The organism is Azospirillum formosense, from assembly GCF_040500525.1.
GTDB classification, from domain to species: domain Bacteria; phylum Pseudomonadota; class Alphaproteobacteria; order Azospirillales; family Azospirillaceae; genus Azospirillum; species Azospirillum formosense_A.
The window spans coordinates 166,284-207,500 of the sequence record NZ_CP159404.1 but is presented as its reverse complement, the minus strand read 5'-3'; the positions used below and the strand labels follow the sequence as shown (position 1 = coordinate 207,500).

The 41,217-nt window shown below is 69.0% G+C and carries 34 protein-coding genes (2 of these 34 running past the window's edge); 15 read left to right on the top strand and 19 right to left on the bottom strand.

Annotated features, from left to right (window positions below; all coding sequences use genetic code 11):
• The 7 genes from ABVN73_RS21900 to ABVN73_RS21870 all read left to right on the top strand — a co-directional run.
• Nucleotides 1–383: the 3' portion of an enoyl-CoA hydratase/isomerase family protein gene (locus ABVN73_RS21900; RefSeq protein ID WP_188260409.1), read on the top strand. Its footprint begins 388 nt before the window's first position; only the last 383 of its 771 coding nucleotides appear in the window; its start codon lies beyond the left edge, outside the window; it ends in the stop codon at nt 381–383.
• A 136-nt stretch (nt 384–519) separates the two neighbouring features.
• A complete protein-coding gene (locus ABVN73_RS21895; protein WP_353861312.1) occupies nt 520–1,590 on the top strand; it encodes a polyamine ABC transporter substrate-binding protein in 1,071 nt (356 codons plus the stop codon).
• A 29-nt stretch (nt 1,591–1,619) separates the two neighbouring features.
• Nucleotides 1,620–2,723: an ABC transporter ATP-binding protein gene (locus ABVN73_RS21890; protein WP_137142523.1), complete on the top strand. Its 1,104-nt coding sequence runs from the start codon at nt 1,620–1,622 to the stop codon at nt 2,721–2,723.
• Nucleotides 2,720–4,489: an ABC transporter permease subunit gene (locus ABVN73_RS21885; protein ID WP_353861311.1), complete on the top strand. Its 1,770-nt coding sequence runs from the start codon at nt 2,720–2,722 to the stop codon at nt 4,487–4,489. Before ABVN73_RS21890 ends, ABVN73_RS21885 begins: the two co-directional genes overlap by 4 nt.
• A gap of 53 nt (nt 4,490–4,542) precedes the next feature.
• Nucleotides 4,543–6,072 (top strand): AMP-binding protein, encoded by a 1,530-nt coding sequence (locus tag ABVN73_RS21880; protein WP_353861310.1) that lies wholly within the window; start codon nt 4,543–4,545, stop codon nt 6,070–6,072.
• A gap of 117 nt (nt 6,073–6,189) precedes the next feature.
• Nucleotides 6,190–7,893, top strand: coding sequence for a methyl-accepting chemotaxis protein (locus ABVN73_RS21875; RefSeq protein ID WP_353861309.1), 1,704 nt, complete (start codon nt 6,190–6,192; stop codon nt 7,891–7,893).
• Nucleotides 7,894–8,081: 188 nt separating this feature from the next.
• A complete protein-coding gene (locus ABVN73_RS21870) occupies nt 8,082–8,435 on the top strand; it encodes a hypothetical protein (protein ID WP_353861308.1) in 354 nt (117 codons plus the stop codon).
• A 25-nt stretch (nt 8,436–8,460) separates the two neighbouring features.
• Here the strand turns inward: ABVN73_RS21870 and ABVN73_RS21865 are convergent, their stop codons facing one another.
• Nucleotides 8,461–9,954 carry an acetyl-CoA hydrolase/transferase family protein gene (locus tag ABVN73_RS21865; protein ID WP_353861307.1) on the bottom strand — a complete coding sequence of 498 codons (1,494 nt, stop codon included), beginning with the start codon at nt 9,952–9,954 and terminating at the stop codon, nt 8,461–8,463.
• A 280-nt stretch (nt 9,955–10,234) separates the two neighbouring features.
• On the opposite strand from ABVN73_RS21865, the gene ABVN73_RS21860 reads away from it, so the two are divergent.
• On the top strand, nt 10,235–11,413 hold the full coding sequence (locus ABVN73_RS21860; RefSeq protein WP_353861306.1) for an aminotransferase class I/II-fold pyridoxal phosphate-dependent enzyme: 1,179 nt from the start codon (nt 10,235–10,237) through the stop codon (nt 11,411–11,413).
• A gap of 25 nt (nt 11,414–11,438) precedes the next feature.
• Here ABVN73_RS21860 and ABVN73_RS21855 read toward each other — a convergent pair whose 3' ends face one another.
• The 3 genes from ABVN73_RS21855 to hutG are packed head-to-tail and all read right to left on the bottom strand — an operon-like array spanning nt 11,439 to nt 14,433.
• Nucleotides 11,439–12,227, bottom strand: coding sequence for an IclR family transcriptional regulator (locus ABVN73_RS21855; protein ID WP_109068814.1), 789 nt, complete (start codon nt 12,225–12,227; stop codon nt 11,439–11,441).
• Nucleotides 12,224–13,612: a formimidoylglutamate deiminase gene (locus tag ABVN73_RS21850; protein ID WP_353861305.1), complete on the bottom strand. Its 1,389-nt coding sequence runs from the start codon at nt 13,610–13,612 to the stop codon at nt 12,224–12,226. The genes ABVN73_RS21855 and ABVN73_RS21850 overlap by 4 nt, the downstream gene beginning before the upstream one ends.
• A 20-nt stretch (nt 13,613–13,632) precedes the next feature.
• Nucleotides 13,633–14,433 (bottom strand): N-formylglutamate deformylase, encoded by an 801-nt coding sequence (gene hutG / locus ABVN73_RS21845; protein WP_353861304.1) that lies wholly within the window; start codon nt 14,431–14,433, stop codon nt 13,633–13,635.
• 286 nt (nt 14,434–14,719) lie between these two features.
• Between hutG and ABVN73_RS21840 the strand changes: the two genes are divergently transcribed.
• From ABVN73_RS21840 to ABVN73_RS21820, 5 genes are all read left to right on the top strand, one after another.
• A complete protein-coding gene (locus ABVN73_RS21840; protein WP_353861303.1) occupies nt 14,720–15,517 on the top strand; it encodes a glutamine ABC transporter substrate-binding protein in 798 nt (265 codons plus the stop codon).
• A gap of 31 nt (nt 15,518–15,548) precedes the next feature.
• Entirely contained in the window at nt 15,549–16,211 is a 663-nt protein-coding gene (locus tag ABVN73_RS21835) for an amino acid ABC transporter permease (RefSeq protein ID WP_109068809.1), read from the top strand.
• Between the two features lie 4 nt (nt 16,212–16,215).
• A complete protein-coding gene (locus ABVN73_RS21830) occupies nt 16,216–17,025 on the top strand; it encodes an ATP-binding cassette domain-containing protein (protein WP_353861302.1) in 810 nt (269 codons plus the stop codon).
• Between the two features lie 13 nt (nt 17,026–17,038).
• A complete protein-coding gene (locus tag ABVN73_RS21825; RefSeq protein WP_353861301.1) occupies nt 17,039–18,235 on the top strand; it encodes an MFS transporter in 1,197 nt (398 codons plus the stop codon).
• A 65-nt stretch (nt 18,236–18,300) separates the two neighbouring features.
• On the top strand, nt 18,301–19,506 hold the full coding sequence (locus ABVN73_RS21820; protein WP_353861300.1) for an AAA family ATPase: 1,206 nt from the start codon (nt 18,301–18,303) through the stop codon (nt 19,504–19,506).
• Between the two features lie 136 nt (nt 19,507–19,642).
• Here ABVN73_RS21820 and ABVN73_RS21815 read toward each other — a convergent pair whose 3' ends face one another.
• The 7 genes from ABVN73_RS21815 to ABVN73_RS21785 all read right to left on the bottom strand — a co-directional run bounded on the left by ABVN73_RS21815 (nt 19,643) and on the right by ABVN73_RS21785 (nt 28,581).
• Nucleotides 19,643–20,296 carry a TerC family protein gene (locus tag ABVN73_RS21815; protein ID WP_353861299.1) on the bottom strand — a complete coding sequence of 218 codons (654 nt, stop codon included), beginning with the start codon at nt 20,294–20,296 and terminating at the stop codon, nt 19,643–19,645.
• A 184-nt stretch (nt 20,297–20,480) separates the two neighbouring features.
• Complete coding sequence (locus ABVN73_RS21810) at nt 20,481–21,179, bottom strand: response regulator transcription factor (RefSeq protein WP_353861298.1); 699 nt, start codon at nt 21,177–21,179, stop codon at nt 20,481–20,483.
• On the bottom strand, nt 21,176–23,935 hold the full coding sequence (locus tag ABVN73_RS21805; RefSeq protein ID WP_353861297.1) for a sensor histidine kinase KdpD: 2,760 nt from the start codon (nt 23,933–23,935) through the stop codon (nt 21,176–21,178). The genes ABVN73_RS21810 and ABVN73_RS21805 overlap by 4 nt, the downstream gene beginning before the upstream one ends.
• A gap of 86 nt (nt 23,936–24,021) precedes the next feature.
• Nucleotides 24,022–24,630, bottom strand: coding sequence for a K(+)-transporting ATPase subunit C (locus ABVN73_RS21800; RefSeq protein WP_353861296.1), 609 nt, complete (start codon nt 24,628–24,630; stop codon nt 24,022–24,024).
• Nucleotides 24,631–24,640: 10 nt separating this feature from the next.
• Complete coding sequence (gene kdpB, locus ABVN73_RS21795; RefSeq protein WP_353861295.1) at nt 24,641–26,758, bottom strand: potassium-transporting ATPase subunit KdpB; 2,118 nt, start codon at nt 26,756–26,758, stop codon at nt 24,641–24,643.
• Nucleotides 26,759–26,771: 13 nt separating this feature from the next.
• Entirely contained in the window at nt 26,772–28,481 is a 1,710-nt protein-coding gene (kdpA, locus tag ABVN73_RS21790; RefSeq protein WP_353861294.1) for a potassium-transporting ATPase subunit KdpA, read from the bottom strand.
• Nucleotides 28,482–28,491: 10 nt separating this feature from the next.
• Entirely contained in the window at nt 28,492–28,581 is a 90-nt protein-coding gene (locus tag ABVN73_RS21785) for a K(+)-transporting ATPase subunit F (RefSeq protein WP_014242079.1), read from the bottom strand.
• A 464-nt stretch (nt 28,582–29,045) separates the two neighbouring features.
• Between ABVN73_RS21785 and ABVN73_RS21780 the strand changes: the two genes are divergently transcribed.
• Nucleotides 29,046–29,396: a hypothetical protein gene (locus ABVN73_RS21780; RefSeq protein ID WP_353861293.1), complete on the top strand. Its 351-nt coding sequence runs from the start codon at nt 29,046–29,048 to the stop codon at nt 29,394–29,396.
• 23 nt (nt 29,397–29,419) lie between these two features.
• Here the strand turns inward: ABVN73_RS21780 and ABVN73_RS21775 are convergent, their stop codons facing one another.
• The 6 genes from ABVN73_RS21775 to ABVN73_RS21750 all read right to left on the bottom strand — a co-directional run bounded on the left by ABVN73_RS21775 (nt 29,420) and on the right by ABVN73_RS21750 (nt 35,911).
• Nucleotides 29,420–29,542 (bottom strand): hypothetical protein, encoded by a 123-nt coding sequence (locus ABVN73_RS21775; protein ID WP_353861292.1) that lies wholly within the window; start codon nt 29,540–29,542, stop codon nt 29,420–29,422.
• A gap of 12 nt (nt 29,543–29,554) precedes the next feature.
• Nucleotides 29,555–30,043 carry a glycosyl hydrolase 108 family protein gene (locus ABVN73_RS21770; protein ID WP_353861291.1) on the bottom strand — a complete coding sequence of 163 codons (489 nt, stop codon included), beginning with the start codon at nt 30,041–30,043 and terminating at the stop codon, nt 29,555–29,557.
• On the bottom strand, nt 30,040–30,219 hold the full coding sequence (locus ABVN73_RS21765) for a hypothetical protein (protein WP_353861290.1): 180 nt from the start codon (nt 30,217–30,219) through the stop codon (nt 30,040–30,042). Before ABVN73_RS21765 ends, ABVN73_RS21770 begins: the two co-directional genes overlap by 4 nt.
• A gap of 78 nt (nt 30,220–30,297) precedes the next feature.
• A complete protein-coding gene (locus ABVN73_RS21760; protein ID WP_353861289.1) occupies nt 30,298–31,689 on the bottom strand; it encodes a glycosyl hydrolase family 28-related protein in 1,392 nt (463 codons plus the stop codon).
• A gap of 8 nt (nt 31,690–31,697) precedes the next feature.
• Nucleotides 31,698–31,979: a hypothetical protein gene (locus tag ABVN73_RS21755; RefSeq protein ID WP_353861288.1), complete on the bottom strand. Its 282-nt coding sequence runs from the start codon at nt 31,977–31,979 to the stop codon at nt 31,698–31,700.
• Nucleotides 31,980–31,993: 14 nt separating this feature from the next.
• On the bottom strand, nt 31,994–35,911 hold the full coding sequence (locus ABVN73_RS21750) for a hypothetical protein (protein WP_353861287.1): 3,918 nt from the start codon (nt 35,909–35,911) through the stop codon (nt 31,994–31,996).
• 341 nt (nt 35,912–36,252) lie between these two features.
• Between ABVN73_RS21750 and ABVN73_RS21745 the strand changes: the two genes are divergently transcribed.
• Complete coding sequence (locus ABVN73_RS21745) at nt 36,253–37,119, top strand: hypothetical protein (protein ID WP_353861286.1); 867 nt, start codon at nt 36,253–36,255, stop codon at nt 37,117–37,119.
• A 58-nt stretch (nt 37,120–37,177) separates the two neighbouring features.
• On the opposite strand, the gene ABVN73_RS21740 is transcribed toward ABVN73_RS21745, so the two are convergent.
• Nucleotides 37,178–39,565: a hypothetical protein gene (locus ABVN73_RS21740; RefSeq protein WP_353861285.1), complete on the bottom strand. Its 2,388-nt coding sequence runs from the start codon at nt 39,563–39,565 to the stop codon at nt 37,178–37,180.
• Nucleotides 39,566–39,615: 50 nt separating this feature from the next.
• A protein-coding gene (locus tag ABVN73_RS21735; protein WP_353861284.1) for a hypothetical protein crosses the window boundary here: on the bottom strand, nt 39,616–41,217 show its 3' portion. The gene runs 1,248 nt beyond the window's last position; 1,602 of the gene's 2,850 nt are visible here — the last part of the coding sequence; the start codon falls outside the window, past its right edge; its stop codon occupies nt 39,616–39,618.

Here is a 41,217-nt window from a genome sequence, read left to right as displayed (position 1 = left end):
GCCAGCCGGAGATCAACTCGGGCATCGCCAGCACCACCGGCCCGTGGATCATGAAGGAGATGATCGGTCTGGCCCGCACCATCGACCTGACGCTGTCGGGCCGTCTGATGGACGCCGAGGAAAGCCACCGCATCGGCCTGATCAACCGCATCGTCCCGCAGGACCGCGTCATGGCCGAATCGCTGGCCCTGGCCGAGGAGCTGGCCGCCAAGCCGCCGGTCGCCATGCGGCTGGACAAGCAGCGCTTCCGCGAGATGACCGAGGCCGGCTTCCGCGACGCCCTGGCCGCCGGCGTGCGCATCCAGCGCGAGGCCTACGCGTCCGGCGAACCGGCCCGGATGATGGAGGAGTTCCTCGCCAAGCGCGCCGCGAAGCGCGCGTAACCCGGGCCCGGGCCCCAAGCGCGAGGCCCCAAGCACGATTTTCCTGGGCGCAACGATCCGCCCACCCGCGCCGCCACGGCGGCGCTCCTCCACCGGGGCAACAGAGACGCCCCGGCCGCAGAACAGGGAGTTTCACATGAGCAAGTCCTTCTTCTCCATGGACCGCCGCAGCCTGATGAAGGGAGCCGCCGGCGTCGCGCTGGGCGCCACCCTGCCCGCCGGGCTGCTCCGTCCGGCCTTCGCCGCCACGCAGATCACCGTCGCCGACCCGGGCGGCCCCTACAGCCCGGCTTTCCGCAAGGCCTTCTACGATCCGTTCGAGAAGGCGACCGGCATCAAGGTGGTCAACGTCGCCCGCGAGGCCGAACCGACCGCCCAGTTCAAGGCCATCGTGGAGACCAAGTCCTACACCTGGGACGTCTGCACCCTGACCCTGTCGGCCCGCGACATCCTGATGACGCAGAACCTGCTGGAGCCGCTGAACTTCACCGCGGCGGACGTGCCCGGCCTGATGCCGGAGTCGCTGACCACCCATTGGATGGGCACCGACGTCTATTCGACCATCCTCGGCTACCGCGCCGACAAGTTCGCCTCCAACGCGCCGCAGAGCTGGGCCGATTTCTGGAACGTCGAGAAGTTCCCGGGCCGCCGCTCGCTGCGCAAGAACCCGATCGACACGCTGGAGCAGGCGCTGCTCGCCGACGGCGTGCCGCTCGACAAGCTCTACCCGCTCGACGTCGATCGCGCCTTCAAGGCGCTCGACCGCATCAAGCCGCACGTCGCCGTGTGGTGGACGGGCGGCGCCCAGTCCAGCCAGCTCATCCAGAGCGGCGAGGTCGACATGATCGCCCTGTGGAACGCCCGCGCCCAGGCGGTGATCGATGGCGGCGCCCCGGTGAAGATCAACTGGAACCAGGGCCTCTACTCGATCGAGGGCTGGGGCATCCCGCGCGGCAACCCGCGCGCCGACGCCGCCCGCCAGTTCATCAAGTTCTGCGCCGACCCGACCCGTCAGGCCGTCTTCACCGAGGTGCTGGCTTACGGCCCGACCAACCTCGACGCCTACAAGAGCATCCCGAAGGAGCGCGCCCAGGCGCTGCCCACCTTCGAAGACAATCTGAAGGTGATGACCATCGCCAAGGAGGATTGGTGGGGCGCCAACCGGTCGAAGATGAACGAGCGCTTCAACGCCTGGATCCTCGGCTAAGCCCGCCTTCGGAAAGGAGACCCGCCGCCATGCTCTCACCGCTCGCACAGGCGCGGACAGCGCCGGTCCAGGCCGGGGCCGCCGCCACGCCGAAGCTGCTGGTCGACGGACTGACCAAACGGTACGGCGCCATCACGGCGCTGGAACCCACCCGCCTGGAAGTCCCGGCGGGCGAGTTCCTGACGCTGCTCGGCCCGTCGGGGTCCGGCAAGACCACGCTGCTGCAGATGATCTGCGGGCTGGTCGAGCCCAGCGGCGGGCGCATCCTGATCGATGGCCAGGACGAGACCCGGACCCCCGTGCACAAGCGGGACATCGGTCTCGTCTTCCAGCATTACGCCCTGTTCCCCCACCTGACGGTGGCGGAGAACATCGGCTTTCCCCTGCGCATGCGCGGCGTCGCCCCGGCGGACCTGGCGCGGCGCGTGAAGGAGGCGCTGGAGATGGTCCATCTGGGCCATCTCGCCGGGCGCTTCCCCAAGGAGCTGTCCGGCGGGCAGCAGCAGCGCGTCGCCCTGGCGCGCTGCTTCGTCTACCAGCCCTCGGTCATCCTGATGGACGAGCCGCTGGGAGCGCTCGACAAGAAGCTGCGCGAGCACATGCAGTACGAGATCAAGCGCCTGCACCGCGAGACCGGCGCGACGATCATCTACGTCACCCATGACCAGGAGGAAGCCCTGGCCATGTCGGACCGCATCTGCCTGATGAACCACGCCCGCATCGAGCAGCTCGGCACCCCGCACGACATCTACGCCCGCCCGAAGACCGCCTTCGCCGCCGACTTCATCGGCGTGTCGAACATCTTCCGCGGGCAGGTCCGTCGCGACGGCAGCGGGGCGCCCATGCTGGTCACCGGCAACGGCAGCTTCCGCCTGTCCGCCGACACGCCGGACAGCCAGGACGGCACGCTGGTCGTCCGGCCCGAACAGCTCGACATCGACGGCGACGGCGACAACGAGGTGCGGGGCGAGGTCGTGGACACCGTCTACGCCGGTTCCGAGACGCGTGTTCTGGTGTCGCTCGGCGGCGAGGAGACGATCACCGTCCGCCTGCGCCGCGGCACCGCCCCGCCGCGGCTGGGCGAGGTCGTCGCGGTGCGCTGGCGCGCCGACGCCGGGGTGCTGGTGTCATGAGCGCCGCCACCCTGAACCATGACGGCGCCTTCGCCGCGGCGCGGCGGCGGCTGCGCTTCGGACCGCTGTGGCTGGCCGCCCCCGGCCTCGCCTTTCTGGCCATCTTCTTCCTGTTCCCGGTGCTGCGGCTGCTCGGCCTCAGCGTCCAGGACCTGGAGACCTCGGCCTGGACCGGCGACCATTACGCCCGCATCGTCGCCACGGACGTCTATTTCCGCGTCCTGATGAGCACCTTCCGCATCGCCGGGCTGACCGCCCTGCTGTCGCTCCTGTTCGGCTATCCGCTGGCCTACTGGCTGGCGCAGCTGCCGGAGCGCCAGCGCGGGCTGGCGATCCTGGCGGTGATGGTGCCCTTCTGGACCAGCTATCTGGTCAAGACCTTCGCCTGGATGGTCATCCTCGGGCGCACCGGCGTCATCAACCAGATCCTCTCCGGCACCGGGATGTCGCCCCTGCCGCTGCTGCACAACGAGTTCGGCGTGATGGCAGGCATGGTCCACGCCATGCTGCCGCTGGCCGTGCTGACCATGCTGCCGGTGATGACCACCGTCGACCGCCGGCTGGTCCAGGCGGCGGAGACGCTGGGCGCGCCGCCGGCCAACGCCTTCTGGCTGGTCTATTTCCAGCTCTCGCTGCCCGGCGTCGCGGCGGCGGGCCTGCTGACCTTCATCTCCTCGCTGGGCTTCTTCATCGTGCCGGCTCTGCTCGGCGGGCCGCAGCAGACCATGCTGGCGCAGCTCATCATCTCGCAGATCCAGGAGATGCTGAACTGGGCCTTCGCGGGCGCGCTGGCCACCTTCATGCTGCTCGCGGCGCTGGTCACCTGCTGGGTCTACGACCGGCTGTTCGGCCTGTCCTCCCTGTCGGGCGAGACCTCCGGGCGGACCGGCGGCGGCCAGGGCCGCCTGCGCGGGGCCGGCATGGGCATCCTGTCGGCGCTCGCCAAGGCGTCGACGGCGCTGGGCGGACCGGTGGGGCGCCTGCTGGGGCCGAAGGTGATGGACCGTCTGCTGCCGCTCTATTCCGCGGCGGTGATCGTCTTCCTGGTCGCCCCGGCGCTGGTCGTCGTTCCCATCGCCTTCACCACCTCCCCCTTCCTCGACTTCCCGCCGCCGGGCTACGGGCTGGAGTGGTTCCGCGTCTACTTCACCTCCGACCTCTGGGTGTCGGCGACGATCCGCTCGTTCGCGGTGGCCTTCGCCACGGCGATCCTGGCGACGCTGGTGGCCGGCCTGGCCGCGCTGGCGCTGGCCCGCTCCTCCTCGCGCTGGCGGGGAGCGATCTTCGCCTTCTTCCTGGCGCCGATGATCGTGCCGCGCATCGTCATCGCGGTCGGGCTGTTCTACCTGTTCGCCCAGATCGGGCTGGTCGCCACCGACCTCGGCCTGATCATCGGCCACACGGTGCTGGCCCTGCCCTTCGCCTTCGTCGCCATCTCCGCGGTGGTCAAGGGGCACGACTGGCGGCTGGACCAGGCGGCGGCGACGCTGGGGGCGAACCGCTTCAAGACGCTGATGCTGGTCACCGTGCCGCTGATCCGCGGCGGTCTGGTGGCGGCCTTCCTGTTCGCCTTCATCACCTCCTTCGACGAGCTGACCGTGGCGATCTTCGTCAGCGGCGGCGTCAAGACCACGCTGCCCAAGCAGATGTGGGACGACATGATCCTGCAGTTGAACCCGACGTTGGCCGCCGTGTCCGTCGTGGTCTTCGCGATCGTGATGGCCCTGCTGCTGATGGCGGAGTGGCTGCGCCGTCCGGCGCGCTGATCCGCCCCCCTTCGGCCGCAACCAACCGACCAAACGCATTCGAGATACGCATCATGTCCGATTTCGAAGAAGGGTTCGTCCGCCTGTTCACGCAGGCGGCCCGGACCGGACGCGCCCGCCTGTTCGCCCGCTTCAACGGCGAGGCGCTGAGCTTCGCCACGCTCGACCGCCAGTCCGACGGCGTGGCGGCGGAGCTGCGGCGGCTGGGGCTGAAGCCCGGCGACCGCGTGGCGCTGATGCTGCGCAACAGCCCGCTGGTGCTCTCCACCCTGTTCGGCCTCGCCAAGGCGGGGCTGGTCTGGGTGCCGATCAACGCCCAGCAGCGCGGCGAGGGGCTGCGCTACATCCTGGAGCATTCGGAGCCCGGCGCCATCGTCGCCGAGGCCGAGTTCCTGCCGGTGATCGCCGAGACGGGCGCGGTTCCCGCCGGCACGCCGATGATCGTCCAGGGCGACCCGTCCGCCGCCCTGCGGCTGGAGTCCCTGCTGGAGTCCGGCTCCGCCTTCGAGGAGGCGCCGCCCGCCCCCGACGACACCTTCGCCATCATGTACACCTCGGGCACCACCGGGCGGCCCAAGGGCGTGCTGGTGTCGCACCGCATGATGCGGCTGGCCGGCGAGGCGGTGGCCCGCGTCTCCGCCGCCCGCGACGGTGACGTGCTGTTCGTGTGGGAGCCGCTGTACCACATCGGCGGCGCGCAGATGATCGTCATGCCGCTGATCCGCAGCGTGTCGCTCGCCATGGTCGACCGCTTCAGCGCCAGCCGCTTCTGGGATCAGGTGCGGGAATACGGGGCGACCCACATCCATTACCTGGGCGGCATCCTGCAGATCCTGCTCAAGCAGCCGGTCTCGCCGCGCGACCGCGACCACCCGGTGCGCATCGCCTGGGGCGGCGGCTGCCCCAAGGAGACCTGGACGCCCTTCGAGGAGCGGTTCGGGGTGCAGATCCGCGAATGCTACGGCATGACCGAGGCGTCGAGCATCACCACCTGCAACGACGAGGGCGTGGTCGGCGCGGTCGGCCGCCCGATGCCCTGGTTCACGGTGGAGCTGCTGGACGGCGCCGGCAAGCCGGTGCCGCGGGGCGAGCGGGGCGAGATCGTCGTCCGCACCGACCGCCCCGGCGCCATCTTCGCCGGCTATTTCCGCAACCCGGAGGCGACGGCCCGCGCGCTCAAGGACGGCGCCCTGCACACCGGCGACCTCGGCTCGCTCGACGAAAGCGGGACGCTGCTGTTCCACGGCCGGATGACCGACAGCGTGCGCTGCAAGGGCGAGAACGTCTCGGCCTGGGAGGTCGAGCATGTCGCGGCCACCCACCCCTCCGTCGAGGACTGCGCCATCATCGGAGTGGCCGCCGATGTCGGCGAGCAGGACATCAAGCTGTTCGTGAAAGCGAAGGCCGGGGCGACGCTGGACATCCCGTCGCTGTCCGGCTGGCTCGGAAAACAGCTCGCTCCCTATCAGAATCCGCGCTACATCGCGGTGGTCGAGGAGTTCGAGCGCACCCCCAGCCAGCGCATCATGAAGCACAAGCTGTCCCCAGCCTTAGACGGCTGCTGGGACCGGCTGGCCGGCTGACGGCGCGTCTCACCTCCCCCCGCGTGCCGCAAGGCTGCGGGGGAATTTTTTTGGACCCGGCTCCTGGCGCCCGCGCCGCCCCACCGATCGAGCCCGCCTTACTGGAAAGCCCTGGACATGCCGCTGCACCGCTGGTTCTCGAACCGCAAGTTATTGCACAAGATCCTTGTTCCCGTTCTTGTTCTGCTGATCGTCATCGCCAGCCTCGTCTGGACCGCCCGGAGCGCGATCTCCGATCTGACACGCTCAACCGCCCGCATCACCGAACTGGTCGCCGACCGGCTCGGCGCCACCATCGCCGTGCAGTCGGCGCTGGGCGACGCCATGGACACCGAGGCGAACGCCATCGTCGCCTCCTCCCGCGAGGCCATCGACGCCGCCAACGCGCAGCTCACCGCCAACATCGCCAAGGCGCTGTCGGCCATCGACACGCTGGCCGAGGCCTACGACGACCCGGCGGAGCGCGAGAGCATCCAGGCCATCAAGTCGATCGTCGGCGAGTATGAGCGCGTCGCCCAGACGACCGTGCAGCTGGCCCGCGGCTTCGACACCGACGGCGCCATCCGCGTGTCCATCGACGTCGGCCGCCCCGTCCGGCAGAAGCTGACCGCCGCGCTGGGCGAGCGGGTGGAGCAGAGCATGGCCGACACGCGCGAGGCCGAGAAGCGCGCCACCGCACTCTCCCAGCAGGTCATGACGCGGCTCTACACGGTCGCCGGCGCCGGCCTGCTGTTCGCCTTCGGCCTGCTGGGCTCCATCCTGCTGTTCTTCGTCGTGCGTCCGCTCAACCGCCTGACGTCGGAAATGACCTCGATCGCCGCCGGCGACCTGACCGTCGCCATCCAGGGCACCGGGCGCACGGACGAGGTCGGCCTGCTCGCGCGCGCGCTCCAGGTCTTCAAGAACAACGGGCTGGAGATGCGGCGCCTCCAGGAGGAGAGCGACGCGCAGAAGCGCCAGATGGAGGCCGACCGCCGGGCCGCCATGCTGGCCCTGGCCGACCAGTTCGACGCCAACGTGCAGGGCGTGGTCCACGCCGTTTCGCAGGCCGCCCGCCAGCTCCAGAGCAACGCGCAGACGATGACCGGCGCCGCCGAGACGACGACGGAGCAGGCCTCCTCAGTCGCCGTCGCGACGGAGCAGGCGTCGGCCAACGTCGCGACGGTCGCCGCCGCGTCGGAGCAGCTCGGCAGCTCCATCGGGGAGATCGGCCGTCAGGTCAACGGCGCCGCGACGGTCGCCCGCGACGCCGTGGCCGAAGGGGAACGGACCAACGCGCTGGTCGAGCGGCTGGCCACCGCCGCCCAGAAGATCGGCGACGTCGTCAACCTGATCCAGAACATCGCCAGCCAGACCAACCTGCTGGCGCTGAACGCCACCATCGAGGCCGCAAGGGCCGGCGAGGCCGGCAAGGGCTTCACCGTGGTCGCCCACGAGGTGAAGGCGCTGGCCACCCAGACCTCCCAGGCGACCGAGGAGATCGCCAGCCAGATCACCGAGATCCAGGCGATCACCGAAGGCACGGTGACGGCCATCCGCAACATCGCCCGGACCATCGCCGACGTGGACGCCATCGCCGGCGCCATCGCCGCCGCCGTCGAGGAGCAGACCGCCGCCACGCACGAGATCGGCCGCAACATCCAGCAGGCGGCCCAGGGCACCCGGCTGGTCTCCGGCAACATCGGCGGCGTCAGCCAGTCGGCCACCGACGTGCGCGAGGCCGCCGCGGAGGTGCTGGATGCGGCGAACAGCCTGTCGCGCGACTCCGACCTGCTGCGCGACGAGATCCAGGGCTTCATCGCCCGGGTCCGCGCCGGCTGATCCCATCAAGCGTAAGCCTGACTCATCAGGCTTACGCCCGTCCTCAATCGGCGGTCGCGGCCTTTGTCAGCAGAGCGTGCCCCCCGCGTGACCCCCGCGTGACCATTGTCGCGGCGCGCGGGGGCAGCGCCCCAAACGGCCGAATTCGTGGTAGCATGGCGCTCCACAGTCGGAAGCCTTTGGAACCCATGCCGAGCCTGTCCAGCGGCCTCAACGCCCTCATCGCCACGGTCCTGCGCAGCCACCCGTCGCTGCGGGTGCTGCCGGTCTCCCGCTACACCCGCGACCAGGCCGCCGCCTACGCCGCCGCCAACGGCCGGGCCATCGCCCACGCCGTCGACGAGCGGGGGCGGCAGTCGCTCCTGGTCGCCCTGGACGGGCTGGATTACGTCAGCGTCTGCGACCTCGACCACGACCTGACGGTTCCCGCCGAACAGCCGGTGTCGCTGATCGTGCCGGAACTGCGCGGCGGGCTGCTCGCCCGCTTCACCCCGCGCACCGCCGGGGACGTGTGCCGGATCGTCGAGGCCGTCTGCCCCTGATCCGCCCACGCCCCCGTCACGGCGCTCAGCCCGGCTGCATGCTGCCCGTCCGCTGGTAGCGCAGGTGCCAGGAGAAGGCCTCCTCCAGCAGATGCGGCGTGTGCCCGCCGCGCTGCAGCGCCCGGCGGTGATAGTCCAGCGCCAGCTCGCGGTAGCTGGGGTGGACGCAGTTGCGGATGATCGTCTCCGCCCGCTCGCGCGGGGCGAGGCCGCGCAGGTCGGCCAGACCGGTCTCGGTCACCAGCACGTCCACGTCATGCTCGTTGTGGTCGGTGTGGGTGACCATCGGCACGACGCTGGAGATCTTCCCGTCCTTGGCCAGCGACTTGGTGACGAAGATGGCGAGGTGGGCATTGCGGGCGAAATCGCCGGAGCCGCCGATGCCGTTCATCATCTGCGTGCCGTTGACGTGGGTCGAGTTCACGTTGCCGTAGATGTCGCACTCCAGCGCCGTGTTGATGCCGATCACGCCCAGCCGGCGGATCACCTCCGGGTGGTTGGAGATTTCCTGCGGGCGCAGCAGAAGCCGGCCCTTGTAGCTGCCGATCCTCGGCAGGACCTCGGCGTATTTCCCGGCGCTCAGCGTGATGGAGGAGCCCGAGGCGAAGGTCAGCTTGCCGGCGTCGAACAGGTCGAAGGTGCTGTCCTGCAGGACCTCGCTGTACATGGTCAGGTCGTGGAACGGGCTGTCGATCATGCCGTGCAGCACGGCGTTGGCGATCGTCCCGATGCCGGCCTGGAGCGGGTTCAGCGAGCGGCCCAGCCGGCCCTGCCGCACCTCGCGGTCGAGGAATTCGATCAGATGCCCGGCGATGTCCCTGGTCTCGCCGTCCGGCGGCAGGATGGTCGCGCTGCTGTCCTGCTTGCGGGTCACCACGATGGCGGCGATCTTCGACGGGTCGATGGGAATGCAGGGCAGGCCGGCGCGGCTTTCCGCGGTCACCACCGGGATCGGCTCGCGGAAGGGACGTCGCGTCGGGATGTAGACGTCGTGCATCCCCTCCAGGTCGAGCGGCTGGGTCAGGTTCAGCTCGACGATGACCTTCTCGGCCAGGATGGCGAAGGTCGCGGAGTTGCCGATGGAGGTGGTGGGGACGATCCCGCCCGTCTCCGTGATCGCGCAGGCCTCGATCACCGCCACGTCCACCGGCCCCATCTGGCGGGAGCGCAGAAGCTCGACCGTCTCCGACAGGTGCTGGTCGACGAACATCACCTCGCCGCGGTTGATCGCCTTGCGCAGCACCGGGTCGGCCTGGAACGGCAGGCGGCGGGCCAGCACCCCGGCCTCCGTCAGGATGCGGTCCACGTCGTTGCCGAGCGAGGCGCCGGTCATCAGGGTGACCTTCAGCTGCTCCGTCGCGGCGCGCTCGGCCAGCGCCAGCGGAACCGCCTTGGCGTCCCCGGCGCGGGTGAAGCCGCTCATGCCGATGGTCATGCCGTCGTGGATCAGCAGGGCCGCCTCTTCCGGCGTCACCACCTTCCCCCACAGGGACTTCAGGCGAATACGGTCGCGGTACATGGTTATCCTTTGCACGTTCTCGGGCGTTTGTTGCCGATGGAAACTGTTCGGCGGACGATTCACTCGTTTTATTATTGAGGTCCGTCATAGGCCCCGATTTCGCAGCGCTGCAATTGCCGGTCGGTCATATCAGGGTGACCTAATGGGCATGAATGGCCGCCTTGCACCGTCGCTCCTCAAACGCCCGGTTGTGCCGCGGCCCCGCCCTGGGGCATATGGATGGGCTTCCGCCGCGACCCGTGTCCGGCAAACGCGAATGCCTGCCAGGGAGTCTCCGCCGATGCGTTTCTCGTCCCTCACCGACCGCATCCGCGGCGACCGCGTCGCAGCCTGGGACATCCATTTCGCCGCCTGGACCGCCAAAGGGCGCGGCGAGGATGTGATCGTGCTGAGCGTCGGCGATCCCGATTTCGACACGCCCGCCCCGGTGCGCGACGCCGCCATCGCCGCCCTGCACGCCGGCGACACCCATTACACCCCGATCCCCGGCCGCCCGGAGCTGCGCGCCGCGCTGGCCCGCGACGTCGCCCGCCGCACCGGCCTGCCGGTCGAGCCGGAGAACGTCATCGTCTGCGCCGGGGCGCAGAACGGCCTGTTCAACGCCACCCTCTGCCTCGTCGAGGCGGGGGACGAGGTGCTGGTGCCGGAGCCGATGTACCTGACCTACGAGGCCTGCGTCCGCGCGTCGGGCGCCACGCTGGTGCCGGTGGCCCCGGACGCCGCCACGCTGCGGCTGGACCCGGCGGCGCTGGCCGCCGCGGTGACCCCGCGCACCCGCGCGATCTTCCTGGCGACCCCCGCCAACCCCACCGGCATCGTCATGTCGGCGGAGGAGCTGGAAGCCGTCGCCGACCTCGCCCGCCGCCACGACCTGTGGGTGGTCGCCGACGAGGTCTACGCCAGCCTGACCTTCGACCGGCCCCACCTCAGCATCGCCACCCTGCCCAGCATGGCGGAGCGCACGGTGACCATCAACAGCCTGTCCAAGTCGCACGCCATGACCGGCTGGCGCGCCGGCTGGGTGGTCGCCCCGGCGCCGCTGGTCGTCCATATGGGCACGCTGGCTCTGTGCATGCTCTACGGCCTGCCGGGATTCGTGCAGCAGGCGGCTCTGGTCGCCGTCGAGCAGGGCGACGAGGCGGTGGCGGCGATGCGCGAGGGCTACCGCCGCCGCCGCGACATCGCGCTGGAGGCGCTCGGCTCCGTTCCCGGCCTGCGCTGCCTGAAGCCGGAGGCCGGCATGTTCATGCTGGTGGACGTGCGCGGCACCGGTCTGCCGACCATGGAGTTCGCGTGGCGGCTGTTCCGCGAGACCGGTGTGTCGGTCCTCGACGCCGGCGCCTTCGGCCCGGCGGCGGCGGGCTGCGTCCGCCTGTCCTTCGCCGTCGGCGAGGCGGAGCTTGCGGAGGCTTGCCGCCGCATCGCCGCCTTCGTCAGGAGTCTGGTGCCGGGGGCCTGACCGGGGCGCCCGACCGTCCCGCCGCTCAGCCCCGCGGCAGGTAGCCGAGCTGGTGGGAGATCGCGTCCGCCGTCTCCACCACCTTGGTCCGCAGATGGTCGAGCGTGGCGGGCTGGTCCATCACGGCGCTGGGGCCGGACAGGTTGATGGCGGCGATGACCTCGCCCCGGTGGTCGCGGATGGCCGCCGCGATGGCGACGATCCCCGACACGAAGGAGGAGCGGTTCATCGTCCAGCCGCGCTTGCGGTCCTCCGCCACCTCCTGGATCAGCGAGGTCAGCGTGACCGCCGTGGTATCGCTGTAGCGGTCCAGCCGCACGCCGGTGTAGAGCTGCGCGATGGCCTCGTCGGTGAGGCCGCTCAGCAGCATCCGTCCCATCGCGGTGGCGTGGGCCGGCAGGCGGTAGCCGACCGCGATGTTGCTGGACAGCGTCATGTGCGAGTGCGCGCGGTAGACGTAGACGATCTCCGTCCCGTCGCGCACCGCCATGTGGGCGGAGATCTGCGTGCTGTCGCGCAGCCCGTCGATGTAGGGGATCGCCACCTCGATCCCGTCCAGCCCCGACAGGTAATGGTAGCCGAGCTGCATCGACCGCGGCGCCAGGCGGTAGGACTTGCCGTCCCCCGCCCGCCCGATGTAGCCGAGATGCTCCAGCGTGAAGACCAGCCGGTAGGCCGAGGCCCGCCCGATTCCCAGCGCCTTGGCGATGTCGGTCAGGGACAGGGTCCGGCGCTGCGGGGTGAACAGCTCCAGGATGGCCAGCCCGCGCTGCAGCGCCGGGGCGATGTAGGTGTTCGGATCGGTCTCGCTCATGTGTCCCGGCGCAACCCCTCGATGGCGCGCCGGTAGGCGGCACGGATGGCGTCCTCCCGGATGTGGCGGCCCTCGCGCACCACGGTCCGCCCCGCCGCGACCACGTCGCGCACGGCGTGCCCGTCACTGGCGAAGACATAGGCGTCCAGAAGGCTGTCGTCGGTGCGAGAAAGCAGTTTCGGGTTGTCGGCGTCAAGCACGACGAGGTCGGCGGGCTGGCCCACCTGAATCCCGCCGCCGGCCAGCGGCTGGCCCAGCGCCTGCGCGCCTCCGGCCACCGCCGCCCGGTACAGGCCGCCGCCGATGGACGGACCGTCCCCGGCGCGCAGCACGTTGCGCCGCCGCTGCACCAGCCGCTGGCCGTATTCCAGAACGCGCAGCTCCTCGGCCGCGGACACGCTGATGTGGCTGTCCGAGCCGACGCCGAACCGCCCGCCCCGCGCCAGGAAGGGGATGGCCGGGAACAGCCCGTCGCCCAGATTGGCCTCGGTCGTCGGGCAGAGACCGGCCACGGCGCCGCTCGCCGCTAGACCGTCGACTTCCGCCGGGGTCAGGTGGGTGGCGTGGACGAGGCACCAGCGCGGCCCGACCGCAGCGTTCTCCAGCAGCCATTCCACCGGGCGCTTGCCGCTCCAGGCGACGCAGTCGTCCACTTCCGCCGTCTGCTCGGCGATGTGGATGTGGATGGGCGCGCCGGGGTCGAGCGAGTCGAGGCCGGCCAGCGCGTCGCGCATCTCCTCCGGAGTCACCGCGCGCAGCGAATGCAGGGCGAGGCCGGCGCGGCGGCCCGCCCGCTCCGCGCCCATCGCCTTCCGCATGGCGGCGACGATGGACAGCAGCCCGTCCACGTCGTTGATGAAGCGCTTCTGCCCGTCGGACGGCGGCTTGCCGCCGAAGCCACTGTGGGCGTAGAGCACCGGCAGATGGGTCAGGCCGATCCCCGCCGTGTCGGCGGCGGCCAGGATGCGGCGCGACATCTCCGCCCGGTCGGCGTAGGGGTTGCCGTCGGCGTCGTGGTGGAGGTAGTGGAATTCCGCCACCGCCGTGTAGCCCTGCTTCGCCATCTCCATGTAGAGCAGCGCCGCGACGGCCTCCGCCGCCTCGGGCGTCATCCGGCGGACGAAGCCGTACATGGCGTCGCGCCACGTCCAGAAGCTGTCCTCCGACGCGCCGGCGTATTCGGTCAGCCCGGCCATGGCCCGCTGGAAGGCGTGGCTGTGCAGGTTGGGCATGCCGGGGATCACCGGCCCGGCGGCCCGGAGCAGGCCGTCCGAGGACGCGTCCTGCTCCACGGCCGTCAGCGTGCCCCGCGCGTCGAAGCGCAGCGCCACGTTCGAGGCCCAGCCCTCGGGCAGCAGCGCCCGTTCGCAGAAAAGCCCGTTCATGCCGTCCATCGCCGCCCCCATCACGCCTGTTCCTCAGCCCAATCGGCCATCGCTCCGATGAAGCGCCGGAGATGCGGGCGGATCCGCGCGGCGCGCGCCTCGTCGAAGGCGAAGGGCGCATCCTCCTCCATGTAGGTCACCTGCGCCATCTCGAGCTGCACGGCGTGCCAGCCCTCGGACGGACGGCCGAAATGACGGGTGATGTGGCCGCCCTTGAAGCGCCCGTTGAGGACATGGGTGAAGCCGTCGGCCCCGGCGTCCGCCCCGACCGCGACCAGCCGGTCGCCCAGCACGGGGGCGGCGCTGCGCCCGTCGTTGGTGCCGATGTTCAGGTCGGGCAGCCGCCCCTCGAACAGCCGCGGCACGACGGAGCGGATGGAATGGGCGTCGAACAGCACCGCCCGCCCGAACCGGTCGCGCAGCCGGGTCATCTCGGCGGTGATGGCGTCGTGGTAGGGCGCCCAGTAGCGGGCGACCCGCTCCGCCACCTCCGCCGCGTCCGGTTCGGCGCCCGGCTGGTACAGCGGCGCCCCGTCGAACAGGGTGGTCGGGCACAGGCCCGTGGTGGCGCCGCTGTAGAGCGGCGTGTCGTTGCTGGGGCGGTTGAGGTCGATGACGTAGCGCGAGAAGCGCGCCTGGATCACCCCGACTCCGAGTTCCTCCAGGAAGTCGTAGAGCCGCGGCAGGTGCCAGTCGGTGTCGGGCAGGCCCTGGGCCTCCGGCACCAGCCGGCCGATGAATCCGTCCGGCAGCGCCGTGCCGACATGGGGCAGGCTGACCAGCACCGGACGGCGCGCGGCGCGAAACCCGAAGACGTCCATATCCTCTCTCCCGTGCGACAAATGTTTTGTCAGCAAAACTCTTCGCATCCCTGTTTTGTCGCCCCGGCGTCCGCGGCCTTTGCGGCGCGCAACCGCAACACCAGCGTTGCCATAGGGCGTCCGTCATGCTCCAGTATGACAAACGGCGTTGACGCGGTCGTTTTCCCTGGGCAACATATGTTTTATAGGCAAAACACGGCGCTGCCAAGCCGGTCGCTGCGCGCGGGATTTTTCCCGGTCTTCGAATCTGGCAACGCAGGCGCATCGAACAGGGAAGTTTCGACCCATGAAGTCCTTTGGTAAGTTTCTTGCCGCCGCCTCCTTCGCCGCCGCCGCGGTCGTCACCGTGGTCGGCGCCGGCTCCGTCCCGGCCCGCGCCGAGGACGCGGTGATCGCCTCGATCAAGCAGAACGGCACCTTCCGCGTCGGCGTGGACGCCACCTTCGCGCCCTTCGAATTCTCGCAGGACGGCAAGAAGACCGGCTTCGACATCGAGCTGGTCGAGGCCATCGCCAAGGAGCTGGGCGCCACCAAGGGCGTCGAGTGGGTGGACATCGACTTCAAGGGCCTGATCCCCGGCCTGATGGCCAACCGCTTCGACATGATCGCCTCGGCCATGTACATCACCGAGGAGCGCCGCAAGGTCGTCGCCTTCTCCGACACCTACTATCCGGGCGGCCTCGTCATCATGGTCAAGGCGAACAACACCGCCGTGAAGGGCCCGGCCGACCTCGAGGGCAAGACCGCCGCCGTGCAGATCGGCACCAAGTCGGTCGTCCATCTGAAGGAGCATTTCCCGAAGACGAAGATCGTTGAGGTCGAGACCAACGCTGAGATGTTCGGGCAGGTCGAGACCGGCCGCACCGACGTCGCGGTGACCGGCAAGCCCGCCGCCAAGCTCTACGCCCAGACGCATCCGACCGTGAAGGTGCTGGACGACCAGCTCACCACCGAGGATTACGGCTTCGCCATGCGCAAGGAGAACACCGAGCTGGTGACCAAGGTGAACGCCGCCATCACCAAGCTGAAGGCCGACGGCACCTACCAGAAGCTGATCGACAAGTGGTTCGAAGCCAAGAAGTGATCGATATTTTTGTGAACGGAGGACCCCTCCCGTGACGCTCGACTTCGCCCCCGTCTGGGGAGGGTTGCCGGAGCTGCTGAAGGGCACCGTGGTCACCATCGAGGTGACCGCGGCGGCCTTCCTGCTCAGCGCCGTGCTCGGCCTGCTCGTCGGCATCATCCGCCTCAACCCGGCGCGGCGCGTGCTGTATGGCATCGCGTCGGCCTATGTGGCCTTCATCCGCGGCACGCCGCTTCTGGTGCAGCTGTTCCTGCTGTTCTTCGGCCTGCCGCAGTTCGGCATCCTGCTGCCGGCGTGGCTGTGCGGCGTGATCGGGCTCGGCATCTACAGCGGCTCCTACGTGTCGGAGGTGGTGCGCGGCGCCATCCAGTCGATCGACCGCGGCCAGATGGAGGCCGCCCGCTCGCTCGGCATGTCCTACCGCGAGGCGATGTGGGAGGTGGTGCTGCCCCAGGCCTTCCGCCGCATGCTGCCGCCGCTGGGCAACGAGACCATCGCGCTGATCAAGAACTCGGCCCTGGTGTCGCTTCTGACCATCGACGACGTGATGCGCGAGGGCCAGCGGATCATCTCCACCAGCTTCCGCGCGCTGGAGGTCTACATCGCCGTGGCGCTGATCTATTTCATCCTGACCAACGCGGCCACCTGGATCCTGCGCCAGATCGAGAAGCGCATGACCGTGGAAAGAGGGTAAGCCGGTGATCGAGATCCGCAACGTCTACAAGAGCTTCGGCAGCACCGAGGTGCTGAAGGACGTCAGCCTGACCGTGCCGCCGTCGCGCACCACCGTGGTCATCGGGCCGTCGGGTTCGGGCAAGAGCACGCTGCTGCGCTGCTGCAACTGCCTGGAGACCGCCGACCGCGGCGAGATCCGCATCAACCACCGGACCATCATCGCCGACGGCAAGCCGCTGCCCGACAAGGAGCTGAACGCGCTGCGCGCCGAGACCGGCATGGTCTTCCAGTCCTTCAACCTGTTCCCGCACATGACCACGGTGGAGAACGTCATGCGCGCCCCCGTCGTGGTGCGCGGCATGGCCAAGGCCGAGGCGCGGGAACTGGCGATGGAGCTGCTGCGCAAGGTGGGGCTGGGCGACAAGGCCGACGTCTACCCGTCCACCCTGTCGGGCGGGCAGAAGCAGCGCGCCGCCATCGCCCGTGCGCTCGCCATGAAGCCGAAGGTGATGCTGTTCGACGAGCCGACCTCCGCCCTCGACCCCGAACTGGTCGGCGAGGTGCTCCAGGTCATGAAGACGCTGGCCGAGGAGGGCATGACCATGATGGTGGTGACCCACGAGATGGGCTTCGCCCGCGAGGTCGCCGACACCGTGGTGGTCATGGCCGACGGGCGCATCGTCGAGTCCGGCCCGCCGGAGCAGATCTTCACCAACCCGACCCAGGAGCGCACCCGCGGCTTCCTGCGCGCCCTGGTGGACGGCCATCTCGCCGGCGCCCGCCCGCAGCCGGTCGCGGACGACCCGCTGGACGCCCTGCCCGGCAACCACTGACCTTCCCGCAATCTTGCCCCACACCACCCATTGGCCTCCGGCCTCGCCTGTGACGGTGCTGGCCGCGCTGATCCTCGGCGTCTGCGTCATCCAGGTCGCCAACGGCATCCTGCAGATCCTGCTGCCGCTCCGCCTCGCCGAGGCGGCGGCCCCGCCGCTGGTCGTCGGGGCGGTGGCCTCGGCCTACTCGGTCGGCTTCGTGCTGGGCTGCTGGGCCGCCCCCTGGATGATCCGCCGGGTGGGCGGGGTGTGGTCCTTCGCCGCCTTCGGGTTGCTCGCCGCCGCCGCCACGCTGCTGCTGAACCTGCTGCCCGACGCCCAGGCCTGGGTGGGGCTGCGGCTGCTGATGGGGGTGTCCTACGTCGGGATGCTCACCGTCGCGGAAAGCGGTCTGGCCACCCTGTCGCCGCCGGGATCGCGGGGCAGCGTCTTCTCCCTCTACATGATCGCCTGCAAGGTGGCGGTGATCGGCGGCCAGATGCTGCTCGCCAGCCCGAACCTGTCGGCCCTGTGGCTGACCGTGCTGGCGGCGGGATGCTACGGCCTGTCGCTGGTGCCGGTGGCGGCGGTCCGCCCGCCGGCCAGCGCCGCGCCGAAGGGGCCAGCGCCCTCGCCCTGGCAGTATGTGCGGCGGGCGCCGGTGGCCTTCGCCGGCTGCCTGATGGTCGGGCTGTGCAACACGGCGGTCACCGGCATCGGCCCGGCCTGGCTCGCCGGGCTGGCCCTGCCCGCCGCGGGGGTCGCCCTGATCATGTCGGGCATCCAGGTGGGCAGCGTGGTGCTGCAATGGCCGATCGGCCGCTTCTCCGACCGGCACGACCGGAGGCTGGTCATCTTCGCGGTCTCCGCCGTGGCGACGGTCGCCGCCTTCCTGATCGCCGCCTTCGCCAACCCGCCCGGCGGGACGGCGCCGCAGACCGTCCTGCTCGGCCTGTTCACCCTATGGGGCAGCGCCGCCCTGTCGCTCTACGCGATCTGCGTGGCCCACGCCAACGACCATGTGACGGTGGAGGAGACGGTCCCTTTGGCCAGCGCGCTCCTGCTCGCCTGGGCGTTGGGTGCGGCGCTCGGGCCGCTGCTGGCGACGGCGGCCATGGAGTGGTTCGGGCATGACGCGCTGTTCGTCTATGTCGGGGTGGTGTCGGGCGGGCTGACCCTGTTCGCCGGCCTGCGCCGTCTCATCAGCGGCCCCTTCCGGGCGGAGCCGTAGGGCTTGGCCGGGGGCTGCCCGGCGGGCTATTGTGGCCCGCCCGGCAGCCCCCTCCCCCACGCTCCATGCCCAGCACCTCCGACACCCCGACCGACGAGCAGTTCCGGGCGATCCAGGCCATCGACGCCTGGTACGCCGACCCCGCGGCCCCCCAGATGTTCTGGCTGGCCGGCGAGGCCGGGACCGGCAAGACCAAGACCACCGTCTTCGCCCTGGACCATCTCCAGGACCGCCGCAACCTGGAAAATTTCGTGGTCGGCGCACCCACCGGCAAGGCGGCGCAGGTGCTCCGCCGCAAGGGCATCGACCGGGCGGCGACGCTGCATTCCCTGATCTACGCGCCGCGCCAGGATGACGACACCGGCGAGTTGTTCTTCGCCCGCAAGTCGGAGGGCAAGTTCGCCGAGGCCGACCTGATCGTCTGCGACGAGGGCTCGATGGTCGGGGACGACGTGGCGGGCGACCTGCTGCGCTCCGGCAAGAAGATCCTGATGATCGCCGACGACTACCAGCTTCCCCCGGTGACCGGCCAGGGCACCCTGACCAGGGGCGAGCCGGATTTCCGGCTGGTCGAGCCGCACCGCACGGCGCGGGAGAGCCCGGTGATCCGTCTGGCCCATCTGCTGCGTCGGCAGGAGCTGCCGCGCCGCTTCGGCACCGCCGGGAACGCCCATGTCCTGCCGCTGAACCGGGTGACCGAGCCGCTGGCCCTGCGGGTTGACACCCAGACCATCTGCGGGACCCACCGCGTGCGCACCGACTTCACCCGGCGCATCCGCGCCCGCCACGGCTTCGACACGGTGATGCCGCAGGCCGGCGAGCGGGTGATCTGCCGCCGCAACGACCGCGAGGAGGGGCTGTTCAACGGCATGATCGGCACGCTGACCCGCCCGGCGGCCGAGGGGCGGGGCCGGCAGGACGGGCTGTGGTCGCTCGGCGTCCATATGGAGGACGAGGTGAAGCCCCGCAGCAAGCTGATGGTCCACCCCTGGATGTTCCAGGCCCACTACAGCGGCGAGACCAAGGCGCCGCGGGTGGAGCGCGACGTGCAGCAGTTCGATTGGGCCTGGATGATCACCTGCCACTCCGCCCAGGGGTCGGAATTTCCCTCGGTCACGGTGCTCGACGATTCCGCCGCCTTCCGCGAGCACAAATGGCGCTGGCTCTACACCGCCGTCACCCGCTCGCAGGACGAGCTGTTCCTGCTGCTGCGCAACGCCGACCTCGGCGGGAACTGGCGGATGCCGGAACTCGACGGCGTGGCGGGGTGATCGCGTGGCCGGGTGGCGAGGCGAGGCTTCTCCGCTCCTCGCCACGCCGCCCTTCCTCGGCCGACCCATCCCGGCCGGCCTCGACGTCCACCGCCCCTGGGAAACATTCACCCTGGCGGAGGGAGGTCGCGACCCGTCAGAGCAGATGGGCCTGGGTCAGCACCTCGTTGCCGCCGCGCCAGATCATGTCGAGCGCCACGTAGGTGATGATGGCGAGGCCGATCCAGCCGATCCAGCGGTGCTTGTGCAGGATATGGGCGATCACGTTGGCGGCGGCGCCCATCAGGATGACCGACAGCAGCAGGCCGATGACCAGGACGGTCGGATGGTCCTTGGCGGCGCCGGCCACCGCCAGCACGTTATCGAGCGACATCGACACGTCCGCCACCACGATCTGCCAGACCGCCGCGCCGAAGGTGGTCGTCGCCACCGCCGCGCCGACCGCGGCGTCCCCGGAGCCGGTTGCGGCCAGCGCCTCGTCGGGCGTCACCTCGTCCGCCCCTCCGGAGCGCAGCTCGCGGAACATCTTCCAGCAGACCCAGAGCAGCAGAACGCCGCCGGCCAGGGTCAGCCCGATGATGGCGAGAAGCTGGGTGGTGATCAGCGCGAAGAAGATGCGCAGGATGATGGCGGCGCCGATGCCCCAGAAGATCACCTTGCGGCGCTGCTCCTGGGGAACGGCGGCGGCGGCCATGCCGACGACGATGGCGTTGTCGCCGGCGAGAACAAGGTCGATGGCGACCACCTGCCCAAGGGCGGTGAGCTGCGACCAGAGATCCACGCTTTCCATATAAAAATCTCTTCGAAAGCTTCGGTTGGGCTTAGTTGCGGTGTGCGGTCATCTCTTTTCTTGGGGCTTTGCGCTTGAAACAGCGGCCCTGGGGGTTCTGTCGCACGAATCCGACCACCGCGCAGCAGGTTTGGCGTGCAGCGGTGGGTTGCGCCGGGGTTCGGGGAGAGGGTGCGGGGCCGGATCAGTCCGGCGCGCGCAGCCGGTAGCCGACGCCGGTCTCGGTCAGGATGTGCGAGGGGCGCTCCGGCTCCGCTTCGATCTTCTGGCGGAGCTGGCGGATGTAGATGCGCAGATACTGCACGTCGGTGTCCGCCCCCCAGACTTCCTTCAGGATGAAGCGGTGGGTCAGCACCTTGCCGGCATGGGCGACCAGCAGGCGCAGCAGGTCGTATTCGCGGGGCGACAGCTTCACCTCGGCGCCACGGACGGTCACGATCCGCCGGACCAGATCGACGGCGAGGTCGCCGCTGCGGAACAGCGGCCGCTCCCCCTGCTGCTGCAGGCGGTGGCGCAGGGCGGCGCGGATGCGGGCCAGCAACTCGTCCATGCCGAAGGGCTTGGTCACATAGTCGTCGGCGCCGAGGTCCAGCGCCTCCACCTTGCCCGCCTCGTCGGCGCGGCTGGACAGGACGATAATGGGGGTGGCCACCCCGTCGGCGCGCAGGCGGCGGATCACCTCCAGCCCGCCGATGCCCGGCAACCCGAGATCGAGCACCAGCAGGTCCGGCGGACGCCGCCGCACCGCCTCCAGCGCGCCCGCGCCATCCTCCGCCTCGGCGATGTCGTAGCCCTGGGTGGACAGGGTGGTGCGCAGGAAGCGGCGGATCGGCGGCTCGTCGTCCACCACCAGGACGCGCAGCGGCAGGGTGTCCGACCTCATGGCGTCCCCTCTTCCTCGAGACCGGGCCCCTCAAGGCTGGGCCCCTCAAGACTAGGCAGGGCGGCGGCGGCGGGCATGGTCAGGGTGAAGACGGCGCCGGAGCGGTCCTTGCGGTTGCCGGCGGCGATGGTGCCGCCCATCGCCTCGACGAAGCCGCGGCAGATCGCCAGCCCCAGCCCGGTCCCGGCGCGCTGCCGGTCCTGGGCCTGGACGCGGTAGAACTTGTCGAAGATGCGCTCGACATCCGCCGCGGGGATGCCCTCGCCCTCGTCCCGCACCTCGATGCGCACCCGACCGCCCTCCCGCGACGCCCCGACCTGGATCAGCGAGCCTGTTGGCGCGTATTTGGCCGCGTTGTCCAGCAGATTGAAGAGAACCTGTTCGAACAGCACGTCGTCCGCCTCCAGCATCGGCAGGTCGGCGGCCAGATCGACGTCCACCCGGTGCCCGGCCAGGATGCGCCCCGCCCGCCCCAGCGCGCTGCCCACCGTCTCGGCCAGATCGACCGGGCCGGTGCGCGGTCGGATGGCCCCCGATTCCAGGCGCGTCATGTCCAGCAGGTTGGCGATGAAGCGGTTCAGCCGCTCCGCCTCCTCCTGGATGGTGGCGGCGAGGTCGCGGCGCGACGCCTCGTCCATCCCGGCGCCGTAGGCGGTCAGGCTGGTCGCCGACCCCAGGATGGAGGCCAGCGGCGTCCGCAGGTCGTGGGAGATCGAGGTGAGCAGGGCCGAGCGCAGCCGCTCCGTCTCGGCGGCCAGACGAGCGCGGTCCACGTCCTCCGCCAGGGTGACCCGCTCGATGGCGAGTGCGGCCTGATCGGTCAGCGCGTCGAGCAGACGGCGCTGGTCGGGGGTCAGCAGGGCGCCGGGCTTGCCGGTGCGGGCGGTGTCGGTGTCGATGCCGACCACCCCGACCGGGCCGCGCCCGGTGCGCAGGGGAAGGAACAGCCACTTGGCGCCGGGCAGCGTGTCCGAGCCGCGCCCGGCCGGCCGGTTGTTCTCCCACGCCCAGACGGCGGCGGCGAGGTCGGCCTCGCGCAGCTCGTCCTCCGGCGGGTAGCCGGCGCGGACGGACACGGTGCCGCCGTCGGGCAGCAGCAGGACCACATGCACCTTCAGCATCGCCGCGATCTGGTGGGCGGTCGCCCACAGCAGGTCGTCCATGGTGACCACGCCGGCCAGCTTGCGGCTGAAGCCGTAGAGATCCTCGGTCGTCTTGGCGCGCAGCCGGGCGGTGACGGCCTGGGCGCGCACGCGGGCGGTCAGGTTGCTGGCGATCACCGCGACCACCGCGAAGAAGAACAGCGCGACGATGTTCTCCGGGTCGGCGATGGAGAAGGTGTAGAGCGGGTTCAGGAAGAAGTAGTTAAAGGCCAGGATGCTGGCGACGCAGGCGTAAAGCGACGGCCCCAGCCCGCCGGTCACCGCGCTGGTCAGCACCGCCGTCAAGAAGACCAGCGCGACGTTGCTGACGTCCAGCACCTGCTGAAGCACCTCCCCGACGCCCAGCGCCAGCGCGACATAGCCGGTGGCGGCGGCGTAGGGCCACCAGGACAGCGCCGGGCGCCGGGGGGCGGCGGTGCGCACCGTCTTGGGGGGGATCGGCTCCTCGGCGTCGTCGGCGATGACATGGACGCTGATGCCGCCGGCCTGCCGGATCAGCCGGAAGGCGATGGAACTGCGCAGAAGCTCCGCCCAGGGGCCGCGGTGGGACTTGGCGATGACGATGTGGGCGACGTTGTTGGCCCGCGCATACTCGACCACCGTGCCGGCCACGTCGCCGCCGGGGATGGTCACCGCCTCGCCGCCCAGCTTCTCGACCAGCCGCAGCGCGTCGGCGATGCGGTCGCGCTCGGCCTCGCTCAGGCGCAGGCTGCGCGGAGTCTCCACATGCAGCGCGGTCCAATGGGCGCGCAGCCGGTCGGCCTGACGGCGGGCGTAGCGGACGACGGCGGCGCAGGCCGGGTCCTCGTTCACGCAGACCAGCAGCCGCTCCCCCGCCGCCCAGGGTCCGGCGATGGCGTGGGCCTGCATGTGCGTGAGAAGCTGGTCGTCCACCCGCTGGGCGGTGCGGCGCAGCGCCAGTTCGCGCAGCGCCGTCAGGTTGCCGGGGGAGAAGTAATGGCGGATCGCCCGTTCGGCGGTGCGCGGGACGTAGACCTTGCCGTCCTTCAGCCGCTGAATCAGATCGTCGGGCGTGATGTCGATGACCTCGATGTCGTCGGCGCGGTCGAGGATGGAGTCCGGCACCGTCTCGCGCACGCGGACGCGGGTGATCCGGGCGACGACGTCGTTCAGGCTCTCCACATGCTGGATGTTCATGGTCGTGTAGACGTCGATCCCGGCGGCGAGGATCTCCTCCACGTCGAGATAGCGCTTGGCGTGCCGGCTGCCGGGGGCGTTCGTGTGGGCCAGCTCGTCCACCAGGACGATGGCCGGGCGGCGGGCGAGGATGGCGTCGAGGTCCATCTCGTCGAGCCGGCGGCCCTTGTACTCGACCTTGCGGCGGGGAAGGACCGTCAGGCCGGCGAGCAGCGCCTCGGTCTCGCGCCGGCCGTGGGTCTCCACCACGCCGACCACCACGTCCACCCCGTCGCGCCGCTTGGCCTGGGCGGTCAGCAGCATTTCGTAGGTCTTGCCGACGCCGGGGGCGGCGCCCAGGAACAGCTTGAGCCGCCCGCGCCCCTCCCGCGCCGCTTCGCGCAGGAGCGCTTCGGGCGAGGGCCGGGCAACGGCGGCGGTTCGGTCGTTCGGCATCGGGGCGGCTTTCGGAACGGATCGGCGGCCCCATTCCCTCCCCCGCCGGCGCGGAAAAAGGAAGGAGGCCGCCTGCTGACCTTCAGCTAATGCGTCGCCGTGGCGGCGTCGAGGGCGAGATTGAGCCGCAGCACGTTGACCACCGGCTCCCCCAGCGGTCCCAGCGGCGAGGGCTCCGTGTTCAGGGTGACCACGGCGCGGACCTGGGCCTCCGACAGGCCGCGGGCACGGGCGACGCGGGGGACCTGGAAGTCGGCGGCCGCCGGCGACAGATGCGGGTCGAGACCGCTGGCCGAGGCCGTCGCCAGCTCGACCGGCACCGGAACGCCCGGATTCTCGGCCTTCAGCCGCTCCGTCTCCTCCCGCACCCGGTCGGCCAGAGCCTGCGACGTCGGGCCGAGGTTGGAGCCGCCGGAGGCCGCGGCGTTGTAGGGCGCCGGCACGCTCTTCGACGGGTCGGCCGGGTCCGGCCCCAGCGTGGCGGAGGGCCGGCCGTGGAAGTAGCCCTCTCCCGTGACGCTCTGGCCGATCAGGGCGGAGCCGACGACCGTCCCGTTCCGCTCGATCAGGCTGCCGTTGGCCTGATGCGGGAAGACGGCCTGGGCGATGCCGGTGACGGCCAGCGGGTAGATCAGCCCAGTCACCACGGTCAGCGCGGCGATCATGACGAGGGCGGGACGCAGTTCCTTGATCATGGCGGGGTCCTCACACGAGTCCGATGGCGGTGACGAGCAGGTCGATCAGCTTGATTCCGACGAAGGGCACGATCAGGCCGCCCAGCCCGTAGATCAGCAGGTTCCGGCGCAGCAGCCGCGCCGCGCCCACCGCGCGGTAGGCGACGCCGCGCAGCGCCAGCGGGATCAGCGCCACGATGATCAGCGCGTTGAAGATGATCGCCGACAGGATCGCGCTCTCCGGGCTGGCCAGCCCCATCACGTTCAGGGCGCCCAGCTGCGGGTAGAAGGCCAGGAACATGGCGGGGATGATCGCGAAGTACTTCGCCACGTCGTTGGCGATGGAGAAGGTGGTCAGCGCGCCGCGCGTCATCAGCAGCTGCTTGCCGATCTCCACGATCTCGATCAGCTTGGTCGGGTCGCTGTCCAGGTCGACCATGTTGCCGGCCTCGCGGGCGGCGACGGTGCCGGTGTTCATCGCCACGCCGACGTCGGCCTGGGCCAGCGCCGGGGCGTCGTTGGTGCCGTCGCCGCACATGGCGACCAGCTTGCCCCGCGCCTGCTCGTCGCGGATGAGCTGCAGCTTCATCTCCGGCGTCGCCTGGGCGAGGAAATCATCCACCCCGGCCTCCGCCGCGATGGCGGCGGCGGTCATGGCGTTGTCGCCGGTGATCATCACCGTCTTGATGCCCATCTGGCGCAGCGCCGCGAAGCGCTCCCGGATGCCGCCCTTGACGATGTCCTTCAGGTGGATGACGCCGAGCAGCCGGCCGTCGCGGGCGACGGCCAGCGGCGTGCCGCCGGACTTGGCGACGCGCTCCGCGATGGCCTGCACCTCGCGCACCGCCGCCTCCAGGGCGGGGTCGGGGCGCAGCCCGATCACTGTGTTGCCATGGCTGGCGACGCCCTGCCCGAGGGTCCGCACATGGGCCAGCACGGCGTCCACGGCGCCCTTGCGGATCGTCACGCCGTCGCTGTCGATGCCGCTCAGCCGCGTCTGGGCGGTGAAGGGCACGAACTGGGCGTGCAGCCCGGCCATGTCGCGGGCGCGGATTCCGTACTTCTCCTTCGCCAAGACGGTGATGGAGCGGCCCTCCGGCGTCTCGTCGGCCAGCGAGGCGAGCTGGGCGGCGTCGGCGAGGTCGCGGTCGGCCACGCCCGAGATCGGCAGGAACTCCGCCGCCTGCCGGTTGCCCAGCGTGATCGTGCCGGTCTTGTCGAGCAGCAGCGTGTCCACGTCGCCCGCCGCCTCGACCGCCCGGCCCGACATGGCCAGCACGTTGAAGCGGACCAGACGGTCCATGCCGGCGATGCCGATGGCCGACAGCAGCGCGCCGATGGTGGTCGGGATCAGCGTGACGAACAGCGCCGCCAGCACCAGCACCCCGACCGAGCCGCCGGCGTAGGTGGCGAAGCTGGGGATGGTCGCCACGGCGATGACGAAGATGACCGTCATGCCGGCCAGCAGGATGTTCAGCGCGATCTCGTTCGGCGTCTTCTGGCGCTGCGCGCCTTCGACCAGCCCGATCATGCGGTCGAGGAAGGTGTTGCCCTGGGCCGCGGTGATCCGCACCTTGATCCAGTCGGAGATCACCTGCGTGCCGCCGGTCACCGCCGAGCGGTCGCCGCCGGATTCGCGGACGACCGGGGCGGATTCGCCGGTGATCGCCGCCTCGTTGACGCTGGCCACGCCCTCCACCACCTCGCCGTCGGAGGGGATGAGGTCGCCGGCCTCCACCAGAACGAGATCGCCGGGCTTGAGCGCGGTGGCCGGGACGGGCAGCCAGTCCCCGCTGTCGGACAGACGCTTGGCGGTGGTCTCCGTGCGGGTGCGGCGCAGGCTGGCCGCCTGGGCCTTGCCGCGGCCCTCCGCCACCGCCTCCGCGAAGTTGGCGAAGAGCAGGGTGAACCACAGCCACAGCACGATCTGCAGGGAGAAGCCGATCCCCCCGGCGCCGGTCAGGAGATCGCGCAGGAACAGCAGCGTGGTCAGCGCCGCCACCACCTCCACGCAGAACATCACCGGGTTGCGGGCCATCAGCCGCGGGTCGAGCTTGCGGACGGAGCCGGCGACGGCGGGCAGGAGGATGGCCGGGTCCAGCAGCGTGGAGGCCGGCGTCCGGGTGGCGGTTTTCGAATGGGTGTCCATGGAAGGTCCCCGGTCAGAAGAGGAGGCCGGCGCGCATCGCCAGATGCTCGGCCACCGGGCCGAGGGCGAGCGCCGGGAAGAAGGTCAGACCGCCGACGATCAGGATGACGCCGGCCAGCAGCCCGACGAACAGGCCGCCGTGGGTCGGGAAGGTGCCGGCCGAGGCCGCGCTGCGCGTCTTGGCGGCGAGCGAGCCGGCAACCGCCAGCATCGGCACGATGACCAGGAAGCGGCCCACCAGCATCCCGGCGGCGAGCGTCAGGTTGTACCAGAGCGTGTTGCCCGACAGCCCGCCGAAGGCGCTGCCGTTGTTGGCCGCCGCCGAGACGTAGGCGTAGAGCGCCTCCGAGAAGCCGTGCGGGCCGGCGTTGGCGAGCGAGGCGAGGCCGCTGTCCAGCACCACCGCGAAGGCGGTGCCGCCCAGCATCATCAGGGGCAGGCAGAGCACGGCGAGCATGGTCATCTTGACCTCCTTCGCCTCAAGCTTCTTGCCCAGATACTCCGGCGTCCGCCCGACCATCAGACCGGCGACGAACATCGTGACGATGGCGAACAGCAGCATGCCGTAGAGCCCGGCCCCGACGCCGCCGATGATGATCTCGCCCAGCATCATGTTGACCATCGGCACCATGCCGCCCAGCGGCATGAAGCTGTCGTGCATCGCGTTGACCGCTCCGCAGGAGGCCGCCGTGGTCACCGCGGCGAACAGGGCGCTCATGGCGATGCCGAAGCGGGTCTCCTTGCCCTCCATGTTGCCGGCGCTTCCCTCCAGCCCGAAGGCGGCGAAGGCCGGGTTGCCCTGGGCCTCCGCCCAGTAGACGACGGCGACACCGACGAGGAACAGCAGGCCCATGGCGGCCAGGATGGCCCAGCCCTGCCGCTCGTCCCCGGCCATGCGCCCGAACAGGTTGGTCAGCCCGGCGCCGATGGCGAAGATCGACAGCATCTGCACGAGGTTGGTCAGGGCGTTCGGATTCTCGAAGGGGTGGGCGGAGTTGGCGTTGAAGAAGCCGCCGCCGTTGGTGCCCAGCATCTTGATCGCCTCCTGCGAGGCGACGGGGCCGAGCGCGATGGTCTGCCGGGCGCCCTCCAGCGTGGTGGCGTCCACCGTGCCGGCCAGCGTCTGCGGCACGCCCTGCCACACCAGGAACAGCGCGCAGAGCAGGCTGAGCGGCAGCAGCAGGTAGAGCGTGCCGCGGGTCAGGTCGGCCCAGAAATTGCCGACCGTCCGCGCCCCGGTGCGGGTGAAGCCGCGGACCAGAGCCACGGCCAGCGCGATGCCGGTCGCCGCCGACACGAAATTCTGCACGGTCAGCCCGGCCATCTGCACGAGGTGGCTCATCGTGCTTTCGCCGCCGTAATTCTGCCAGTTGGTGTTGGTGACGAAGCTGGCGGCGGTGTTGAAGGCGAGGTCGGCGGGCACCGCCGCCATGCCCGTGGGGTTCAGGGGCAGGATGCCCTGCAGGCGCTGCAGCGCGTAGAGCAGCAGGAGGCCGGCGACGTTGAACAGCAGCATGGCGACGGCGTAGGTCACCCAATGCTGCTCCGCCTTCGCGTCCACCCCGGCCAAACGGTAGAGCCCACGCTCAAAGGGGCCGAGCAGCGGCGAGAGCAGCGTGCGCTCCCCGTTGAACAGCCGCGTCATGTAGCCGCCGAGTGGGCGCGCCACGGCGGCCACGAGGGCGGCGAAGAGCAGGATGTGAATCCAGCCACTGACGGTCATGGGAGTCTCCTCAGAACCGTTCGGGGCGGATCAGGGCGTACACGAGGTAGCCCAGCAGCCCGGCGGCGACGAGGCCGCCGAGCGCGTAGTCAACGAACATGGCCCGGCCCCCTCACAAGCGGTCGCAGGCGTGCACATAGGCGATGGACGCGGCGAAGAAGGCCGCGGTGATCGCCAGAGCGATGATGTCCAGCATGGTTGCCTCCGGGGCGCGTCCGGAGAGTCGGGCGCGCGTCAGCGTGAATCGGATGCCGGCACGGCTGTGTCCGGCACGATCAGGCTGCGCCCGAAGCGCGTATAGATTCGAGGGGGGCGGTGGGGGGCGTGGAATATAAAGGGCGTATATGCGCTTAGAATTCCTTGATAATTGAACACTATCAATGACTTGCCGGCATGATGCGGCGCGCCAACAAGCGCCGATACAGGCCGTTACGCATCAATAAGATCAATCACATGCGTCGCAGTATCGGATTGGCGAAAACGGCCACGTGGCGTGCGCGCTCCCCAAACCGTTGACAACGGCGCCCTCTTGTTCTCGTCACGTTCCCATGCCACCATCGCCGCATGAGCACTGACCATCCCCCTCGTGCGATCTGGGACGCCGCTGTCGCAATGGCCGGCGGGCCGGAGCTTTGGAACGGCCTCGGGCCGGAGATCCGCAACCAGTACATCGCCATGGCGGAGGCTGCGGCACCTGCCCTGATGGGCGGCGGAGCGATCCCGTGGCCCGATGTCCAGAGGACGGTCGAGTTCGTGCTGTCGCAGAACCGCGGGATGCAGACGGCCAAGAAGCCCGACGACGTGGCTGTCACCATGCTTGCCATGAAACTGGTGGAGCACATGCGCGGCTCCGGCTACACGGTGTTCGCTGGCCGGCCGGCCGATGCTCCCAAGACACACGGCCCCAAGGGGTAACGGGGCGCAGGGCGCCCCTCTCCTCACATCCCCACGAGAGCCTGGAGCGCCATGGGGAGGAAGTTGGTTCCGGCGAAGTAGTCGACCGCGCCAGCGACGGCGGCGAAGGCGACGAGGGCGAGCTTCTTGCGGTGGGCGATGGGCATGGGAGCCTCCTTTCAGGCAGTGATGGCGAGGGCGAGGCAGGCGGCCATCCGGCGCATCCAGCCCAGGCCGTAGGTCGGGAAGTGCGGCAGGCGCCCGTAGTGGTCGGCGCGGCGGGCGGCATACTCGACCAGCAGGTCGGCGGGCCGGGCGCGCTGCACAGCGGCGAGGGTCTTCGGCCCGATCTTGCCGTCGGCTTCGACGCCCGCGGCGAGCTGGAGGAACTTCGCCGCGGTACCCGCCCCCTGGTTCACGGCGGTGTCGAAGTGGAAGAAGGCCACGCCCGCCGGCAGGTTGCCGCAGCCGGCCCGGTCCCAATAGTCCCGGCGGTAGATCGCCGCCGCCTGATCGCGGGTCAGGTTGCGGATGTCCAAATCCGGGTAGGCGCGCTTGGAGATGCCCCAACGGGTCAGGCCGCCGGGGTCGCGCGGATCGTCGGTGATCGTCGGGCCACCCTCTTTCTCCAGGACGAAGGCCAGAGCCTTTTCGAAAGGGCTGGTCACAGGGTGTCCTCCTGGCTGTCACGCCGCACCTGACGGTTCCAGCGCCAGACCAAGAAGGCGATGCCGAGCAGAAGGCTGACCGTGGTCAGCACCGCGTTGACGTTGGTCAGCACCGCCGCCCACCCGGGCGCCGTGAGGCTGACGGCGATGGCCGTGTTGTCGGCGGGTTGCTGCACTGGCTCTCTCCCGTTGCGATGACGGGAGGTTGCGCGGACCGGGAGGTGCGACCCAACGCACCGCCGGCCAAGTCACGGTCAGCCCGGCGTCCTGATGATCGCGAACCGGCCGCCGGTCGCCCGGATCTGCGCTTCCAGGTCGGAGGTCGAGGCGGCGGTAATGCCCATCGTGGCGGTGAAGCTCACCACGCCACCGGAGGCCGAGGCCGCGACCGTGATTGCGCCGGCCGGCTGCTCCTCGTTGGTCAGGGCGGTGATGGTGATCGCGGAGGAAGAAGCCCGTAGGGCGAAGCGCTTGACCGTGATCGACGGGCCCACGCCGGCCACCAAGCCCGTCGCCACGATTTCGACAAGCGTTGCCGTCCACGCTGCCATGGTGATCTGGAACAGCGGCTTGGTGATCGGGCCTCCGCCCGGCAGGACCGGGTAGACGATGCCCGCGCGCCAGTCGGACACCTCTTGGTCCGCGACCTCCATGCTCCGCGAGGGCGGAAGGTCGACCTCCGCGCCACCGCCGACATTGCAGCCGACGAGGCGCATGTTGCTGTATGGGATGCTCCCTGTCGCGTCGAAGCCGAACACTCGGTCAAGCCCCGCGTCGATCTGAATGTTATCAACGGCGACCCGCTGCCGGTACACCGTGTTCGGCCCGATGCTGATTGCGACGGAGCCGAGACCTTCCCCGGTCCCGGCTAGGTGACTGCTCGAAATCAACACGTCGCCGACCACGCAGGCGTTGCCTTCGTAGCGCCAGAAGGCCCCGCTCACGACACCGGAGATCCGTGAGAAGCTGTTGCCCGTGCCGGACCCCTGCGTGAACTGCCATCCGTGCACGGTGTGCTTGGTCCAGGGCCGGAGGACGATGTTGTTGAACGTCAGCCACGCGGTCGGGCTTTCGTAGCCGAACGGGGTCAAAGCCGGCGCCTGCGCTGCACGGAAGAAGGTGTGAAAGCCATACGCCGTGATGTTTTCGAAACGCGACCATTGGAAAAACGTCGTGCTCGGACCTTCCACAAGAACTGCGGGGCCACCGATGTATTCGTCACCGGCAAGGCAATCCTTGATGAGCGACAGATCGGACATGCCAAAATCTTCAATCGTCTGGTCCACGACGACCTTGAACAGCGGGCTGTTGGCGCGGCCCTTGATGATGCGTGTCGCCGCGCGTCCGGCGCCCACGATGGTAAGGGGTCTGCGGATTGTGAGCGTGCCTTCCACGCGAATGTCTCGGGCCGGGAGGCGGATCGCCGCGCCGGCCGCCGCGTCGTCGATCAGCCGCTGGATCGCCGCGGTATCGTCGGTGCTGCCGTCGCACACGGCTCCGGCATCAATGACCGTCAGATCATCGGCCAGCCGGTCGAAAATCGAGCGGGCCGGAGCACCCGCGACTCGGGGCTGATAGGTGGGCAGATGGTCGGGCGGCAGCGGACCTGCCAGCATGGACGGGTGGATTTTGGTCAGGGGGTCCACGGGCGGCCTCACACGTCGATAGCGCCGGCGAATTCCGGCATGCTCTTGAGAGCGTCGTAAATGGCGGCCCGCGTCGGCTCGCCGTCGCCACGAAGACCCAGGGCGTCGAAGCTGAGGCGCGTCTGGCTGGAAAGCATCGGTGACTTGGCTTCGCCGCGAGCCTCGGCAGACAGGTAGCCGGACAAGTAAACGTCGCAGCATCGGTCCAAGTAATAAATTTGAACACTGGCGACGCGGTGGTAAGCAGCCGGGACACCGAATTCGGTGTTGATTTCTTTGTGCAGCGCCATGTTTCAGCTCCTCGTTAAGCAGTTGTTGCGTCGGTGATGAGCCCCGTGCTTGCCAGGGCGGTGATGAGTGAGGCGAGCGCAGCGTTCCCGCCGCGCGACCCGGTGACGGTGGTCCGGGACACGGGCGCCGTGCCGTAGAAGCCGAGCTTGCCGTTCCCGACCCGAATTTGCGTGTTGAGTCCAGCAGCGGCACCCTCCGCGCCGCCGGCCCCCGTGACGGCCAACGACCATTCACCGGTAGCTGGTGAGAAACTGAGGCTTCCGCCGTAATGCGTGCTGGACCCCTTGCCGTACACCCAGCTCGATCCATTCCACCGCACGTTCGCGCAGAATGCCGGGGCCGCGCCCTGAATGTAGACATACTGCCCGCCACCACCGCTGTACCCGAAGCGTGCTGCGGTCGCGCCGTTCTTCTCGGCGTCCACTTCGAAGGCTGCTTCGTCGCCACCCGCGCTGCCCGTCACCGACGCGGCGGACGCCACGATGGTCTTGCCGTTCCCCTTCGGCGCGAGGCGTAGGTCAATGTTCGCATCGCTACCGTTGACCCCGAACTCGGGCGTGCCGCCGGTGCCGTGCGATGCGATGTAGCAGTAATTTTGCGGGTTGCTGCTATTTCCGTAGATCGTCAGGCCCCTGCTGCCCCGGACGTCGATACCGACGTAGCTGTTCCCGCCGGTCCCCTTCGATCCGATTACGAACGGAACATCAGGATCGCCGCCGGCCGCCCGCATCTGCACAGCGACGCCGGTCGGCGCCCCGGTGAGCGTCACGAAGTTGACCGCGTTGGCCGTGTGCGTGATCTGAGCGTGGATGTTGGTCGGCGTGGAGCCTGTTGGCGTGTTTGTGTAGAAAACCACGGGGCTGGTGTCCGTGGTGCCCACGCACATACGGCTCCCCGAGGACTGCACGCGCGGACCGTTGCCGGACGTGCCGGCCAGGGCCACCACTTGATTGACGGCGCCCGCCACGTCCGGAGCCGTCAGCCCGTTCGACAGCGCGGTACGACGAGCCTTGGCGTCGCTGGAAATCGTGTAGCCGGTCAGGTCGCCAAGCGTACCGGTGCCGACCACAATATCCGTAGAAGATCCGATGTAGACGCGTCCCGGAGCGGCATCGGTGAACAGTCGCGTGAATTCGGCAATCCAGCACCCATCAAAGTAAATGCTGCTGCCCGAACCGGACTTGTTAAGGAGGGTTGTGCCGCTGTATCCGTTGCCGAACAGGTGGCTGTTTGCCACCCGCACCGTTCCAGCCGTCTGGCGTATATAAGTCGAGTGCGCACCTTGATTGAACGTCAGGCCGTTGAGTACCAGATACTCTGGCGCGTCGATCTTCACCATGCACGGGTCAGCTTCGTCCACCCGCCCGTTCGTCGCCAACGATCCACCGTTGAAGGTGATGACGTTGGGGATGTAGCCGGCACTGGATTTGATCTCAATGCCGCACGTAAGCGCTTCGCCGGACGCGTTGGTGACTTCAACGCCGAGCGCGCCCGCAGACCCCGGATTGCCGTTCTCGTTCGCGCCTGTGATCTGGCGCAAATAAAGGCCGCGACCGCCAAAAATGAACCAGTCGGTTCCCTTGATGCCATCTGCACCGTTGTCTTCCACCAACACCCGCAGGCGGCATGCCTCCCAAGAATAATCCGGTGGGAACGGTGTGCCGTCTTCCGGGCTGTTGGCATGGACGCCGCGGATGTACGTCACGTCGGCGGTGTCTTCCAAGTACACCATCCGGTAATTGAACCATCCGGCGATGTTTTCAATCACCGAGCAGCCGTGGGCGTAGACGTGTCGGTCGTTGCCTATGGCGATCCACGGGTTGTCAAAGCGGATGTTGCGAATGACCGAATAGCCGCCGAATGTGCGGATCGTCGGGCGCGATGCGATGGGCGACGCGTAGGTGCCGCCGTCACAGGCGATGGTAAAGCCCTCCAGCGCAGCGCGGGAGTGCAGGTCAAAAAGCGGGCCGACGTCATGGCCGAGGCCGCCGGGAAGTGCGGCCCACGCCGCAATGCCGAGGTGGTAAATGGTCGTCGCGCCGTCCAGCAGATCGTCGCCATAGATCTGCAGACCGCCCGGCACAACGAGCGACGCCATGCCGGCCACAAAATCATCGCCGTCTTCGATCGGGTTGGCGACGTGCACGCAGTATTTTCCGTTCGGCAGATAGAGCGGCATCCTGTGCCCGGCGGCATACGCAATCGCCGTCTGCAGGTGCGGGCGGGTGTTGACGCCCGTCCACGTTTCCGGGTCCCAATCGTTCCTGACGCCGAACCACAAGGCATTGACGCTGCCACCGTCGTAGACGCGCATCAGCCGGCCCGTCCCGGAATATCCGGCGGGCTTGACCACCATGCCGGGGACTTCGGTCTCGGTGCTGGCTGCATCCCACACGAACACGCCGCCCCCGCCGTCGCCGGAGCCGTAGAAACCGGCCACGTTGACCACCTTCGCCGCCGCGACCGCCGACGCGGACAGCGCGGCGGCCTCCGCCATCGACGTCACATTCAGCGCGCCGGGGTCTCCTTTCGGCCCGGTCGGCCCCTGGACGCCCTGGGGTCCTTGCGGGCCGGATGCACCGGTATCACCTTTCGGCCCCTGGATGCCCTGGGGGCCTTGTGCGCCGGGATCGCCCTTCGGCAGGGTGATGGCCAGCACCGCGGCGGTGGCGGTGCCGACATTGACGACGCTGGGCGCCGTGCCTCCCGTAACCGCGCCGATGGCCACGGTTGCCGCGTTTCCAGTGTCGCCCTTCGGCCCCTGGGGGCCTTGCACGCCCTGGGGACCTTGGGCGCCGACATCCCCCTTCGGTCCCTGGAGGCCTTGCGCCCCCTGGGGTCCTTGAGGACCTTGCGTCCCAGTATCGCCCTTGGGTCCCTTGATCTGCCCGACATCGGTCCAGCCGCCGCCCGACCACACCCACAAGTCGGTGCCGATGATGTAGCCGTCCCCCGCCGTATTGCCGGACGCGGGCAGATCCGCCGTGCTGCCCTTGGTGCCGAGAATGCGGACAGACGTGCCGTCGGCGCCCTTGTCGCCTTTCGGTCCGGCCGGACCCTGGATGCCCTGCGGTCCTTGCGCCCCCTGCGCTCCTTGCGGCCCCTGGGGACCTTGCAGGCCCTGCGGCCCCTGCGCGCCTTGCGGACCGGTGTCGCCCCGCGGGCCATGCTCTATGATCGATTCCACACCGGCGATACGAAGGTCGACCGGTGCGCCCGCCGGGGCGGGAGCGGACAGGACGATGTCTTCCCCGTCGATGGCATAGGCGGACGGCTCCTGCTTCACGCCGCCGACCACCACCAGCACGCTCGACTTGGACACGAGTCGATGACCGGTCGGGAAGCGCGTCCGGGTGCCGTCCCCGACGTAGCCGGTCACGTCGCCGACGCTGCGACCGTCCAGCCACGCGGCGATGGTCACGCCTTCGATCTGCGCTGTCGTGGCGTCCGACATGACCGGCTGGCCGGCCCCGTTGAAGGCGAAGAAGCGCCCCGCACGTTGCGGCGCCGGCGGCAGCGTGGCGTTGGTGTCCAGGTCGTCTGAGGCGGCCAGCTTCAGCGCGCGGCCAAGACCATCCTGCTGTTGCTGATCAATCATGACCAGCCGATCAAACTCCTGGTTCAGCGCGGGGATCCGGATAGTGCCCGCCGCCGGGAACGCCGTGCTGCGCTCCAGCTTCAGCTCGCGGTAGACAGTCACGGTGCAATTCTTGACGGGCGTGGTCAGCGTGACCGTGCCGCTCTGTCCAGCGCCGCTCACTGTGTAACCGGCCCCCAGCGTCAGAGGCTGGTCAGCCTGCCCATCATTGACCACGACATGCACGTCTGCGTCCGCCAAGAACGGGAACGGCACCGTGAAGACGCTCTCCGGCGTGGTACCGACCTGATAGACCCGCCGCGGCTGCTGGTCTCCAACGATGATGTCCGCCATGCCCTATCCCCTATCCTCCTGCTCGGCGGCAGGATCGGGGGCAAGACGAATCGGAACCAACGCACCCCCGTCAGGAGGAAGCCGGACAGCGGTCTCAGCTTTCAGTCCCTTCTTCCGGGCCCAACGCGGATGGGATCCAGGATCGAATATTCGCAACAAGCTCTAGGCTTATACCAAAAGCGCTTACACCTCAGAACAGACTGAATTCATTAGATCACCAACCGTCAATAGAATACATCTTGGAAATATCATATTTTTCGGTTGTGCCGGGTATCGAGGGTAGAGATAATTTTCGGCAATTTGCGCCCCCCCTGATCGCGCATACACCATTGGAGGAAAGATTGGCTGGTTTGGTTTGGGTATCAGGATACTACAGAAAAGACGGAACTTATGTAAAAGGATACTATAAAACAGCACCAGACAGCACAAAGAATAATAATTTCTCAACTGTTGGAAATACCAACCCGTTTACCGGAGAGGCTGGAACGAAACCCGGCGGGTCGAATTCCATTTCGGCAGGATCCTCCACAAACACAAACTACACGGGAAATCCGACAGGATCTTCGGGTGGAACATCAACACCGCCCGATCTTCTCAGCGGAGGAAACCCGACAGCCGTCACTAAAACACTGCCGGGCGGCATATCCACTACGGTGGTCTACTGGGACGAGTTCTTGGTAACAAACATGTCAAGCAACGGATCAACAAAATTTATAAAATCAAAAGAATACTCCGGGCCTGTAAACAGTCTTGAAAAAGAAATTATAGGAGACAGCAGCTCACAGATTATATACGGAACACCGGCGAACGATTTTATTAACGGTTCCGGAGGCGATGATGCCATTGACGCTGGGCCTGGAGACGATGTTCTGGATGGTGGCACGGGGTCAAACTTCCTAACCGGTGGGTCTGGCACCGACACATTCTTTATTGACGGGCGGACCGGCGGAATCACGTGGTCAACCGTCACAGATCTCGAACACGGCGAGTGGATAACGGCTTGGGGTTGGAAGGAGGGTGTCTCAAAACTGACGTGGCAGGAGATGAACGGCACCGGAAGCTTTACAGGAGCAACGGCACGAATCGATCTCGATGGCAATGGCAGCATCGACATGAGCTTGACAATTACTGGCAAGGCCTCCGGTGCGATTATCACCCTTCCAGGCCAAGTAGATGGCAATGGGTACCTTGCCTTTACACTTTCATAAAATATCGTGAAGCTGGCGCTCCTTTACGGAGCGCCAGCCCCTGGGCATTTGTTCAGCATTACCGCGGCAGCGCCGCCCCTAGGTCCGGCGCGCGGTCGGGCGCCTGCCCCGGCCTCCACCAGAACCGCTGCCCATAATCCTTGCGCGCCCGCTCCTCCATCCGCCGGAAGGACTGCCGGTATTCGGGGTCCGCCATACTCTGGATGGTATCCATCACCGCCCGGTCGGTCACAAGGCGGCTGTACCAGAGGTTCGCGCCGGGCAGGTTGTAGCGGATGAAGCGGGCCACCTCCGCGCCGAACTTCGTGGGCTCTCCCTCCAACACCTTCCGATAGTCGGGAATCGCCAACCGGGCGGCTTGGTCGGCGAGGCCGAACACCGGCCCGGCGAGCGTCATCGGCAGGCCCTGCTGCCCACGGTCCAGCCCGGCGGCGAAGAAGTCGCCGAAGATGCCCGCGCCCCCGCCCTGCATCCATGCGGCGCCCCAGAACTTCGGATCGTCCATCCGGCGCGGGTCCTTGCCGGTGATGATCTGGCGCGCCTGGATCGAGACGGCGCCGGCCAGGGTCAGCATGGCGGACAGGGCGGCGAACTGCGCCACCTTCGAGCCGCGGGCATCGATGAAGGCGCGGGCAAGATGGGTCGTCGCCATGGTGATGCTGAAGGATTTGAACAGCATCGCCGATCGAGCCATCTCGCCCATGAAGGTGCCGCGCTGCAGGCCGCCCGTGGTGAGCTGGCGCACCCGGGCGTCCGGCTCCAGCACAGCGAAAGCGCGCTCCTCGATGATGGCTTCCATCAGCCGTTCGCCCAACTGCCGGTCGGACACGTTGGCCGGGTCGAAGAAGCGGGCGCCCTCATGCTCGATCGGGGGCGCGGCCCGGATCACGTCCCAATCCGCCGCGCTGAAGCCGTAGCGCTCCAGCATCTTCCGGAGCGGCGCGTCCACCTCGCCCAAGGGCTTCCCGGCGTTATCGGCGACGTGCCCCATCATCTCCAGCATGAAGGCGTTCTTCACGCCGTTGGTCCAGGCGGACAGGCCCTGTGCCCGCACTACGAAGGAGGCCATGCGCCCGGTGATCCCCTGCCCCACGATCTCATCCGCGAACCGCTTGGAGCCGATGGCTGAGTCCATGACGGCGCTCGACACGATGCCCATGCGCAGGGCGAACGCCCGATCCGCCTCGCTGGCCGGGTTGAGCTGCTTCAGGACGGAGCCCAGCAGTTTCACCGCCGGGACGCCGTTGGCCTTGGCCGCCCAGGTCGCCATGACGGAGTCGGCAGGCACGGCGGAAACGAGCGCGGACCCCAGCTTGCTCGCGGTCATCCAGTTCCGAATGCCGCCAAAGATGGCCGCCGTCAGCTCGGACTGTGCAGCGCCTAGGCGGCCCGACAGCACGTCGTAGGTCCGCCCGATGGCCGCGGCACTCTCGACGGAGCGGACAGGGTTCAGCCGGGCCAGCACGCCCATGTCGCGCGCACCCTCCGCCTTGTAGGCGATTTCCTGAAGCGCGCGGACCGTCGCGCCATGCTTCGGCCCCAGCACCTCCGTCAGGGCGATGTCGCGTGCCATTCCCTGCATGTGCCCAACCAGCAGACCGAAGAGGTCGTTGCCCACGCCGAAATGGTCGTTGTAGGCCAGGAAGGCGTCCGCGTTCTGCCACTGGAAGACGCGGCGCTCGTTGTGCCGGCCGTAAGAGCCGCCCTTCCCCGGCGGGGGCGGCAACTCGGAAAGGATGTTGTCTCCGGCCGTCTTGATGATCGTCTCCAGCTTCAGCCCCGTGGCCGGGGCGCCCGTGTCGAAGTCGACCACCTGGAGGTCGCCGCGTTCCGCCGCCTGGATCAGGTGTTCGGTCCACGCCTCCCGCCCGATTTGCCGCACGCGCCGTGCGTCGGTGACCTGCGGATGCCGCCAATCGTCGCGCTTCACCAAATCACCACCGGCCCCGATGTAACGGTCGGCGGCGAACTCGCTGGCCTCGCGCCAGCCCTTGGCGAACGCCGCGGCCTCCGCATCGTTGGTCGACATGCCGTGCAGTTCGCGGATGACGTTCCGCATACCCGCGGTGTTCTGCACCAGCCCGGCGGCCTTGCTCCGGTAGGCGTTCAGCCCGTCCGCCATCCGGCGCAGGAGCTGGCCAAGCACCACCTCCTGCCGAGCCTCGACGTTGCTGAAGGTCGCCTTTCCCCGCATGTCACGGACCAGCACGGCCATGGCACCGGCGACAGCGCCGTCCGGGTGGGCCTGCACGTCGTCCATCACGCGCGCCACGGTCAGGATCTGCCGGGCCGTGCGCGCCTTCTCCCGCTCCGCCGCCTCCTTCATGATGCGGGCGGTTTCCGCGACCGCAGCGGACAGGGCCTTGTCCGGAGCCATCTCCGCGGCGTACTGGCTCTCCAGATCGCGGATGGTCCGCAGCGCCTTCTCCGCGGCCTCACGCGACAACAGTCCAGCCTCAACCCGACCGTCGAGGCACTTCTTGATGTCCAGGTCTTTCACTTCATCACCTCGCCAAAGGCGCAGGCCGCGACCGTAGCGGCATCGTTGATCGCCCGGTCCGCCTCGTCCATCAGGTCCATGGCGGAACGGTGGACGGCCACCACCCGACCCGATTCGTCCACCACTTCACCGACGGGCACGTCGAGTTCACGGGACGCCATCAGGCGGTTGACCTCCTGGAACAGTGCGGGCTCCACCTCCGGAGCGGCAGCCACCTCATCCGCCGGGCGCGCAGCCGAGGCCAGGGAACCGAATAGGTCAGCATCTTCGCGAGGCGGCAGAACCGGCTCACCACCGCGGAACTTGACGCCTTCCAGCAGCCCGTCCATATCAAGGGTAGAGGGGTCCGGCGGGCGTAAGCTGGTGCCATCGCGCAGCGGGGACGCTGGCTTTGTTGTGACGCCGGGCCTCTCGATTTCCGTCAGCACTGGTTCGTAGAACAGGCGCCCGTCTGTCGTCTCCTTTACCGTGAGCTTGGCCCGGTACAGGGTGTCAGCCAGACGGAATGGTGCGTAGAAGCGGTGGAACGCCACCACATCCGGCGAGTCGGCTCCGCCCTTGTTGCTCTCTACGAAGACGGCCCGGTCCATCAGATCGCGTAGGTTCGGCAACACCTCCAGGTCCGCAGGCATCTTGGCCGATGCGATGCTCTTTTCGATGCCCTTGCGGGAGACGGCTATGTCGCCCCAGCCGGTATCGGCGTTGGTCAGCGGCGCATCCCGAAGGTTCTCCCGTGCCCACTGACGAGCCGCAGCGCGCGCGTCCTTCCACGACAGGTCGGCCCATTGCGCCGACGCCTCGGTGATCGCCACCGACCCCCTGTTGCGCAGCTCGTCCGGGGTGGCCCGGCGCACGACGGTAAAGTCGCGCCCCTCTTCCCGCACGGTCATGGGCGGGGGTGAGGACGCGCCAGCAGCCTCGCGCCGTGCGGCCTCTACGAAGTCGCGCACCGCTGCATCGTACCGCCCATCCTCGCGCGCACGACGGGCCGACGCGGACAGGGCATCCGACAGGGCGCCCTTCCGGTTCGCCAGCGTGGTCAGGGTCTGGATCGCCGCCCCGTCGGCGTCCGCCCGTGCGAGGTTCGCAGCACTGTCCAGAATGTTGCCGGCGCCGGTGATCCGGTCCGCCTCGGCTGTCAGGGTACCGAAGACGGTCCGGTCCCGGCGCAGCACCTTCAAGGCGCGGTCGAGAACGCGGGCACGCTCAAGGAACAGGCTCTCCTGCACCACCTCATCCCCGAACAAGCTGCCCTGCGAGGACGCCGCGCGCTCCGCGGCGCCGGCCTCCATGGCTTGGCGCACGATCGCCTCTGCCTCCGTCCGGTTGGCAGGCTGCAACTTCGCCAGCAGCCCCATCACGTCGCGCTGCATCGGGCCATCCGCGACCAGCCGTCCGACGATGGCGCCGAACTGCTCGGGTACCACGCCGTTGACCACCAACCCGAAGGGTTCGCGTTCGAGCTGGGCCAGCCCCTTCGCATCCCGCACCAGCGCGGAGGTCGGCGGCAGGGACCGGACAATGGACGGGTCGCCGTCGCGCAGCACCTTCGCCGCGTCGAGCGGCGAGCCGGTGCCCTCCGCGATGTTCTTGGCGGC

Excerpts from the sequence above, each read along its gene's own strand:
- ABVN73_RS21895 (WP_353861312.1), top strand. The coding sequence starts at position 520 with ATGAGCAAGTCCTTCTTCTCCATGGACCGCCGCAGCCTGATGAAGGGA.
- ABVN73_RS21890 (WP_137142523.1), top strand. The coding sequence starts at position 1,620 with ATGCTCTCACCGCTCGCACAGGCGCGGACAGCGCCGGTCCAGGCCGGG.
- ABVN73_RS21885 (WP_353861311.1), top strand. The coding sequence starts at position 2,720 with ATGAGCGCCGCCACCCTGAACCATGACGGCGCCTTCGCCGCGGCGCGG.
- ABVN73_RS21880 (WP_353861310.1), top strand. The coding sequence starts at position 4,543 with ATGTCCGATTTCGAAGAAGGGTTCGTCCGCCTGTTCACGCAGGCGGCC.
- ABVN73_RS21875 (WP_353861309.1), top strand. The coding sequence starts at position 6,190 with ATGCCGCTGCACCGCTGGTTCTCGAACCGCAAGTTATTGCACAAGATC.
- ABVN73_RS21870 (WP_353861308.1), top strand. The coding sequence starts at position 8,082 with ATGCCGAGCCTGTCCAGCGGCCTCAACGCCCTCATCGCCACGGTCCTG.
- ABVN73_RS21865 (WP_353861307.1), bottom strand. The coding sequence starts at position 9,954 with ATGTACCGCGACCGTATTCGCCTGAAGTCCCTGTGGGGGAAGGTGGTG.
- ABVN73_RS21860 (WP_353861306.1), top strand. The coding sequence starts at position 10,235 with ATGCGTTTCTCGTCCCTCACCGACCGCATCCGCGGCGACCGCGTCGCA.
- ABVN73_RS21855 (WP_109068814.1), bottom strand. The coding sequence starts at position 12,227 with ATGAGCGAGACCGATCCGAACACCTACATCGCCCCGGCGCTGCAGCGC.
- ABVN73_RS21850 (WP_353861305.1), bottom strand. The coding sequence starts at position 13,612 with ATGAACGGGCTTTTCTGCGAACGGGCGCTGCTGCCCGAGGGCTGGGCC.
- hutG (WP_353861304.1), bottom strand. The coding sequence starts at position 14,433 with ATGGACGTCTTCGGGTTTCGCGCCGCGCGCCGTCCGGTGCTGGTCAGC.
- ABVN73_RS21840 (WP_353861303.1), top strand. The coding sequence starts at position 14,720 with ATGAAGTCCTTTGGTAAGTTTCTTGCCGCCGCCTCCTTCGCCGCCGCC.
- ABVN73_RS21820 (WP_353861300.1), top strand. The coding sequence starts at position 18,301 with ATGCCCAGCACCTCCGACACCCCGACCGACGAGCAGTTCCGGGCGATC.
- ABVN73_RS21815 (WP_353861299.1), bottom strand. The coding sequence starts at position 20,296 with ATGGAAAGCGTGGATCTCTGGTCGCAGCTCACCGCCCTTGGGCAGGTG.
- ABVN73_RS21810 (WP_353861298.1), bottom strand. The coding sequence starts at position 21,179 with ATGAGGTCGGACACCCTGCCGCTGCGCGTCCTGGTGGTGGACGACGAG.
- ABVN73_RS21805 (WP_353861297.1), bottom strand. The coding sequence starts at position 23,935 with ATGCCGAACGACCGAACCGCCGCCGTTGCCCGGCCCTCGCCCGAAGCG.
- ABVN73_RS21800 (WP_353861296.1), bottom strand. The coding sequence starts at position 24,630 with ATGATCAAGGAACTGCGTCCCGCCCTCGTCATGATCGCCGCGCTGACC.
- kdpB (WP_353861295.1), bottom strand. The coding sequence starts at position 26,758 with ATGGACACCCATTCGAAAACCGCCACCCGGACGCCGGCCTCCACGCTG.
- kdpA (WP_353861294.1), bottom strand. The coding sequence starts at position 28,481 with ATGACCGTCAGTGGCTGGATTCACATCCTGCTCTTCGCCGCCCTCGTG.
- ABVN73_RS21785 (WP_014242079.1), bottom strand. The coding sequence starts at position 28,581 with ATGTTCGTTGACTACGCGCTCGGCGGCCTCGTCGCCGCCGGGCTGCTG.
- ABVN73_RS21780 (WP_353861293.1), top strand. The coding sequence starts at position 29,046 with ATGAGCACTGACCATCCCCCTCGTGCGATCTGGGACGCCGCTGTCGCA.
- ABVN73_RS21775 (WP_353861292.1), bottom strand. The coding sequence starts at position 29,542 with ATGCCCATCGCCCACCGCAAGAAGCTCGCCCTCGTCGCCTTCGCCGCC.
- ABVN73_RS21755 (WP_353861288.1), bottom strand. The coding sequence starts at position 31,979 with ATGGCGCTGCACAAAGAAATCAACACCGAATTCGGTGTCCCGGCTGCT.
- ABVN73_RS21750 (WP_353861287.1), bottom strand. The coding sequence starts at position 35,911 with ATGGCGGACATCATCGTTGGAGACCAGCAGCCGCGGCGGGTCTATCAG.